Source organism: Brevundimonas sp. (assembly GCF_965227765.1).
Taxonomy (GTDB): Bacteria; Pseudomonadota; Alphaproteobacteria; order Caulobacterales; family Caulobacteraceae; genus Brevundimonas.
The window spans coordinates 725,944-780,022 of record NZ_OZ245778.1 but is presented as its reverse complement, the minus strand read 5'-3'; the positions used below and the strand labels follow the sequence as shown (position 1 = coordinate 780,022).

The following is a 54,079-nucleotide window of genomic DNA, read 5'->3' as shown; positions in this document are numbered from 1 at the left end:
GGGCCCGGACCGACGACGGCCTCGCGCGCCCGATAAGGCGCAGCGACAGGCCGCGCGAACGATCGAAAATCCCTCGACTTGGGCGCAGCCGGGACTTAAGCACCGACCCTACCCCTGTCAACGCGAGGGGCCTTTCGGCCTGGGACGGAGCAGCCCCATGTCTATCGAAAAAACGCCACAGCGTCTTTCGCGCCACCCCCTTTTGATCCTTGTTTTCGCGAGTGTTCTGGCTGTCGCGGCCTGTGGGCGCGGGGGCGGCGACGACCGTCCGCCCGAACCCGGCGATCGGGCCGTGGCCAAGGTTCAGGACCAGACCATCTGGGCCTCGGACGTCAAGCGGGAGGCGGTGGCGCAAGGTCTCGTTGGCGAGGGCGAGCCCCTGGACGTCACCTCGGACCTGTTCCGGCGCGTTCTGGACGAGGTCGTGGACCAGAAACTGCTGGCCCGCGAGGCAGAGCGCCGCGGCCTGGACAACTCGGCCCTGGCCCAACGGCGGCTGAAGGCGACCCAGGAACGGATCCTGGGCGATATGCTGGTCGAGAACGTCGTCAACGGCGCGATTTCCGACCAGGCGGTGCAGACCCTGTATCAGGAACAGCTTCGCCTCGCCCGTACCTCCGAAGAAATCCGCATTCGCCTGATCCTGTCGCGGACCAAGGCCGAGGCCGATGCCGTGATCGGCATTCTGGCCCAGGGTGTGAACTTCAACGCGGTGGCCCAGGAACGCTCCATCGACGAGGCCACGCGGTTCTCGGGCGGCGACCTGGGCTATTCCACCACCGACGTCATGCCCCAGGCCTATGCCAACGCCCTGCGTGACGCGCCTGCCGGTTCGACCGTCGGTCCGTTCCAGACCGAAGGCGGCTGGGCCGTGCTGCGGGTCGAGGATCGCCGCAAGGAAAGCCCGCCGACCCTGGACCAGGCCCGCCCCCAGATCGTCCGCTACCTGACATATGAAGGCGTGCGCCAACTGCTGGAGCAGCTGCGCGGCAAGGCCAAGGTCGAGGTGCTGCTGTCCGGCCAGACCGGCGGCCAGGAGCCGGATTCCGCCCCGCCCGCCAGCGCGCCTCCCGTCAGCGCGCCCTCGACCGGAACGCCGACACCCCCCGCCGGGCCGACAGCCGTCCCGACCGCCTCCCCTATTGCGAACAAGTCATGAGCCAGACGCCGCCAAAGCCCCGCGCCTCCACGGGCCAGAAGATCGAACACGCCATCGAAAAGGCGCTGGACCCGCTCGCGACGGCGATTAAGCGAGCGACCCAGCCGGCAGCCCCGGCCGCTCCCGGCAAGCCGGGCCTGGCCATCTCTCCCCTGGCCGTGCCCTTCCCGACCATCCCGCCCATCGGCGGGGTCGAGATCGCGACCGGCCGCGCCGGCTTTTACAAACATCAGCGCGACGACCTGGTGGTGTTCCGCTTCGCCAAGGGCACGACCTGCGCCGGCGTCTTCACCAAGCACAAGGTCGGCTCGGCCCCCGTCGACTGGTGCAAGCGCCATCTCGACGCCGACGACGGCGGCAAGGACGTGCGCGCCCTGGTGGTCAATGCCGGTTGCGCCAACGCCTTCACCGGCAAGGCGGGCGCCGACGCCGCACGCCGCACCGCCTCCGAGGTCGCAAAGCGCTTCGGCTGCCGTCAACGCGACGTGATGCTGGCCTCGACCGGGGTGATCGGCGTCGTTCTGGACGACCACAAGATCGCCGCCGTACTGCCCGCCGTCGAGACGCGGCTGGATCCCGACAACTGGGCCGGCGCCGCGCGCGGCATCATGACGACCGACACCTTCCCCAAAGGGTCCTATGTCGAGACCCAGATCGAGGGTCACACCGTCCGCATCGCCGGCATCGCCAAGGGTTCGGGCATGATCGCGCCCGACATGGCCACCATGCTGGGCTTCATCGTCACCGACGCCGACATCCACCCCAGCGTCCTGCGCGCCCTGCTGGGCCTGCACGTCCGCACCACCTTCAACTCGGTGACGGTGGACGGCGACACCTCGACCAACGACACCTGTCTGATCTTCGCCACGGGCACGAGCGGAGCCCCGCGCATCGGCCGGGTCGGCGACCGCAGGCTGAAGGATTTCTCCGCCGCGCTCGACAAGGTCATGCTCGACCTGGCCCACCAGTTGGTCCGCGACGGCGAGGGCGCGACCAAGTTCGTCAAGGTGACGGTGGACGGCGCGGCCAGCCCCGCCTCGGCCCGCAAGCTGGCCAAGTCCATCGCCGACAGCCCCCTGGTCAAGACCGCCATCGCCGGTCAGGACGCCAACTGGGGCCGCGTCGTCATGGCCGTGGGCAAGACCGAGGAGGCCGTCGACCGCGACCGCCTCGCCATCAAGTTCGGCGCGCACCAGGCCGCCATGGACGGCGCCCCGGCCCCCGACTACGACGAGGCCAAGATGACGGCCTATATGAAGAACGCCGAGATCGACATCACCGTCGACGTGGGCTCGGGCCGGGCGTCCGCAACGGTTTGGACTTGCGACCTGACCAAGGGCTACATCGAGATCAACGGGGATTACCGGAGCTGAGGCCGACAATCCTCCCCCACCGGGGGAGGGGGACCGCGAAGCGGTGGAGGGGGCCTAAAGCGAACGCGGCGTCCGGGGTGAGCCCCCTCCGTCACGTCGCGAAGGCGCGCCGCGCCACCTTCCCCGATGGGGGAGGATTGCTGCCTACGACAGCCTGTCGCGGAACTCGGAATAGTCAAACTCGCGCACCATCGTCAGAGCATCCGTCTGCGAGTTCCACAGGGCGATGGCAGGAAGCGGCACGCCGTTGAAGGTGTTGGTCTTCACCATAGAATAGTGGGCTTGGTCCAGGAAGGCGATGCGCGTTCCCACGACCGGGCGTTCGGCGAAGACATAATCGCCGATGATGTCGCCGGCCAGGCAGGATGGGCCGCCCAGACGCATGGTCACGCCGTCTTGCTGCTCGCCCAGCAGGGCCGGGCGATAGGGAGCCTCGATCACATCCGGCATGTGACAGGTCGCCGAGATGTCGGTGATGCCGATGGCCATGCCGTTGTCGAAGGTTTCCAGCACCTCGCCGATCAGGATGCCGGCGTCCAGCGCCACCGCCTCGCCCGGTTCCAGATAGGCCTGGACGCCGTGGCGCTGCTGGATGTCCTGCAGGAAGGCGACCAGATCGTCGATCTGATAGTCGGCGCGGGTCACATGGTGGCCGCCGCCCAGGTTGAGCCATTTCACCCCGCCCAGCAGGGGCGCCAGCTTGGGCTCCACCGCCGCCCAGATGCGCGACAGGGGGGCGAAATCCTGTTCGCACAGGGCGTGGATATGCAGGCCGTCGATCCCGCGCATATGCTCGGGCGTCAGCTGCGACAACGGAAAGCCCAAGCGTGAACAGGGCTGGGCCGGATCGTATTTGGCGACCGCGCCCTCGGAATGTTCGGGGTTCAGACGCAGGCCGATCTCGAACACCTGACCCTGCGCGCGGGCATCGGCGATGATGTCGGCGAAACGCGCGATCTGGTCCGGCGAGTTGAAGATCACATGGTCCGACAGCCGCAGGATCTCGGGCAGGTCCTGCGCCTTGTAGGCGGGCGAATAGGTGGTCAGCTCGCCGCGATAGAACTCGCGCGCCAGCCGCGCCTCCCACAGGCCGGACGCGCAGACGCCGTCGAGATACTCGCCGACCACATCGGCCAGCGACCACATCGAAAACGCCTTGAGCGCAAGCAACACCCGCGCCCCGCCGCGCGTCCCGACATCCTTCAGGACGGCCAGGTTGCGCCTCACCGCCATCTCGTCGACCACGAAAGCGGGCGACGAGACGCGGTTCAGGTCGAAATGCGCAAAGGCGCCGGGATCGCCGGCCTGGGTCTGCATCGCCATCAGAAGGCCAGCGGCGCGTCCAGGTCCTGAACCTTCCACGGCAGGCCGTGCTTGTTCAGCAAGTCCATGAAGGGATCGGGGTCGAGCTGCTCCATGTTGAACACGCCCGCGCCCTTCCAGGCGCCGGTCAGCATCAGGGCCGCGCCGATCATGGCGGGGACGCCAGTGGTGTAGCTGACGGCCTGGTTGCCCGTTTCGGCATAGGCCTCTTCGTGGTCGCAGATGTTGTTGACGTAGACCGTCTTGGCCACGCCGTCCTTTTCGCCCGTGGCGATGGTGCCGATGTTGGTCTTGCCCTTGGTCAGCGGACCCAGCGAAGACGGCTCGGGCAGCAGGGCCTTCAGGAACTCGATCGGGATGATCTCGCGGCCTTGGAATTGCATCGGCTCGATCGAGGTCATGCCGATGTTTTCCAGCACCTCCAGGTGCTTCAGGTAGCTGTCGCCGAAGGTCATCCAGAAGCGGATACGCTTGATTTCCGGATAGAATTTGGCAAGTGACTCCAGCTCCTCATGATACATGAGGTACATGTTCTTCTGGCCCACGCCCTCGAACTCGAAGGCCTGCTTGTGGCTCAGGGCCGGGCCTTCGATCCACTGACCGTTTTCCCAGTGACGCGACGGCGCCGTCACTTCACGCAGGTTGATCTCGGGATTGAAGTTGGTGGCGAAGGGCAGACCCGTGTCGCCGCCGTTGCAGTCCAGGATGTCGAGCGTGTCGATCCGGTCCAGCAGGTGCTTCTTGGTATAGGTGGCGAAGACCGAGGTCACGCCGGGGTCGAAACCCGAGCCCAGCAGAGCCATCAGGCCGGCCTTCTCGAAGCGCTCCTGATAGGCCCACTGCCACTTGTATTCGAACTTGGCCTCGTCGCGCGGCTCGTAGTTGGCGGTGTCGAGATAGTTCACACCGGCCGCCAGACAGGCGTCCATGATGTTCAGATCCTGGTACGGGAGGGCCAGGTTGACGACCAGCGCGGGCTTGACCTGATTGATCAGGGACGTGGTCGCCGCCACGTCGTCGGCGTCGATCGCCGCCGTGTCGATGCTCACGCCAAAGCGCGCCTTCACTGAGGCGGCGATGGCGTCGCACTTGGACTTGGTCCGCGACGCCAGGGTGATATGCGAAAAGATGTCGGCGTTCATCGCCATCTTGTGGACCGCGACGGAACCCACGCCGCCCGCACCGATAACCAGCACCCTGCTCATTCTACGCACTCCTGAAACTGTCGAGAAAACCGGGCTGCAAGCCCCGCTCCATATGGGGCGGCGCTCATAGCACGATGATGACAACGCCGCTAACGGCGTGATGGCCAGACCTCTAAGCCGCCTCGGCCGCCGCCTGCTCCGCCTTCCTGACCGCCGACGCCCGCAGCTTTTCGCTCTCGGACTTCAGCTGGCCGCAGGCGGCGAGGATGTCGCGACCGCGCGGTGTCCGGATGGGGCTGGCGAAACCGGCCTTGTTGAGGATGGCGGCGAAGACCTCGATGGTCTTCCAGTCCGAGCACTCGTAGTCGGTGCCGGGCCAGGGGTTGAACGGGATCAGGTTCACCTTGGCCGGGATGCCGTCGATCAGCTTGACCAGTTCGCGGGCCTCGGCGGGGCTGTCGTTGACGCCCTTCAGCATGACGTATTCGAACGTCACCCGGCGCGCGTTGGACAGGCCCGGATAGGCGCGGATGCCGGCCATCAGGGCTTCGAGATTGTACTTCTTGTTCAGCGGCACCAGCACGTCGCGCAAGGCGTCGTTGGTGGCGTGCAGGCTGATGGCCAGCATGGCCTGGGTCCGCGTGCCCAGGGCGTCTAGCTGAGGCACCACGCCACTGGTCGAGACCGTCATGCGGCGACGCGACAGGGCGATGCCCTCGGGGTCACTGATGATGTCGATGGCGTCGGCCACCCCGTCCAGATTGTAGAGCGGCTCGCCCATGCCCATGAAGACGATGTTGGACAGGCGGCGGTCCTCGGACGGCGAAGGCCATTCCTCAAGGTCGTCGCGACAGACCTGGACCTGGGCCACGATCTCGGCGGCGGTCAGGTTGCGGACCAGCTTTTGCGTGCCCGTATGGCAGAAGGTGCAGTTCAGGGTGCAGCCGACCTGGGACGAGACGCACAGGGCGCCGGCGCGGCCGACGTCGGGAATATAGACCGCCTCGACCTCGATGCCCGGGGCGGTGCGGATCAGGTATTTGCGGGTGCCGTCCTTGGAGACCTGGCGCTCGACGATCTCGGGGCGGGCCAGGGTGAAGGTGTCGGACAGGGCCGCGCGCGTGGCCTTGTCGATGTTCGACATCTGGTCGAAGTCGGTCAGGCCGTGGTGATGGATCCAGCGCCAGATCTGGGTCGCCCGCATCCTGGCCTTGCCGGCATCGCAGATCCCGCCTGCGACCAGGGCGTCGCGCAGGCCGGTCCGCGTCAGACCGGCGAGGTTGACGGGCGCCGATTTGGGCGATGCGGTCGAGCGCGTGAGATCGAGCGTGATGCTCAAGGGCGGAAGTTCCTGATGCGGCGAAGCGCGCCTTATACCACAGATCGCGCTGGATTTAAGGCCGCCCGCGCCGAGGGCGGCTGAACCTTGGCCGTCGCGGGCCGTTGTGTGGGCTGGCCGACACATAAGGGACAGCCTTCACATGCCTATTTCCAGCCCCGTCGCCGCCTCGGCCCTGATCGCGGCCTGCCTGGCCGTCGCCGCCTGTGGCCAGAACCCGGCGCCCTCTACCAGCGACCCCGATGTCACCGCCGCCGATGGCGTCACCCCGCCCGAGACCACCCCCGCCATCGTGCCTGTCGACCCTGCGCCTGTCCCCGCGGCGCCTGCGGACGGCGAACAGGGCGGGACGTCCGACTGGCGTCAGGTCGCCAATGCCGCTGACGGCGCCGCGCTGGGGCGTCTGGATCAGGCCTGGCGGCTGGGCCGCGCCGAGGCCGAGGACAAGGGGTTCGCGACCCAGGTCGAGGCGCTCGGCCCCCTGGTCGATCCCAATGCGGGCCAGACGGGGCGGCTTCAGCCCGCGCCCGGAACCTATCGCTGCCGCACGGTGAAACTGGGCTCGCGCGGAGAGAATGGCCCGGCCTATCTGGCCTATCCCTACTTCCAGTGTTCGGTGGAACTGACGCCCGGCGGCGACCTGATCCTGACCAAGGGCACGGGCTCGCAACGGTCGCGCGGGCTGCTCTATCCCGACACCGACCGGCGTCTGGTCTTCATCGGCGCCCAGGCCTGGGGCGACGAGAAGGACTATCCTCGCTACGGACAGAACCCGGAGCGCGACCAGATCGGCGCCTTCGAACGCATCGGCGCCAACCACTGGCGGCTGGTCATCCCCTGGCCCAAGCAGGAGGCCAAGCTGGAGATCCTGGAACTGATCCGCTGATCTAGAGGATGAACCGGCTCAGGTCGGCGTTGCAGGCCAGGTCACGCTGGATTTAAGGCATCGCTCTTTCGTCATTCCGGGCGAAGGCGAGCGCAGCGAGACGCAGACCCGGAACAAGGCGGCGCCGCAGCGAAGCGACGGCGATGGTTCAGCCGGCGCCGTGTGCGACAGTTTCGCGCTCTCGCGCGCCGCTCCGTTCCGGGTCTCCGCTTTCGCTGCGCCCGGAATGACGAAGGATCAAATCACAGGATGAACCGGCTCAGATCGGCGTTGCGGGCCAGGTCACCGACCTTCTCGCGCACCTGATCGGCGTCAAACGTCAGAGTCTGGCCGGACAGGTCCGAGGCCTTGAAGCTGGTTTCCTCCAGCACCTTCTCGATGACGGTGACCAGGCGGCGCGCGCCGATGTTTTCGACCGCGCCGTTGGCCGCCACCGCCGCATCGGCCATGGCCCCGACCGCATCGTCGGTGAAGACCAGGGTCACCTGTTCGGTGGCCAGCAGGGCCTGGTTCTGACGGATAAGGTTGGCCTCGGGCTCGGTCAGGATGCGCACGAAGTCGTCGCGGGTCAGGGCCTTCAGCTCGACCCGGATCGGCAATCGCCCCTGAAGCTCGGGCAGCAGGTCGCTTGGCTTGGCGACGTGGAAGGCGCCCGAGGCGATGAACAGCACATGGTCGGTCTTCACCGGCCCATACTTGGTCGAGACGGTCGTGCCCTCGATCAGGGGCAGCAGGTCGCGCTGCACGCCTTCGCGGCTCACATCGGCGCCGCCCTTGTCCTGGCGGCCCGCCACCTTGTCGATCTCGTCGAGGAAGACGATCCCCTCCTGTTCGGCCAGTTCGACGGCCTCGCGGGTCAGACTGTCCTGATCCAGCAGCTTGTCGCTTTCCTCGGCGGTCAGGGGCGCGACGGCGTCCTTGACGGTGGTCTTGACCGACCTGGTGCGGCCGCCGATCTTGCCCAGCATGTCCGACAGGTTGATCAGGCCGACGTTGCCGCCGCCCTGCCCCATGTCGAGACCGCCCAGGGGCGAGGCGTTGTCGGCCAGGTCGATCTGGATTTCCTTGTCGTCCATCTCGCCGGCGCGCAGTTTCTTGCGGAAACTGTCACGCGTCGCGGGGCCGGAGCCTGGGCCGACTAGGGCGTCGAGAATCCGCTCCTCGGCGGCGGCCTCGGCCTTGGCCCGCACGCCCGTGCGTTTCTGCTCGCGCACCATCAAAAGGGCCGCCTCGACCAGGTCGCGCATGATCTGGTCCACGTCGCGGCCGACATAGCCGACCTCGGTGAACTTGGTCGCCTCGACCTTGAGGAAGGGCGATCCGGCCAGGCGGGCCAGCCGCCGGGCGATCTCGGTCTTGCCGACGCCGGTCGGGCCGATCATCAGGATGTTCTTGGGCGTCACCTCGTCGCGCAGGTCGGCGGGCACGCGCTTGCGCCGCCAGCGGTTCCTCAGGGCCACGGCGACGGCGCGCTTGGCGTCGTGCTGGCCCACGATGAAGCGGTCGAGTTCGGAAACGATTTCGCGGGGAGACAGATCGGTCATGCACCGCAGATAGTCGCTGTCAGCCCCGAGCGGGAGGGGGCGCCAGCGTCGCAGTCAGATCGCAGCCTCTACAGCAGGGCGGCGAAGATCACGGCGACGACGCAGACGTCGAACAGGCGGGCGGCGGGGATCAGCAGGAATGACATCGCGACAGGACCACGAAGGGAACAGATGTCCCCCGTCCTGCAAGGGTCGCGCCAGTTTTCGTGCGTCAGGCGAAGACGCGGATCAGACCTCGGTGCGCTTGGTCGTTCCGCTGGGCGGGCGGCGTTCCTCTTCGCCCGAATATTGCGCCCCCAGATAGGTGGCGCGGGCGGCGTCCATCACCGGCGGGCCGCCCCGGATGCCGTTCCTCTGCCCCCCCTGGCCCAGCACCTGGGCGGCGAAGGCGGCGGCGCCGGTCGCGGCCGACCGGGCTTTTCGTGTCCGGGCGGCAGAGGTTGCAGGGTCGTGATCGCCTGCCTCGGGATGGTCGACGACCTCGCCTGCAGGCACCAGGTCGCGTGAGGTGCTGGCGGTCTTGTTCTGGGCGGCCTGCTCTTCGCGGCGTTCGGCCGTGCGTCGTTCGGCGGCGCGGCGATCACGCGAGCGAACGGCGCTGACGGGGCGAACGCCCTCCGTCACGGCGTTTTCGATCCGGCCAGCTTGTCCAACTGGGCCCGCATCTCTTCCATCTGGCGGCGAACATCGGCCAGGGGATCGGCGGTGGGCTGAGTCGGCGCAGCCTCGGGCTCGGCCGGCGCATCGGCAGGACGGCCATAGGCGGGGGCGAACATCTTCATGGCGTTCTGGAAGATGGCCATGTTCTGTTTGACCGCCTCCTCCATCAGGTTGCCGGTGGCGCCGCCGCTGAAGGCCTTGGCCACCTGCGCCCGGTACTGTTCCTGCTGGCGCGAGAAGCTTTCCAGCGACATTTCCAGATATCCGGGCAGGACGCCCTGCATCTGGCCGCCGTAGAAGCCGATCAGCTGACGCAGGAATTGGACGGGCAACAGGGCCTCGCCGCGACTTTCCTCTTCGAAGATGATCTGGGTCAGGATCTGACGGGTCAGTTCCTCGTTCGACTTGGCGTCGAACACCACGAAATCGATGCCCTCGCGCACCATGCGCGCCAGGTCTTCAAGCGTCACATAGGCGCTGGTCGAGGTATTGTAGAGCCGCCTGTTGGCGTATTTCTTGATGACCACGACGTCGCCCGCCTTGGTCTTTCCGCCCTGATTGCCCGCTTGAGTCTTGTCGTCGGCCACGCCTGTCCTCGCTCACTGTGCAAATGCAGTATTCCGCACTGCGAAGAGAACCGCCAGAGGTTGATTCCGCTCCGCCGGCTTGATCTGGCCGTTCAGCCCGTCGCCGCGACGGGCGCCAGGACCACTCCGACCAGGATCGCCACCCAGTGGACCCCGGCCCCGGCGACGACGAAACCGTGCCAGATCGCCCGGCGATACGGGACCTTGGGGCGAATGAAGACGAAGACGCCTGCGGTGTAGATCAGCCCGCCCAGCACCAGCAGACCCAGGGCCACGGGATGGACGGTCTCCATCATCGGCTTCAGCGCCAGCACGGCCAGCCAGCCGAAGACGACATAGACCCCGCTCCAGAAGGCATCGGAAATCCGGGGCGCGACCATCTTGGCCATGACGCCCGCAAAGGCGATGGCCCAGACCGTCAGGGTGAAGCCGATGGCCCAGGCCCCCTCGAACCTCTGGGTCGTGAAGGGGGTGTAGCTGCCGGCGATCATCAGGAAGATCGCCGCCTCGTCCATCCGCCGCAAAACGGGGCGGGCGGCGCAGGGGTTGGTGTAATTATAGATGGTCGAGATCGCCAGCATCGCCACCAGGCACAGGGCGTAGATGGCTGTGGCGATGGCCGTGCTCGGCCCGCCATAGACCGCCGACAGGGTCGCCAGCACCCCGCCGCCCACCGCCGCCAGCACCAGGCCGACCAGATGCACATAGAGATCGGCCAGCCGCTCTGCGCGGGTCTGGTAGTGATCGATCATGTCCAGGGCGTCCGGCGTGCAGACGTGGACAAACAGATTACGCAGACGCATCACCATGGCTCCATCAAGCCGACGACCGTTGAGTTCGTTCCCGACAATATGGAGGCGCGTGGTCACCATCTGCTGAATCTTGCGAAGAGGCGTGACGACGGCGCGCGAATGCGGCAAAAGCGCAACGCCTATATTTCAGCGCCGAGTGAATATCATGACCACCGCTGCCTCTGATGTCGTCATCGTCTCCGCCGCCCGCACCCCGGTCGGCTCCTTCCTCGGCGGCCTGTCCGGCGTGCCGGCCTCGAAACTGGGCGAGATCGCCATCAAGGCGGCTCTGGAGCGCGCCGGCGTCGCCGCTGCAGATGTCGATGAAGTGATCCTGGGTCAGGTGTTGCAGGCCGGAGCCGGCCAGGGCCCCGCGCGCCAGGCCTCGATCGGCGCGGGCCTGCCCAACGAGACCCCGGCCTGGAGCCTGAACCAGCTGTGCGGCTCGGGCCTGCGCGCGGTGGCGCTTGGCTATCAGCAGATCGTTCAGGGCGACGCAAAGATCGTGGTTGCAGGCGGTCAGGAGAACATGAGCCTGGCGCCCCACGCCCAATACCTGCGCGGCGGCCAGAAGATGGGCGCGATCGAGCTGGCCGACACCATGCTGAAGGATGGCCTGATCGACGCCTTCCACGGCTATCACATGGGCCAGACCGCCGAGAACATCGCCGACAGGTGGGAGATCACCCGCGCGGCCCAGGACGCCTTCGCCGTCGCCAGCCAGAACAAGGCCGAGGCCGCCCAGAAGGCCGGCAAGTTCGATGCTGAGATCGTCCCGGTCGTCATCCCCGGCAAGAAGGGCGACACCGTCGTCGACAAGGACGAATATATCCGCCACGGCGCGACCATCGAGGCGATGGAGAAGCTGCGTCCCGCCTTCACGAAAGAGGGCTCGGTCACCGCCGCCAACGCCTCGGGCATCAATGACGGCGCCGCCGCCCTGGTGCTGATGTCGGCCGATGAGGCCAAGGCGCGCGGGCTTGAGCCCTTGGCCCGCATCGCCTCATGGGCCACGGCGGGCGTCGATCCGGCGATCATGGGCACCGGCCCGATCCCGGCCTCGAAGAAGGCGCTGGAAAAGGCCGGATGGACCGTCGCCGATCTGGACCTGATCGAATCCAACGAAGCCTTCGCCGCTCAGGCCCTGTGCGTGGTCAAGGAACTGGGCCTCGACACCGCCAAGGTGAACGTCAACGGCGGCGCCATCGCCATCGGCCACCCCATCGGCGCCTCGGGCGCTCGCATCCTGACCACCCTGCTGCATGAGCTGAAGCGTTCGGGCGGCAAGAAGGGTCTGGCCACCCTGTGCATCGGCGGCGGCATGGGCGTGGCGATGTGCGTGGAGCGCCTCTGACACGACGTCGGCAGCGGCGCCCTCAAGGAGCGAAGCTCCCGGGCGTCTAGCCTATCAGCAGTCGAGCCAGACCGGCCCAAACCACGCTCGACAGTCCCAGGGCGGCGACATAGGCGATCAAGGGCGACCGGAGAGAAACGCGTGTCGCATTGGACCCGCGCGCCATGGCTTGCGTCTTTACGCTCTGCTTGCCTGCAAAGGTCTCGGTCGCCGTGGCCATGCCTGTCTCCAACATCCAGACAAGACTGGATGCCCGCGCTTAACGTGACGGGAAAAGGCGTGGTTAACATTTTTTGTTCCCTGCCAAGGGTCGCAGACCACCCTCCTGAAGATGTCGCCCCTGGGGCGTATTCGGACGAAAAGTTCGCCAAATTCGGGGACTTGTCGACGCCGCTGCTGTGACCGAACAGCCACAGAGTCGAGATCACCAACCAAAGTTTTGCGATTCATCTTGCGTTGCAACAAGCGGCGACGCTTAACCTTTGCTTAACCGTGAGAGTTCGTCTGGGGGGCGACCTTGTTTGATAGCTGGCCGTCATCGTCGGACCCGTCGAAGCTCGTCTCCGACACCGTCCGCGTCGATCCGCTCCAAGGCCTGACCGCCTTGCGTTCGCGTCACAGCCTCGTGCGCCGCCGCCTGTCTGCCCGGCTCAAGCGCACCTTCGATTTCACCGCAGCCCTGTTCGCCATCCTCATGCTGGCCCCCGCCTTCCTGGCGGTCGCCGCCGCCGTCGCCCTGGAGACGCGCGGGCCGATCTTCTTTCGCCAGCGTCGCACCGGCCTGGGCGGACGCATCTTCGTCATCCTGAAATTCCGCACCATGTCGGTGGTCGAGGACGGCGAGGTCATCGCCCACGCCAGCCGCAACGACAGCCGCATCACGCGCGTCGGCGCCGTGCTGCGCGAGACCAGCCTGGATGAACTGCCGCAGCTGATCAACATCCTGCGCGGCGATATGTCGTTCGTCGGCCCCCGCCCCCACGCCCTGGCCCATGACCATTATTATGGCGCCCTGATCCCCAGCTATGCGGATCGGTTCGCCGTGCGCCCCGGCCTGACCGGCCTGGCCCAGAGCCGTGGCCTGCGGGGCGAGATCCATCAGCTCGACTGCATGGCCCGCCGCGTCGCTGCCGACGCCGAGTACGCCGACAGCTGGTCGTTCCGCGGCGACTTCATGATCATGCTGGACACGGTGCCCCAACTGGTCCGACGCGTGAACGCCTACTGATCAGGCCGCCCGCTCAGGCTTGATGGCTCCAGTCTTGCGCCGCCAGTGCGGCGATGACGCGATCCAAGACCTTCTTACAGCGCGCGAAACCCGGCGTCGGGGTCAGCGTCGCCTCATCCAGATACAGGGCGCGGCTCAGCTCGATCTGGATGGCGTGGAACCCTTCATCTGGCCGCCCCCAGGTCTGGGTCGAATATCCGCCCGCATAGGGCTGGTTCAGCCCGACGCGCCAGCCCGCCGCCTCGAACAGGGCGCGTAGCCGCCGGGTCAGACGCGCATCGCAGGCAGAGCCGTGTCGGTCGCCCAGCACCACGTCCACACCCTGAACCGGCGCCCGCCCTGGCCCGCGAGAGCGCCCCGACGCGGCGCGCGACGGCATCGAATGCCAGTCGATCAGGATGGCTCGCCCACTCGCCTGATGCGCCGCGCCCATCAGCTCGGACAGGATGTGGTGATAGGGGGCGTGCACCGCCTCCAGCCGCCGAACCGCCTCGGCCATGGACAGGCGCCGGTCGTACAGGTCCGCCCCGTCGCCCGCCCGCCGAGGAATGACGCCAAAACCGGCCAGGGTCTTGGGCGAGGGCGCGCTCGCCGGGCAGTCTTCGATCAGGGCCGGATCCAGCTCGTCGGCCGCGCGGTTCAGGTCGACGTAGGCGCGGCTGATCCGCCCCGACAGGACGGGGATCCCATGGCCGGGCGCCGAGGCGATCAACTGGTCGACCAGCACATCCTCCGCGCTGCGGATCCGGGCCTCTGACAGGGCGACCGCGGGCTGAAAGTCATCGGGCCTCAGCCGGCCGCTGTGGGGGGAGGCGAAGACCAGCGCCCCAGGCCTTACGCTCGCATCGGCCGTTACCGGCGCGCGGACTTCGAACGGCTCGACCGGAAGGGAAACGGCGGATGACATGATGACCACGCCATAGACTGTTTTGCCGCCCCCTCCACCTGTCTCCACAGCAGCCATCCACAGCCAAGCCCTGCACGCGAGAGGGGATTTTCATGGCCGGTTTACCGTTCTGGCCTAGGGTCGCCTCTGATTTTCGGGGATCCAGACTTCATGGCGAGAATACTTCTGGCGGAAGACGACGCCTCCCTGCGCGGTTTCCTGACGCGGGCGCTGGAACGCGCCGGGCATCAGGTGATCGACTGCGAGAACGGCGACGACGCCATCGACGCCCTGGAGCATGGTCCCTACGACCTGCTGCTGACCGACATCGTCATGCCCGGCGCGGATGGCATCGAGGTGGCGCGCGTCGCCGCAGCCCGCCAGCCGGGCCTGCGCATCATGTTCATCACCGGCTTCGCCGCCGTCGCCCTCAGCGCGGCCCAGGCCTCGCCCCAGGCCAAGGTGCTGTCAAAGCCCGTGCATCTGCGCGACCTGGTCAACGAGGTCGACAGGATGGTCGCCGCCTGAGTTTCGGGCCGGCTTTCCGGACTTCGACGAGGCGAAACACGATTGCCTCATCTTAGTCGGAAAAGGGTCTTGCGATTGTCCCGGCCTGCGGGGTATAGACCCCTCCTTCCCGTTCCGGACGCCTCTTCGGGGTCTTTCGGAACCGTCTTGGCGGATGCGTAGCTCAGCGGGAGAGCACCTCGTTGACATCGAGGGGGTCACAGGTTCAATCCCTGTCGCGTCCACCATTCTCCCTTCAAGCGACCACTGAGTTTACCCCGCCACCGGGAAACCTCGTGGCGAGCGCGGCTTGCGCAATGTCGCCGGAATGCTGCCTGCCAGCGTCCGCTTTCAACGACCAGCGGCGAGGTGGCGCGGCGACAACGGCCGACGTGTGCGGTCGTTGCCGGCCAACAGTCGCGCGACGACATGATGGTCCCCATGCCGCCCGTACTGATCCTCGATCCCCATCGGACCTCGATGCTCTGAGCTTTCCAGCACTGAGCGCGTTTCCAGGCCGCACCAGAAGTCGGCCGCGCTGCCGATGTCGATGGCGATGCCGCCAGACATTCGAATCCACTGACAATAGATTTTGCCCAGAGCTCCAGCGGCAACCAGCACGACTTCTCCCGGCTGGACCGTCGCCAGATCTTCGCGCAGGCTTTCGAACCTGTCGGGATAATGAGCTTGTTGGGCCGCCCGCGCGGTGGGCGATGCATATTTGGTCTCGGCAGGGATCATCCAGGTCCGCTGAACGTCGACGCCGAAGCGCCGCTTCATCTGGAACGGCAGGTCCTGGCGACAGGTAATGGCGGACAAGTTCTCGAACTGGGGCAGCAGAAGTCGCCACAAGCCCCAGAAGTCGAGCGCCTGATGGACATGGCATGAGGTCAAGGCCTGATCGCCCGGGGCGGCCGCGATCCAATCGTTCACGGCGATCAGACCGCGGACATTGGCCCCGCCGCCCCCCAGCAGGTGACGTTGGCCGTTGCTCGTGGCGCGGCAGACCCGTTCGAGGCTGGGAACGCCCAGCATATCGGCCTGGGCTACGGCCGCTCGAAACTCGGCCGAGATGGCGGCGGTCTGTTCCGGACGCGCTTCGTCCCAGCCCCACCAGGTGCGCAGGGTCGACGCCTGATCGCGAGCCTGAAGGACGGCGATTTCCGACGGATAGGTCAACAGCTGGCCCTCACCATCTCCGAGACGAACCAGGGAGAAGGGACGGCGCGCATCATAGGCGTTCAGAATCTCGCCAACGACGGCCAGGGCGTCGCTGAGCACGAAGGCGGGATCGGGGAAATAGGTGCTTCGAGACGCCCGAAGGACGGCGGCCTGGCTCAGGGCGCGGTCCAAGGTCGGGTAGTCGAGCGAGATGTCCGACCGCAGCCGTTCTGCATCCACCTGCCGGACGACTGCCGCCTCCAGCGGTTCTGCGGGGACGGCCAGGGCTTTTCGCCCGAACAGCATGACCAGACTGTCGGCTCGCGATCGTTGCAAGGAGGCGAGCAGACGCTGGTTGGCTGCGCCTGGGCGTTGACCGCCCTTGGCCTCGACGCGATCCAGAATTTCGTAAGTGAGAGCGGGGCCGCCGACTTCCCACGCCGCCGTCATCATCGGCGCGAACAGGTTGACGGGCAGCCGGCCGAAATCAGGATCGCTCCAGACCGCCTGGAACATGGCGCGCGCCTGATGGTACCGCCGCCCGCGCAACAGGGCGGTCAGTTTCAAAAGACGTTGACTTCGAAGCGAAACCTGAAGGTCGTCATCGAGCAGGTCCAGCGCTTCCTGGGGCCGCCCCACCAGGGCCAGGCTGTTGCACAGTCGCTCCAACAGGACGCTGCTGGCCATGACCTGGGCCATATCCGCTCTGAGAAACGCAACGAGGCCCTCCCAATCGTGACGGGCGACCATGACAGCGGACATGGCGCGCAACCCTATGAGGGAAGACGGCTGGTCGCGGGGCTGAAGACTGTCGGCTGCGGCCGCGGCTTCACTCCATCGCTGCAAGGCCAGCAACAGGTCGACCTTGTTTTCGACGGCCTCAGGGAATGCGCGACGGGACCAATGAAGATCATAGGCCGCCAAGGCGTCATCGAATCGTTCAAGCCGGCGCGCGGTCGTCGCCAGACCTTGATAGGCTTGGTCCACGTCCGGGAACTGGTCCACGATGGCAGCGTAAAGTTCGCAGGACGCCTGTGCATGGCCCGACTGCATCAACGCCTTGGCCCGCTCGAGAAGCGGACCAGGTCTTCCTGGCAGCATACCGGAGGAGCGCGCCCACAGGTCTGCCGCCTCTTCCCATCGACCTGCCCCGCCTGCAGCGCGCGCCTGACCCTCGACACCGATGACGCAGCGAGGCCAGATCTTGAGCACACGACCGTAAGCCTTGGCGGCCAGTTCGTATCGTTTCAGCATCAACAGCGCCTGGGCCTCTCCCAGTCGAGGGCGAACCTGATCCGGTTGCGCCAGACGGGCGGCGCGCCAGACCTTCAGCGCAGACTTCCATTTTCGGGCGCGTGCGGCCTTGATCGCTTGAGGTTCAAGCAGGCTGCGCGGCTCTGGCTCCTGCGCGCCCCGTCTTCGACCCATTTCGGTGGCCGCAATGCCCAGGACGGCCAGCGGCAGGCTGGCTCGCATGGACCATCCGTTCCGATCGACAGGGGCATGACCAACGGCCGTCTTCAGGCGGGTGAAGTGGGTCTCGACCCGCTTAGGCCATTTGGCGTCACGCGCGGCGCTCCAGTAGCGACCGCTGCGCCGTCCCCGCTGGTACTGATCCAGCAGGAAGGCGCGCAGCTTGCGCGGATTACGGTGCGCCGTGCGGATTTCCGGAGCCCAGACGATGGCCCTCCGCCCGATCCGACGGTGGAATTCCGTGTCCTCGCCGATCCGCAGATCCTCGCGGAACAGGCCGTGCGCGACGAACAGCTTGCGGGCGTAGCTGACGCCGTAACGCAGCGCCGCGTCTTCAGGAACATGCGGCAGGCGTTCGGGGAAGGTGTTGAGATGTGACGCCCAGGCGATCAGGTTGCGCGGGGCGTCGTTGACGACAGCGCTGGCGACGGCGTCGCTGCCGGCGCGGTGATGCGCCATCCGGCCAGCCACCCAGCCGGGCCGGGCGACACAGTCGGAGGCGAGGAAGGCGACATAGGGCGCGCGGGTCGCCGCCAGTCCGCGATTGCGCGCAGCGCCAGGCCACAGGATCTCGGGGTGATCCACGATCACGACGCCGCCACATCCCGCAGGCAGGCGCGATCGGACGTCGCCGCCGCCCGAGTTGACCACGACGATCTCCGGCCGGGGCTTTTGCGAACGCAGAGAGGCGATGGCGCGGGTCAGATCCTTCGGCGCGCCGACCGACATGACGACGACCGCCATCTCGGGCCGCGCGACGGCTGCCTGAATGGGCCTGCCGATCTGCGGCGGCCCCAGCAGCACCGACTTCCCGTTCAGAACGGCGGGGGTCAACGGCCCCAGGGCTGAAGAGGTCCAATCGGGACCAATCCCTTTCAGATCGTAAATATCAATACGACCCTCGGCATGGACCAGGACATCCCTGTCGTCGCAGCGATGATCCGTCAGACAGGCGGCTATCGCGGCGCGCAGAAGGGCGGATTGGCGGGTCCAGGCCTGGAGGGCGCGGCTTTGGCCCAGGGATGGCCGATACTGAACTTGCCAGTCCGCCAGAATTTCCGCTGCGCCATCCGATCTGAGGCCGGTCAGGCCCAGGGCGGCCAGCATCTGCGCAGGTGCAGGCGTCCGTAGGATGAGGGCCCCGTCGCAATCAAAGCCGTGAGCGGCAAGCGCCGCCAGAAGGAACGGCGCACCACCGACGGCGAAGGCGCCGTCTATACGGTCATCGATCGCCAGAATCCAAAGCTCGGGCGCAATCCAGATCAGACGACGGGATTGAAAATCGGCGATGACGATCGTGGCGGCGCGATCATCGTTGGAATCCAGAAATACGACAGCGATCCGCAAAGATTGCGGAGCGTTGCGGGCGATCGATTGCATGGAATAGTCGAAGCGGTTGGCGATGCGAGCCTATCCCACTCGTCATCCCGTTTCGCCAAGCAAAACCTGCCAAGCTTACCGCTGGCAGCGGCAAGCTTGGCCCCACCTTACGCGCCGGTATCGGGCAAAAAAAAGCCGCACCCGAAGGTGCGGCGAAAGTCTATAGGGAGGAAACGCCCAGGAAGGGCAAGACGCCCGGAGGCGTCGAAGGTCAATCTAGGTTGCAGCGCACAACGGGTCAAGCCTTTCGGCGCGATTTTTGATCACGCCGCGTTACGCCCCTTTGCAGTCCGTCATGCACCACAAGGCTTTCGTGCGACAAAACGCCCTTGCGATCACGCACTTCGTGATGCTGCATCTGCGAGATAATCGTCATTGACCCGCGGAATATCGAGGATGCGCTGCTGTCACGATTCCAGAATCCGGCGCGCGCCGCGAATGGCCCGCGCCGCCGGCGATCCGGCCTGACGCCACACCAGCAGCGAGAAGGCGGAAAACACCCCCGCCGCCAGCCAGAACGAACCGAATAGCCAGGCTGCGGCGGCCAGGGCGAAGTAGTAGCCCCTCACCCCCTGGCTGAACGAGGCCAGCGCTGGGTTCAACACCTGGGCGGCGGCGGCGCCGAAGGCGATGCGGTCGGCCTCCTCGTGCACCTCTGGGGCCGAGCCGATCAGGGCGAGGGTGTAGTTCATCTGCCGGATCGACCAGATGAAATCCAGCAGTCCCCGCGCCAGGCAGGCCAGCACCAGGGCCAGCTTGGCCTCAAGCAACCGAATGGGAACCGCCTCGGCGCCGACGGCGGCGAACCCCTGAAGCGCGTCCGACCCGCCGAACAATATCCCGCCCACAGCCGCGATCAACAGCAGGTTGGATGAGGCGAAGAAGGAGCCTGAGTTGATCGAGTGACCCAGCAACTGGCTATCCAGCAGCTTGACCTCGCGGTGGGTCATGGCCCGCATCCAGGCGTGACGCACCACCAGCATGTCGTCGTTCAGCGCACCGCTGCGTCGGGCCAGAAGCCTCAGCAAGGGGTCGTATCCCAGCCAGCACAGAAAGAAGAGGGCCAGAGCGGCCCAGTCCCAAGGCGTCATCATCATCTCCCCACATTCGCCGGCGACCGACCTGACCCCGACATCAGGGCGGTCATATGACCGGCGAGCGCTCTAAGACTTTCGTGTGGTCCACACCGCATACAAGGCAAGACGCTTGCTCAACCGGGTCACGAAGCCTATCACGCCCGCCTCTCCTTTTCGCAGCCGCACACAAGACAGAACATGAACCTGGACGCCATTCCTGTCGGCCCGAACCCGCCTTGGGATCTGAACGTCATCATCGAGATCCCGCAGGGTGGCCTGCCGGTCAAATATGAGATGGACAAGGATTCGGGCGCCCTGTTCGTCGACCGCTTCCTGCACACCGCCATGTACTACCCGGGCAACTACGGTTTTGTGCCCCACACCCTGGCTGACGACGGCGACCCCTGCGACGTCATGGTGCTGAACCCGTCGCCGGTCGTCCCCGGCTGCGTCATCCGCTGCCGCCCGATCGGCGTTCTGCGCATGGTCGACGAGGCCGGCGGCGACGACAAGATCCTGGCCGTGCCGGTCGACAAGCTGAACCCCTACTACACCGACATCGCCAGCTATCGTCAGCTGCCGATGATCCTGATCGAGCAGATCGAGCACTTCTTCACCCGCTACAAGGATCTGGAGAAGAACAAGTCGGTCACCGTCAAGGGTTGGGGCGACGCCGGCGAGGCCGCCGAGCTGATCGCCGAGGGCATGCGCGCCCATGACGCCGCCTTGGCCGCCAAGAAGGGCGGCGCGGCCAACGCCGCCTGACACCTATTTCCCTCCCCCACGGGGGAGGGAGAACCCTTTGACTTCCGGGGCGCGGAGGCTAACTGATCCCCATGCCGCCCGCCGATACACCCGCCGAGACCTTCAAGCGCGCCCTGGCCCACGCCGCGCGCGCCCTGGCCGAGCAGTCGGAGCTTGAGGTCGCCTTCGGCTCGGACGGACCAAAGCTGTCCAACGGTTTTTTGACCCTGCCCCATCCGCCGCGCGATCCCTCCGCCTCGGACAGCGCCACCATTCGCGGCCAGGCCGACCGGCTGGCCCTGCGGCTGGCCAATCACGACGAGAGCATCCACGCCAAACTGCGGCCCGCCGACACCCGCGCGGCCGAGGTCTTCGACGCCGTCGAACAGGCCCGCGTCGAGGCGGTCGGCTCGACCTCACTGGCCGGAGTGCGCGCCAATATGAACGCGGCCCTCTTGGCCCGGCTGGAACGCTCGGGAGCCCTGCGGGCCGAGACGGATCGGGTGCCGACAGCCGAGGCCGTGGCCCTGCTGGTTCGCGAGCGGCTGACCGGGCAGCGCAGTCCCGACGGCGCCGGAACCATGCTGGACCGGGTCCGCACCGAGCTGGAAGCCAAGGCGGGAGCCCAGATCGACGCCCTGTCCGCCGTCGCCGAGGACCAGGCCGCCTTCGCCCGCTCGTTCCGGGACGTGCTGCGTGCGCTTGATCTCGATCCCGGCGACGGACGTGGCGACGACGCCTCCGACGACCAGGGCGAGGACGAACCCGATCCCTCCGAGCCTGAGGCCTCCGACGACGACGACGGCGAGGACGATGACAGCGGCGGCGAGGGCGGCCAGTCGATGGAAGGCTCCGCCGACGACCCCGACGCCGATCAGGAACGCGACAGCCGCCCCGATGGCGCGCCCGCCGAGATGGACGGCGAGGCCTCCGACGACGGCGAGGAGATGGACGAAGGCGCCCTGCCCAATCGCCAGGAGAACGCCGACGACGGGCGCAGCGTGGACGCCTATCGCGTCTTCACCACCGCCTTCGACGAGACCATAGACGCCGCCGACCTGTGCGACCCCAACGAGCTGGAGCGGCTGCGCAGCCTGCTGGACCAGCAGCTGACCGCCCTGTCCTCCATCGTCGCCCGCCTGGCCAACAAACTGCAACGCCGGCTGATGGCCCAGCAGAACCGCACCTGGACCTTCGATCTGGAGGAGGGGATGCTGGACACCGCGCGCCTGACCCGGATCATCACCGACCCCACGGCGCCGCTCAGCTTCAAGGCCGAGAGCGAGAGCCCGTTCCGCGATACGGTCGTGACCCTGTTGCTCGACAACTCGGGCTCGATGCGGGGCCGCCCGATCATGGTCGCCGCCGTCTGTGCGGACATCCTGGCGCGGACCCTGGAGCGGTGCGGCGTCAAGGTCGAGATCCTGGGCTTCACCACCCGCGCCTGGAAGGGCGGACAGGCGCGCGAGGCCTGGATCACCGCCGGCAAGCCTCCCCTGCCCGGCCGCCTGAACGACCTGCGCCACATCATCTACAAGTCCGCCGACGCCCCCTGGCGCCGGGCCAAGAAGAATCTGGGCCTGATGATGCGCGAGGGCCTGCTGAAGGAAAACATCGACGGCGAGGCCCTGACCTGGGCCCACGACCGGCTGCGCAGCCGCACCGAGGCGCGCCAGATTCTGATGGTCATCTCGGACGGTTCGCCGGTCGATGATTCGACCCAGTCGGCTAACGCCGCCCTCTATCTGGACAAGCATCTGCGCGCCGTCATCGAGCGGATCGAGACCCAGAGCCCCGTCGAACTGATCGCCATCGGCATCGGCCACGACGTCACACGCTGGTATCGTCGCGCGGTTACGATCGTCGATGTCGAGCAACTGGGCGGCGTGATGATCGAGAAACTGGCCGAACTGTTCGACGCCAAGCCCAAGACCATGGAGCGCGGCGGCCAGGGTCGGCGGGCCGCATGAGCATTTCCCTGAGGCGCTTCGGCGCCATCGCCAGCGTCCTGATCCTGGCCGCCTGCGCCACGGCGACCAGCGCGCCCCTACTGGACGGTCACGTCGATGACCAGGGCTGGCGCGCCGAGGCCTTCACCACGCGCGCCGTGGGTCTCGGCCTGCCGGGCGGCCCCGTGCTGGCCGATGGCGTCACCTATGCCGGCGGGATCGAAATCCAGCTGCCCATAGGCTCGCCCCTGCACAGCGTTTCGGACCTGAAACTGACCGGGGGCGACGGCTTCGTCTCGGTCTCCGACATCGGTGATCTGGTGCAGGGCCGGCTGGTGCTGGACTCGCGCGGACGGCTGACCGGGGTCCGCGACCTGGCGGTGCGCCGCCTGACCCTGCCCGACGGCTCGGACATCACCGAGAAATACGACGGCGACGCCGAGGGGCTGCTGTTCCTCGACAACGGCGATCTGGTGGTGTCGTTCGAGCGCAATCACCGGCTCTGGAACTATGGCCCGCTCGACGCCCTGCGCAACATCCCCACGGCCCTGCGTCGGCCCGATGTCGCCTTTGCCGAGAACGACGGCATGGAGGGGATCGCCACGGCGCCCGGCGGCTGGCGCGTGACGGGCGAATCCGGCGGGGTCTGGGACTGCAATCCGGCGGCCTGCGTCACGGTGACGGCGCCGCCCGAACCCCTGCTGGGCGACGGGGATTTCCGCATCACCGGCATGGATCGCGATCCGTCCGGCAAGGGTGCGTCACAGGGGGGCTGGTTCGTGGTGCAGCGATCCTATCGCCCGCCGATCGACGCCCGCGCTCAGGTCCGTCGCATGGCGCCCGACGGGACCCTGGGGCCGGTGCTCATCACGCTGAAACTGCCGGGGCTGACGGATAATTTCGAAGGCGTCGCCGCCGAGCGCCGCAACGGAACGACGCGCCTCTACATCCTGTCCGACGACAACAACAATCCGCTGCAAAAGACCCTGCTGCTGGCCTTCGACGTTCGATAGCCACCCCGGCGGGGAAGGATTCAGACCCGTTCGCTGACCTTGATCGCCACGCGGCAACCCGCCTTGATCACCGTGCTGAGCAACCGATAGGCCGGGGCCTCGCGGCTGCCGTGCTCGACGGCGTGGTCATGGTGGGCCAGCTCTTCGTCGCGGAATCTGGTCAGTTCGGCGGCCAGTTCGGGGTCGCGGTCGGCCAGCTCGGCGATCTGATCGGCGTAGTGTTCCTCGATCACGCTCTCGACCGCCTCGGTGCAGGCGTGGGCGGCCTTTTCGCCCATCAAGGCGGTGCCGGCGCCCAGCGCCTGGGCCGCCAGCCGCCAGACCGGCGTCATGACCGTCGGTCGAACCCTGTGCTGGTTTAGCAGGGCGTCGAACCGCGCCAGGTGCACCGCCTCCTGCGACTGCATCTCGGCCATGTCAGCGGCGACCGCCTGCTTCTTGCCGCCCGCCGCATCGAACACGGCCTGCTGGGCGCGATAGATCTGCACGGCGGCGTATTCGCCTGCGTGATCGACGCGCAGGATCTCGGCCATCCGCGCCCGCGTCGCGCCCCGTCCGGGTCGGGGCAGGGGGAAATGGGGTTTGCGGTCGGCGGCGCCCGTCATGCTCAGGACGCCTTGATCATCATGTCGGCGCCGTTCTTAGGGGCTCTGGCGTCCTTGGGCCGTTTCGCCGCCATCAGGCTGAAGATCGCCAGCCCCGCCGAAATCAGGAAGTTCCAGGCCGCCATCGACAGGCCCAGGAAGGTCCAAGTCACGGCGTCGCACATGGCCACGCGGATCGCGGGTCCGGTACCCAGGGCCAGGGCCGTAAGACCTTCAAGGTCCAGCGTCCCGCCGCCCGCACAGGTCGCCGGCAGGCTCCACCATTTCAGCTCGCCCCCGGCATGAAACCCGGCGGTGACCGCGCCCGTCAGGAAGACGACGAACAGCAGGAAGGAGGCGATGCGGGGCGTGCCCCGGCTGGCGCGGCTGACCACGGCCCAGACGGTCGCCGTCGCCGCGATGGCCACAGCACCCCAGAAGACCTCGCGCTGCTTGAGGCAGAGATTGCAGGGCGACAGGCCCGCGAACCGCTCGAACGCATGCGCCGCGCCCAGCATCGCCACGGAAATGGCGAGGGCGAAGGCTGTCCACCAGCGGGTCAGGAGGCGATAGGCTGCGATCATCGGACCGTCTTCCTACTCCGTCGCCGCCGCCAGGACAAACGCTTGCCGAGCCTTGTCAGTGGCCGATCATCTTGACCGCAACAAAGGCCCCGGCCAGCAGCAGCAGGCCGACGATGGTGAACAGCGCCAGCCGCTTCTCGACCATCTCCAGCATGGCCGGTCCCCAGGTCTTGAGCACGAAGGCCACCAGGAAGAACCGCGCGCCGCGCGTGATGACACACAACAGGATGAACAGCGGCAGGTGGAAGCTGAAGATCCCCGCCGCGATGGTGATCAGCTTGAACGGGATGGGGGTCAGTCCCTTGATCAGGATGACCCAGGCGCCGTGTTCCTGGAACAGAGCCTTGGACGCCTCGAAGGTGTCCGCCTTGCCCAGCAGGGCCAGCATCCACATCCCGACAGGTTCGAGGAAGAAGCCGATGGCGTAGCCCAGAAGCCCGCCCAGCACGGAGGCCAGGGTGCATACGGCGGCGTAGCGATAGGCGCGGTCGGGCCGCGACAGCACCATGGGCGCCAGCATCACGTCCGGTGGAATGGGGAAGAAGGAGCTTTCGGCGAAGGAGACGACCGCCAGGGCCTTCTCGGCATAGGGCTTGCGCGCCTGTTCGAAGACCCAGTCGTAAAGGCGGCGAAGCATGGGCTGTCCTGAAAGTCCTGAACCGCCTTAGCAACGGGCAGGCCCGGCGTCACCTCGGATGATGAACCAGCGGCGGCGTGACGCGCCCCAAACGGCGCCTCAACGGCATCAGGCGTCGGCGCGCCTTGGCGTCGCCGCCTTCGGACACTAGGTTCAGGGCAACACGCCGGCCCCACGCTGCGGCCGCACCCCTCTTTGCGGGAGACCCGCCCATGACCACCACCGCCACCCCAGACGCCTCCATCGCCGCCGCCGAGAACCCCTTGGGCGTCGATGGGTTCGAGTTTGTCGAATTCACCGGCCCCGATCCGAAAGGCATGATCCGCCAGATCGAGACCATGGGTTTCGTCCAGACCCACACCAATCCCACGAACGGCGTCGTTCGCATGAAGCAGGGCGACATCACCTTCCTGGTCCACACCCGGCCCGAAGGTCACGCCGGCGAGTTCGCTCGGGATCACGGCCCCTCGGCCAACGGCATGGCCTTCCGCGTCAGCGACGCCAAGGCCGCCTATGACGCCGCCGTCGCCCGCGGCGCCCATCCAGCCGATCTGGCGAATGGCGGGGCGCTGGGCGACGGCGCCCATGTCCTGCGCGGCATCGGCGGGTCGCTGCTCTACATCATCGATTCCTATGGCCAGGGCGGCTCCCTCTATGACGGCTGGGACGAAATCCCCGGCTGGCGCGAGGCCGAGGCCGAGAACAACGTCGGCCTGCACCTGCTGGATCACCTGACCCACAATGTGAAACGCGGCCAGATGCGGACCTGGTCCGGCTTCTACGGCGACGTCTTCGCCTTCGAGGAGCAGAAGTATTTCGACATCAAGGGCAAGGCGACCGGGCTGTTCAGCCAGGCCATGATCGCCCCCGACAAGGCGATCCGCATCCCCCTGAACGAGAGCCAGGACGACAACTCCCAGATCGAGGAGTTCCTGAAACGCTACAACGGCGAGGGCATCCAGCACATCGCCCTGGCCACCGACGACATCTTCAAGACCGTCGAGGCCATGCGCGAGCGCGGCGTCCAGTTCCAGGACACCATCGAGACCTATTTCGAGTTGATCGACAAACGCCTGCCCAACCACGGCCATGACGTCGAACGCATGCGCCAGAACCGCATCCTGATCGACGGATCGGACGAAGAGGGCCTGCTGCTGCAGATCTTCACCCAGGACGTCTTCGGCCCGATCTTCTTCGAGATCATCCAGCGCAAGGGCAACGAGGGCTTCGGCAACGGCAATTTCCAGGCCCTGTTCGACTCGATCGAGCTTGACCAGATCCGCCGAGGCGTCATCAAGGTCGACGCCTGAGCCCCTGGGGATACCGATGAAGATGAAACCCCCCGCCTGGCTGCCCTTTCTGGGCCCCGTCATCGCCGCCGCCGCCGGCGCCCTGGCCGGAGAATTCTGGCTGGGGGGTGGGTTCTGGATGGTCTTCGCCGCCGGGCTGATCTGCGGCTTCACCCCGATCATCGGCTACCGGCTGTGGAAATGGTCGCATCACCGGCGCAAGGACTGAGGCCCGCCGATGCAGGCCGTCGATCTGAACGAGAAATTCGCCGCCTTCGATGATCACTGGCGGCCGCGCGTCGCCGCCCGCCTCAACGGTCAGGACCTGAGGCTGGTCAAGGTTCAAGGCGTCTTTCCCTGGCACAGTCACGCCCAGGCCGAAGAGATGTTCATGGTCTGGAAGGGCCGGTTCTTCGTCGAGTTCCGTGACCGGATCGTCCATCTCGACCCCGGCCAGTTCATCGTCGTGCCGCGCGGGATCGAACATCGTACCGGCGCAGAGACAGAGGCCGAAGTCATGATTTTCGAGCCTTCGGAGGTCGTGAACACCGGCGATGCGGCGCGGTCCGACTTCACGGCGCCGCAGGAAGTGATGATCTAATGGCGCAACTCGCCCCTGATGAACTGACCGAAATGGCCGAGGAAGAGCTGAACGCCGCCTGCGCTCTGACCTGGCCGGAGCTGAAGCGGATCACCCCCTGGGGCGACAGTTTCGAGGGCTTCGCGCCCTCGGGCCGCACGGTCGAGGTCGAGCGTCGCTACCTGTGGGCCCATGAGCCAAAGGGCGCCATCGTCGTCGAGGTCGAGGTCCGCGACGCCGCCGCCCGCACCGGAGCCGAGGCGCGCGCCCTGCTGGCCCCTCCCGGCTGATCCGCTTCGCACAACAGCGTTAACCTTTTGCCTTGCGCCCCGCCCGGCGTCCGTCATGATCCCGGCAGGGTCAGCCGGAGGCGAAAGACATGCAGGAGACGGACTTCCCCGCCGCGGACGGATTTGCGCCCATCGACCCGCCGATCCTGCTCGGTTTCGACCCCGTCTTCCTGATCGGACTGATGCTTCTGCTGCTGGCCATAGCGGCGGGCATGTATCTTCTCGGGCGCCGGCACGGCGGCAGGGCCGGGGGGTCGGACGATGCACCGGCCGAAATCCATGGCGCCGTGCTGAAACGGTCCCGCAGGGCGATGGCGGCCGACAGCAACGACCTGCGCGGCCGGGTCCAGGACCTTCGTGACCTGATCGAGCGTCTGCTCGGGCCTGTGCTGGTGCTCAACAAGGGTTTGTCCGGCGCGCTCAAGGACTTGGATGCGGCCCTCAAGGGGGAGATCAAGGACGAACATGGCCACCCCGAGGGCCATGGCGGCGGGCATGGCGCAGGCCACAAGCCTGCTCACGACGATCACCCTCCGGCGGGGGGAACGGCGGCGTCAGGCGGCGGCGGTGCGGCGGCGTCCAGCACGATCGCCGTCATCGGCCTGCCTATCCATATCCACGCCGCGCCGGAACCGACGCCCGCCCACGCCGCCCATGGTCACGGCGAACATCATGCCCGGACAATGACCCATGACGAACAGACCAGCGCCCTGGCCCTGTCGGTGCGAAAGTTCAACGACTACTGGTCCAAATCCGACCTGCGTATCCGCGAACTGAGGGCCGCTCGAGCCGCCCTCTCGCGCCGCCCCCCGCAGGACCTCTCCAGCGGAGCGGAGACACGGGTCTGGGACAGATCCTGAACGCACTTCGACGTTCGCCGACTGTTTCCGATTCAAAAAAATGCGACTAGACCTGAGGCATGAAACTCGCCTCGCTCAAGCACGGCCGTGACGGCCGCCTCGTCGTCGTTTCCAGCGACCTGAACTGGTTCACCGACGCCTTCCTGATCGCGCCCACCTTGCAGGCGGCGCTGGACGACTGGGACCGTTGCGAGCCCCTGTTGCGCGCCCTGGCCGAGAGCCTGGATCATGAGGCCGTGCCGCGCGGGCGCTTCCGCGAGCATGAGGCCGCAGCCCCCCTGCCCCGCGCCTATCAGTGGGCGGACGGCTCGGCCTATGTGAACCACGTCGAACTGGTGCGTAAGGCGCGCGGCGCCGAGATGCCTGAGACCTTCTGGACCGACCCCCTGATGTACCAGGGCGGTTCGGACGCCATGCTGGCGCCTCGCGACCCCATTCCCCTGGCCGACGAGGCCTGGGGCTGCGACCTCGAAGCCGAGATCGTCGTCGTCACCGGCGACGTGCCCCAGGGCGTGACGCCTGAAGAGGCGCTGAAACACATCCGCCTGGTCGGCCTGGTCAACGACGTCTCCCTCAGGAACCTGATCCCCGGCGAACTGGCCAAGGGCTTCGGCTTCGTCCAGTCCAAGCCCGCCAGCGCCCTGTCGCCCGTCCTGGTCACGCCCGATGCGCTGGGCGACCGCTGGAAGGACGGCAAGCTGCACGGCGAACTGACGGTCGAACTGAACGGCGCGGTCTTCGGCCAGGCCGACGCCGGCGTCGACATGACCTTCGACTTCGGAACCCTGATCGCCCACCTGGCCAAGACCCGCAGCCTGGTCGCCGGCTCGATCATCGGCTCGGGCACGGTGTCGAACCGCGACGTGGACGGCGGCCCCGGCAAGCCCGTCTCCGAAGGCGGCCTGGGCTATTCCTGCATCGCCGAGGTCCGCACCGTCGAGACCATCCTGCGCGGCAAGGCCGAGACCCCCTTCCTCAAGCACGGCGACACCGTCCGCATCGAGATGAAGGGCGACGACCGCCACACCATCTTCGGCGCCATTGAGCAGACGGTCGAGGCGGTTTAAGCGAACTGTCTCCTCCCCGTCGCCGCTTAGCGATGGGGAGGTGGCTCGCAGCGAAGCGGAGAGACGGAGGGGTTCTTGAAGTCCCTGGGTTCTGTATCGCGAGCGCGCGTGCTCCGCCGCAAGCTAACGCCTCCGGAGGCCCGGCTATGGACCCGTCTGCGCCGCTGCAGCCTCGGCGGCCTCAAATTCCGCCGCCAACATCCGATCGGCCACTATGTCGTAGATTTTTACTGCGCCGAGGCGAAGCTCGCGGTGGAGGTCGACGGCGCCAGCCATAACCACCCCGACCGTATCGAACACGATCGGCGCAGAACATCCTGGCTAGGCGACCAAGGCATCCGCGTCATCCGCATCCGCGCCGAGGCTGTCCGCGTAGAATTGGATGGCGTGTTGGACTTCATTCGTGAAACGGCCGCGGCCCGCGCGGGTGTCTAAGAACCCCTCCACCCCTTCGGGGTCCCCCTCCCCATCGCCAAGCGGCGACAGGGAGGAGACAGGCGGCGCCTAATTCAACGTCCTTCGCCCGCCCGGCACGTCCAGCGAGAACGCCGGGATCGCCGCCTCGAACGTCCGCCCTTCGGCGTCGGTCATCGAATAGGTCCCGACCATCGAACCCGACGGCGTGCTCAAGGGACAGCCGGAGGCGTAGGAATAGCTGTCGCCAGCGGCGATGACCGGCTGTTCGCCGACCACGCCCGGCCCCATCACTTCCTCGACCTGACCGCGCGCGTCGGTGATCTTCCAGTGGCGCGAGACCAGCCGCACCGGCCCCGATCCCAGGTTCACGATCTCGATCTGATAGGCCCAGACCCAGCGGTTGGCGTCCGGGTCCGACTGTCCGGCCAGATAGCTTGGCCTGACCTTGACCAGGATGCCGTCGGTCTCGGCGGTATAGGCGGGGGTGTCGTGCATCCATCCACAGTCGCGCCATGGGCGGTGCGCTTCAACCCCCCTCCCGCCAGAGGCGATGTCGTCAGAATCCGTGTAAGGCCTCGGACATGACCCTGAAGCCCCCCTCCCGTCCCGGCATCCTGCCCAGCCAGTCCATCGAGGCCCTGATCGCCGGCGGCGCCATCACCTCCCAGACCGCCTTCGACAAGGATCAGGTCCAGCCGGCCAGTCTGGACCTGCGGCTGTCGGACCGGGCCTGGCGGGTGCGCGCCTCCTTCCTGCCGGGCCAGAGGCTGGTCGCCGACCGCATCGCCGACGTGGCCATGCACGCCATCGACCTGTCGGGCGGCGTCGTACTGGAGCGGGGCTGCGTCTATATCGCCGAACTGCAGGAGCGGCTCAGCCTGCCGCCCGGCCTGATCGCCCGCGCCAATCCGAAAAGCTCGACCGGCCGGGTCGATGTCTTCGTGCGCCTGCTGACCGATCGCGGCGCCCGGTTCGACGACGTGGCCGAGGGCTATGACGGCCCGCTGTATCTGGAAATCTCGCCCCAGACCTTCCCCATCCTGGTCCGGCCCGGCACCCGGCTGAACCAGCTGCGGCTCAAGGCCGGCGACCCGCCCAAGCTGGAGACCCGCAGCGTCGGCGTCGACCTGCAATCCGGCGACATCGTCGGCTATCGCGGCCGTCGCCACGCGGGCGTCGTCGATCTGGATCACATCGGCGGCCATGACCCCAAGGACTATTGGGAACCCGTCACCCTGAGGCGCGGCGAACTGCTGCTGGATCCGGGCGAGTTCTACATCCTGGCCTCGTCCGATGCGGTCGAGATCCCGGTCGATCAGGCCGCCGAGATGACCCCGATCGACCCGTCCGTCGGCGAGTTCCGCGTACACTATGCCGGCTTCTTCGACCCCGGTTTCGGCACCGACGAGGCGCACGGCGCGGGCTCCAAGGGCGTGCTCGAGGTCCGCACCCACGACACACCGTTCCTGCTGGAACACGGCCAGACCGTCGCCCGGCTGGTCTATGAACCCCTGACCGAACGCCCCAGCTGGCTCTATGGCGAAGGCGGCAGCCACTACCAGAGCCAGGGGCTCAAGCTGTCGAAGCATTTCGGGGCTTGGGGGTAAGAGGAGCCGTCTCCTCCCTGTCGCCGCTTGGCGATGGGGAGGTGGATCGGAGGCCGCTTGGCCGACGAGACGGAGGGGTTCTTGAAGCGGATCCCATCACTGGGGGGCCAAGACCCCCTCCACCACTTCGTGGTCCCCCTCCCCATCGCCAAGCGGCGACAGGGAGGAGACAGTTTCAGCTCAGCCGGTCGGCCTTCCTCAGGTCGGGGAACATCTTGCCCCAGATGCCCGTCGCGGCCAGGGCGCCGATGCCGCCGAACACCGCAGCCCCGATGGGCGACAGCAGCCGGACCATGACGCCGGAATAGGCCTCGCCCAGCTCGTTGGAGGCGCCGATGAACAACATGGACACCGACGACACCCGCCCGCGCATGTGATCGGGCGTGGCCAGCTGGATCAGGGTCTGGCGGATGTTGACGCTGATCATGTCCGCGCCGCCGCCGATGAACAGGGCAAACGCACTCAGCCAGACGATCTTGGACAGGCCGAAGGTCAGGGTGCACAGGCCGAACACCGCCACCGCCGCGAACATCCAGCGCCCGCCGTGCTTCACGATGGGGAAGCGGCTCAGATAGAGCGCGACCAGCAGGGCGCCCACGCCGAACGAGGCCCGCAGCAGGCCGAACCCTTCCGGCCCCACATGCAGGATGTCGCGCGCGAAGATCGGCGTCAGCAGGGCCACGCCCGCCAGCAGCACCACCACCAGGTCCAGCGAGATGGCGCCCAGCACGATCTTGGTGCGCCAGACATAGCCCAGGCCTTCCTTGACCAGGGCCACGGGCGAGACGCCGTCGTCCTTGAACACCGGCTTGCCGTTGGTGCGGATCAGCAGGAAACAGGCCGCGGCCAGGATGAACAGGGCCAGGGCCGAGGCATAGGCCAGGGGCACGGCCCGCCCAACGATGAGGCCGCCCAGAGCCGGTCCGGCGATGGCCCCGGTCTGGAAGGCGATGGACTGGGCCGCGATGGCCGACGGCAGGGCCTTGCGTCCCACCACCATCGGCAAGAAGGCCTGGCTGGCCGGGGCCAGGAAGGCGCGCGCCGCGCCGAACACGGCGGCGACGGACAGCAGGGCCCACAGGGGCGGGATCCAGCCGTTCTGGTCGTGGGCCCAGGCCATGGCCAGGAAGGCCAGGGCGCACGAGCCCTCGACGAAGATGGACAGGGTCACCGTATGCTTGCGGTCGCGGCGGTCGGCCATGGCCCCGGCGGGCAGGGTGAAGGCCAGCAGCGGCAGGAACTGACACAGCCCAACCAGCCCCAGATACAGGCTGGCCTCGGCGACCGGGTGGTCGCGCCGGGCGATCTCATAGACCTGCCACAACAGGGCCGAGGACTGGATCTGGATGGCCAGCACGGCCAGCACCCGCCCGAGCCACAGCAGTTTGAAATCTCTCAGCCCCCAGGGGCTGGTCCCGTGTGCGTCCATCGCCGCCTTGGCGACTGACGGCGTGATCGGCTGGGGCGTCTCGGGAGAATCGGTCATGGGCCTCAAGTCGCGCCGACGGCTTTTCGCAGGCGCGTAACCTCCCTAAAGCATAGCGCCATGAGCCGCGCATCAACTCCCGTGATCGATCCTGTCGAACTGACGCAGAATCTGATCCGCCGACCCTCCGTCACCCCGGTCGACGCGGGCGCCATGGACCTGCTGGAAACCGTCCTGACCGAGCTGGGCTTCACCTGCCGCCGCATGCCGTTCGAGGGCCCCGCCGACGGCGGCCCGTCCCATGCGCGGATCGAAAACCTCTATGCCCGGCGCGGTACGGCCTCGCCCAACCTGTGTTTCGCTGGCCATACCGACGTGGTCCCGACCGGCGCCGCCGAGGGCTGGTCGGCCGAGCCCTTCAACGCCGAGGTCCGCGACGGCGTTCTCTATGGTCGGGGCGCGGTGGACATGAAGGGGGGCATCGCCGCCTGGGTCGCGGCGGCATCGGCGGTGCTGGCCGCCCATGCTGAAGAGGGGGGCGAACCGAACGGCTCCCTCTCCTTCCTTATCACCGGCGACGAGGAAGGCCCGGCGCTGCACGGCACCAAGCGGGTGGTCGAGACCCTGGCGGCCGAGGGCGAGGTCATCGACGCCTGCGTGGTCGGCGAACCCTCGTCCCAGATGCATCTGGGCGACATGATCAAGATCGGCCGCCGCGGCTCGCTGAACACCTGGATCACCGTCCATGGCAAACAGGGCCACGTCGCCTATCCCGACCGCGCCGCCAATCCGGCTCCCGTTCTGGTGCGCCTGCTGGCAGCCCTGGACGCCCATGTGCTGGACGAGGGCTATGAGGCCTTCCAGCCGTCGAACCTCGAGATCACCACGATCGACATCGCCAATCCGGCGACCAATGTCATCGCCGCCGAGGCCAAGGCCAGGCTCAACATCCGCTTCAACCCGACCCAGACCGGCGACGGCCTGATCGACTGGCTGAACCGTGAGGCGGGCCGCGTCCAGGCCGAGACCGGACTGCAGATCACGCTGGATCACATGTGTTCGGGCGAGGCCTTCCTGACCCCGCACGGCCCCTTCGTCACGGCGGTTCAGGACGCCGTCGAGGCCGAGTTGGGTCGCCGCCCTGAGGCCTCGACCACCGGCGGCACCTCTGACGCCCGCTTTATCCGCAACCTGTGCCGGTGCTGGAACTGGGTCTCGTCGGCCAGACCATGCACCAGTTCGACGAGCGGGTTCCGGTCGCCGAGCTGGAGGCCCTGTCGCGGGTCTATGCGCGCGTGATCCGGGGCTTCCTGACGGCTTAGGGCTCAAACCAACCCCGTCACCCCTTTCTTCCGTCATCCTCGGGCTTGTCCCGAGGATCCAGACTCCCGGTCCCTCCGATAGAGGCCATCCTCGCTTAGCCAGCGAGTTTCACCGGAAGCAGCGGTGTCTCTGGATCCTCGCCACAAGGGCGAGGATGACGGGCTTTGGGATGATGCCCCCTAAACTTAGGCCGCCGCCGCGCGCTTGGCCTCGATCACGTCCCACATGAGGGCGGTGGCGTCGATGCCGGTGAAGGCCTTCAACTGCTGGGCGCCCGTAGGCGAGGTGACGTTGATCTCGGTCAGATAGTCGCCGATCACGTCGATGCCGACAAAGATCAGCCCCTTGGCCTTCAGCGTCGGGCCGATGGCCTTGCAGATTTCCAGATCGCGCGGCGTCAGCTCGACCGGCATGGCCGTACCCCCGACGTGCAGGTTGGACCGCACCGCCCCCGCCGCCGGCACCCGGTTGATGGCGCCCACCGGCTCGCCGTCGATCAGGATGATGCGCTTGTCGCCCTTGGACACCGCCGGGATGAATTTCTGGATCACCAGGGGATCGCGCGACGCGCCCTGATGGATCTCGATCAGGGCGTCCAGGTTGGGGTCGTCGGCGCGCAACTTGATGACGCCCGACCCGCCATTGCCGTGCAGGGGCTTCAGAACCACGTCGCCGTGCTCCTTGTGGAAGGCGCTCAGGGCGATGGGGTCCGAGGTGATCAGGGTCGGCGGCTGCAGGCCGGGGAAGGCCGTGACCATCAGCTTTTCGGGCGCCGAACGCACCTCGGCCGGATCATTGACCACCAGGGTCTGGGGATGGACCGTCTCCAGCATGTAGGTGGCGGTGACATAGGCCATGTCGAAGGGCGGATCCTGACGCATCAGGATGACGTCGATGTCCTTGGCCAGGTCCAGCTTCACCCAGTCGCCGAACGTCACATGGTCGCCCGCGACATGCTTCAGCGTCACCGGACGGGCGCGGCAGAACAGACGGCCCTCCTCCAGCGCCAGGGTGCGGAAGTCATAGACCCACTGCTGGTGACCCCGTTCCTGCGCCGTCATCATCATCAGCCAGGTCGTATCGACCTCGATATCGACCCCTTCGACGGGGTCCATCTGGATCGCGACCTTGAGCATGCTGTGAACCTTGCGCCTTGTGGAGCTTGGGTAATGGGTCGGCGCGGGGGCGGGCGCAAGGGCGTCGGCTGCGCCAACGCGGGGGTTAGGCCCCAGGAATCAGGGATTAGGGGCAGAAAGGACGGGCTTTCCCTAGGCCCTAATCCCTACTCCCCAACCCCTCTAGTTCAGCCTCATCCTCAGCCGATCCATCGCCGCAGGCTGAACCACCATGTCCTGGCCGCCGACGATACGGGCCTTCATCAGGGCTTCCAGGGCGCCATTGAGGGCCCCCTGCTTCTCGCGGGCGGCGGCGACGTCCAGCCAGGGGCGGTGATCCTCGGGGTCCAGCAGGGCGCGGCGCACGGCCGAGCGCTCGGCGCTCTGGAAATCCTCGGCCCGGATGGCGCGGCTAAACAGGACGTTCTGCAACCGGATCAGGGCCTGGCGATCGCTGACCGGCGCCATCAACAGATCCAGCCGGTCGGCGACGTGCGGCGTCAGTCCGGCCCTCAGCGCCCGGCGGCTCAGTTCGGACGGCATCACCAGCCGTCCCTGGCTGAACGGATCCAGCGCCACCGGCCCGGCCGGCGTCTCGACCCGCAGCAGGAAGTGGTTGGGGAAATCGACGCCCCGCGCCTCCACCCCTGCCCGCTTGGCCGCGTCCAGATAGAAGACGGCCAAGGCCGCCGACAGGCCGCGCCTGCGCTCGGCCACCTCGATGATGTCGGTATTGGCCGGGTCGTCATAGCGCAGCAGGTCGCCGTTCAGCCTCAGATCGGCGGCCATGGTCTCGGTCAGGGCGTCGTCGGGGCTCTCGCCGCCGATCCGCTCGGCCAGCCGTTCGGCGGCGTTCCTGGCCAGGGTGCGCACCGGCTCGGGGTCGCGGAACGGATAGTCGTGGATGGCGCAGGCGATGGCGGCTTCGAGCAGCGGAAAGTCGGCGTCGTCCGCCTGACCCGCCTCCTCCAGCACTGTTTCCGCCTCGTCGCGCGTCACCGAAGTCCGCCCCTTTTTGGCCCTATTCCGCGAATGTGCCGGGGAAATCCGCCATTAGCCAGCGCCACCATATCGATTCTCAATTCATGCCCGGCCAAGCTGGGTCGTCCGCGCAACACCTGCCGACCGGCGGCGAGCAGTCTTTCGTACTGGATATCTGTGACGGCCATGCGCGCGGCGTCCAGGCTCTGGCGGCGTTTGACCTCGACCACGGCCAGCACCCGACCGCGCCGGGCCAGGATGTCGATCTCTCCCGCCGGGCTCTTCAGCCGGAAGCCCAGGATCTGATAGCCGCGCAGCATCAGCCACAGGGCCGCGACCCATTCCGAGCGGTGGCCGTCGCGATGCGCCCGCCCGCCCAGGGCCTGACGCCAAGCCGATTTTATCCGCGGAGCCGGTTTGGGCGCCCTGATCCTGGCGGAACGGACGCCGGGCGGCTTCACCCCCGGCCCTGCAGTTCCAGCGCGCGGCGATAGAGGGGCTTTCTGGGCAGGTCGAGCGCCTGGGCCACCTCGGACGCCGCCTCGCCCGTCGGCAGGCGGGCCAGGGCCTCCAGCAGGGCGGCGTCGGCGTCGGCGGCCGAGGCGACCTGGACCTCTCCGGGGCCGATGACGATGACGATCTCGCCCTTGGGCCCGTCGCAGCGCGGATCGACGGCCAGTTCGGCCAGGGTGCCGCGGATCGCCTCCTCATAGAGCTTGGTCAGTTCGCGGGTGACGGCGGCGGGGCGCGGCCCCAGCACCTGCGCCATATCGGCAAGACTGGCCGCCAGACGCGGTCCGCTTTCGAAGAAGACCAGGGTCTGACGCGCCGCCCGCACCTCTTCCAGCATGGTCTTTCGGGCGCCCGACTTGGGCGGCAGGAAACCGGCGAACAGGAACCGGTCCGAGGGCTGGCCGGCGATGCACAGGGCCGCCAGCAGGCTGGAGGCGCCGGGCACGGGATGGACGGGCAGGTCGGCGGCGATGAAGGCGCGGGCGACGACGAAGCCGGGGTCCGAGATCACGGGCGTCCCGGCGTCCGACACCAGGGCCACCACCTGACCCTCGCGCACCCGTTCGATGGCGATCTCGGCGGCGCGGGCCGAGGCGTGGTCGTCGCAGCGTTCCAGCTTGGCCTTCAGGCCATAGGCGGCCAGCAGCTTGGCGGTGACGCGCGTGTCCTCGGCCAGCACCAGGTCGGCGGCGGCCAGCACATCCAGCGCCCTCAGCGTCATGTCGCGCAGGTTCCCGATCGGGGTGGCGACCAGATACAGCCCCGGCGAAACCCGCCTGGGCGGCGGGGCGGTGGGGGGAAAGGGCGAAGGTTCGTGAGCAGACTCGGACATCGCGCGGACCGTGCCAGTGCAGCCCCCAACTAACAATCCTCCCCCATCGGGGGAGGCAGACCGCGAAGCGGTGGAGGGGGCTGAATCCAGGCCCGAATTCGCCTTGAGCCCCCTCCGTCACAGCGCGAAGGCCCGCCGCGCCACCTCCCCCGACGGGGGAGGATTGATCACGTCAGCAAGACCTTCAGCACCGCATCCAGCACCGGCCGTCCCGTCACGGTCGCGACCACCCGACCGCCCGCGACGGTCACGAATCCATCTTCGGCCAACCCCGCCACGCGCGATTCGATTCCCAGAGCCTCGACCGCCGCCATCGGCGCGCCCTCGACGGTGCGAAGACCCAGCAGCAGACGTTCCTCGGCGGCGCCCGCATCATCCAGTCGATCTTCCTCGGCCCAGGGCGAACCGCCCGCGACGCCCGCCACATAGTCGCCGATCCTGCGGTGCGCGACGGTCGCCGTCCTCACTCCGTCCAGCGTCAACCGTCCGTGCGCCCCCGGCCCGACACCCAGATAGTCGCCGCCGCGCCAGACGTGGATATTGTGGGCCGAGCGGGCCGCGATCCCGCGCGCATGGTTCGACACCTCATAGGCCTCGAAACCCGCCTCGCTCAGCACGGTCTGGGTCGTCTCATACAGGGCCGCCGCCAGGTCCTCGTCGGGCGGAACCAGGGTCCCGCGCGCCAGGGCCCGCCCGAAGGCCGTCGTCGCCTCCAGCGTCAGTTGATAGGGCGAGACGTGCTCGAAACCCAGGTCGACGGCGGTCCGCAGTTCCTGGGTCCAGTCGGCGACCGACTGGCCCGGCCGGGCGTAGATCAGGTCGATCGACAGCCGGTCGAAGGCGGCGCCGGCCAGGGCGATGGCCCGCCTCGCCTCATCGGCCGAATGATTGCGCCCCAGGAACCTCAGGGCCTCGTCGTCCAGCGACTGCACCCCCAGGGACAGGCGGTTGACCCCAGCGTCGCGCAGGGCGGCGAACCGGCCCGCCTCGGCGTCGGTGGGATTGGCCTCCAGCGTCACCTCGACGGGACCGGCGGCGGGGAACAGCGACCCGATCTGCCCGATCACGGCCGCCACCGCCTCGGGCGCCATCAGGGATGGCGTGCCCCCGCCCAGGAAGATGGAGGCCAGACGGCGCGGCCCGATCAGGGCCGCCTGGGCTTCCAGGTCCGCCAGCATGGCCGCGACCAGCCCGGCCTGTTCCTCGACCCGCCCCCGGTCCCGCACCACGTTGAAGTCGCAGTAGGGGCAGATGCGAGCGCAGTAGGGCCAGTGCAGATAGACCGCGACGTCGGAGCCTGGATCGAGGGGGTCGGCCAGTAGGATGGCGGCGGCCTCAGTCAATCAGGGCGGCCCTCAGCTTGGCGAAGGCGCGGGCGCGGTGGCTCATCGCGTCCTTGGCCGCAGGCTCCATCTCGCCGAAGGTCAGGGCGTGGCCGTCTGGCTGGAAGATGGGGTCATAGCCAAAGCCCCGTTCGCCGCGGGGCGGGAAGCTCAGGTCGCCGTGGATTTCGCCCTCCACCACGACGCAGGGCCCCCCTCCCTCGTCCTGGCCAGGCCAGGCCACCGCCAGGGCCGAGGTGAACCAGGCGCGGCGGTCCTTGGCCCCGACCTCATCCAGCCGTTCCTCGACCTTTCGCATGGCCAGGGCGAAATCCTTGCCCGGCCCGGCCCAGCGCGCCGAGAATATGCCCGGAGCCCCGTCCAGCGCCGCGACCGACAAGCCCGAATCGTCGGCCAGCGACACCTCGCCCGACAGCCGTGCGGCATGGCGCGCCTTCAACATGGCGTTGCCGGCAAATGTTGTCTCGGTTTCGTCCGGTTCGGGCAAACTCAACTGCCCCGCCGTGACGAGTTCGTAACTTTCGCCCAGCAGGGCCGCGATCTCCGGCACCTTGCCAGGGTTATGAGTGGCGACGACCAGCCGCATTCCCTTGATAAGCTTCATGATTTCCTCACCACACGCGACCGTAACAATCCATTGCCAAAGTTTAATATCGTTAAACGATAAGTAACGTGACCCCACCGGCGGCAAGGCCTATCTATGTTCTCACGAACGGGGGACGTACCGTTCGACAGATTGATCCAACAGAGCAATCTTCACCCCACGTCCACACAATGCGGGCAAAAAACGACCCGCACTCAGGAGAACCAAGATGAACACGATGAACACCTCGCTCTTCATGGACAAAGTCGGCACCTTCGCCGTCAACGCCGCCATGCTGGCCGCCCTGCCGACCGCCATGATCGCCATCCTCGTCCAAGCCTTCTAAGACCGCCTACCTCTGCTTTTCCTGCGCCCTGCGGCGCAGGATGGATCGACCGGAATCCGCTTTCCGACCGCTCCACCGGGTATCCGCTGTTCAAGAGGCTTTGACGAGACCCATGAAGACCGCGAAAAGTAAGACCGCGTCGGGATCCGCCGGATCCCGCGCGGCGATCGCGCCCGCTTCGACCCGGATCTCTGCTCCCCCCGCCCTGGACACCCAGACCCCTCTCATGCGCTTTCCCAACCTGACCCGGTCGATCTTGAGCAGGCCACGCCTGCCCGACCTGCCGCTGTCGCGGTTGAAAGGCTCCGTGCGCACCCTCGGTCCCGGCTCGGTGTCCAGCCTGCTGAAGATCGCCCTGGACGTAGCCTACTGGCTGCTTGTGGTGGTCACCCTGCTTCTGCTGATTGGCTTCGTGGCGGCCATCTTCGTACCCCTGACTGATCTCAACGTCACCGTTTCGGATTCCGGCGGCGGGCGTCAGCAGCCTCTGACCCGCCCCCTGCTGCTGTTTGGCGTCGGCGCCCTGGCCGCCTGGTTCGGCGGCTTCCTGCTGATCCTCAGCAACCTGCGCAAGATCTTCCGCAGCCTGACCCTGGGCGACCCGTTCCAGCCCGACAATGTGCGCCGCCTGCGCGCCATCGGCGTCATCCTGGCCGTCGTCACCGGCGGCGTCTGGGTGGCTCAGGGCCTGATCGCCGCCCGGCTGGCGCCCGGCATCATGAACAGCCAGGGCCTGGGCGAGCTTCTGACCCCCGTCTTCTCGGTTCTGGTGGTCTTTGTCCTGGCCGAGGTGTTCCGCGAGGGCGCCCGGCTGCGCCGCGAGTCTGAACTGACCATCTGATGACAGCCCTGCACAGACGACCTGCCCTGCACAGACCTGCCCTGCCGTCGCCCTCTCCCTATTTCACGGACTCTGAAGTAGAGAGCCCCCGCGCCGCGACCGTCGGCGCCCCCTAGGACCCCTCATGGCCATCCGCATCCAGCTCGACCGCATCCTGCTCGAACGGCGCATGTCGCTGACCGAGCTGGCCGACCGCGTCGGCGTCACCCTGGCCAATCTGTCGATCCTCAAGACCGGCAAGGCGCGCGCCATCCGCTTCTCGACGCTGGACGCCCTGTGCCGCGAGCTGGACTGCCAGCCGGGCGACCTGCTGGCCCACGAACCCGGTCCGCAACAGTCGGGCGGCGACGCCGACGCGGCCTGACGGAGAGGGGCCATGAAGAAGGGGCCTCGCGACCTGACGCCGGACGACCGCCGCATCTGGGCGCGCGTGTCCGGCAGCGTCACCCCGCCCAAGACGCGCAAGGCCGCCCGCGTCACGCCCGTGGGAACCCTGGGCGGCGCGCCCATCGCGGATCCGGTTGCGACCGTCGATGCCCCGCTGAAATCCTCGCCCCCGAAATCTTCAGCGAAGCCGCCGCGTCCGACCCCTCGCGCCAACCCGACGCCGATCGCCGCGCCCCCTTCGCCGAGCAAACCGGCGCCCCGCACCCCCGGCCGCCGTCCGCCCGAGGAACTTGAGCCCCGACGCCACAGACGCCTGTCGCGCGAGCGTGATCCGATCGAGGCGCGCATCGACCTCCACGGCTTTGGCCGGTTCGAGGCCGAGGATCAGCTGCGCGCCTTCCTGGGCGGCTGTCAGGCGCGCGGGATGCGGTCGGTGCTGGTGATCACCGGCCAGGGACGGCTGGGCGGCGGCGTCATCCGCGCCTCGGTCCACGAATGGCTTCAGGCCCCGGCCCTGCGCAGCGTGGTCTCGGGCTTCGCGGTCTCGCACCGCCGCCATGGCGGCGACGGCGCCATCTATGTGACGCTCAAGCCCCGCTAGGCCTTCGCCATCAGGCGTTCAGCGTCAGGCCGTGCTGCTCGGCCAGGTCCGACAGGCTGACCGCCGGGCGCGGGCCCCAGTGGGCGATGACCTCGGACGCGGCCAGCGAGCCCAGCTTGCCAGACTGCTCCAGCGTCAAACCGCGCGCCACGCCCAGCAGGAAGCCCGCTGCATACTGATCGCCGGCGCCCGTGGTATCGACCACCTTGTCGACCGGATAGGCGGCGACCGAGACCCGCTCGTCGCCGCGCAGGATGACCGAGCCGTGCTCGCCGCGCGTGATGGCCGCCAGCTCGACCATGGCCGCCAGCTTGGCCGCGCCCGCGTCGAAATCCTCGACCTCGAACAGGGCCGCCAGCTCGCCTTCGTTGGCCAGGACGATGTCGGCCGAGGCGGCGATGAATTCCAGCAGTTCGGTCCGCCAGCGGGCGACGACGAAGGTGTCCGACAGGGTGATGGCGACCTTGCGACCGGCCTTGTGTGCGGCGGCGGCGGCGGCCTCGAAGGCGGCGCGGGCCGGGGCCGGATCGAACAGATAGCCTTCCAGATAGACGATGGCGCTGTCGCCGATCACGTCCGCGTCGATGTCCTCGACGCCCAGCTGGTTGGCGGCGCCCAGGAAGGTGCACATGGTGCGCTGGCCGTCAGGGGTGACGTTGATCATGCAGACGCCGGTGGCGGCGCCGTCCACCAGGGGGGCGGTGTCGAAATGCACGCCCGAGGCGCGGATGTCGTGGCTGAAGACCTTGCCCAGGGTGTCGGGCGCGACCTTGCCAATATAGGCGGCGCGACCGCCGAACGATCCCACGCCCGCCACCGTATTGCCCGCCGATCCGCCCGAGGCCTCGACCCCCGGCGCCATGGCGGCGTACAGGGCGGCCGACTGGTCCTGATCGACCAGCTGCATCGAACCGGGCGTCAGGGACTGGCCGCTCAGGAAGGCGTCGTCGCACGGGCTGAGCACATCGACGATGGCGTTGCCGACGGCGCAGACGTCGAAGCGGGCGGATGCAGAGTTCTGGGTCATATCGCCCCTTAGCCGAGCGGGCGGCGTGCGTCACCGGAAATCCATAAGGATATGCTTATGTGTTTCGACAGATCGTCTGCTGTAGGGGACTGCGCTCGAACAGCTAGCGACCGCGTCGCAAGCCTTAGCGCCCAAGATGAGCCTGCCATGACCCGTATCGCCCTCCTGACCCCCGACCCCGCCGATCCCTCCTATGCCGGTCAGTGGCCCGGCGTACTGGAGCGTTTGCAGGCCTGTCTGGCGCTGGAGGGGATCGAGGCCGACGCCACCCCCTGGACCGAGCACGCCGACGACGCCGGGCGTCTGGCCGCCTATCCTCTGGTCCTGCCCCTGATCGTCTGGGGCTATCACCGCGACCATGCCCGCTGGATCGCGGCCACTTCCCTGTGGGCCGAGGCGGGGGTGAAGATCGCCAATCCGGCGACGGTGCTGGGCTGGAACTCCGACAAGGCCTATCTGCGCCGACTGGCCGAAAAGGGCGTGCCCATCGCCCCCACCGTCTGGGCGAACGCCCCGAGCCAGGCCGACGTGGACGCCGCCTTCGCCCAGTTCAGTACCGACCAGCTGGTGGTCAAGCCGACCGTCTCGGCCGGCGCCTACCGCACCCTGCGCCTGTCGCCCGGCCAGGCCGTGATCGACGCCCCGCCCGGCCCGGCGATGATCCAGCCCTATCTGGCGACCATCGAGACCGAGGGCGAAACCAGCCTGTTGTTCTTTGGCGGCCGGTTCAGCCATGCGGTGAACAAGCGCCCCGTCAACGGCGACTTCCGCATCCAGGTCCAGTTCGGCGGAACCTACGAAACCGTCGCTCCGCCCGCCGCCTGCATGGCCCTGGCCGAACAGGTCCTCGCCGCCATCGACGAGCCCCTGCTCTACGCCCGCATCGACATGGCGCCGGACACGGACGGACACTGGCTCTTGATGGAGGCCGAGCTGATCGAACCCGACTTCTATCTGAACAACGACCCGACGAAGGGCGCAGGGTTCGCCAAGGCGGTCAGGGCGATGCTGACGGCCTAGCCAGCCCTAGACCCCCGCCATCAACCCCGCTCGCGAGGGGCAGAGGTCACTGATCACGCAGCCCGGACAGTTGGGCTTCCTGGCCGTGCAGGTATAGCGGCCGTGCAGGATCAGCCAGTGGTGGGCCTTGGGCAGGAAGGCTTCGGGCACGACCTTGAACAGCTGGGCCTCGACCTTGTCGGGGGTCGCTGCGTTGGCCAGGCCCAGTCGGTGCGAGACGCGAAAGACGTGGGTGTCCACCGCGATGGCGGCCTCGATGCCCAGTTCGTTCAGCACCACGCTGGCGGTCTTTCGCCCCACGCCAGGCAGGGCCTGTAGCCCCTCGCGGGTCAGGGGGACCTCGCCGCCATACTGTTCCTGAACGATGCGGCTGAGCGCGATGACGTTCCTGGCCTTGCCGCGATACAGGCCGATGGAGGCGATGAAGGGGACCAATCCCTCTTCCCCCAGGGCCAGCATCTTCGCCGGAGTGTCGGCGACCTTGAACAGCCTGTCGGTCGCCTTGTTGACCGAGACGTCCGTCGCCTGGGCCGACAGGGCGACGGCGACCACCAGCGTATAGGGGTTGTGAAACGTCAGCTCGGTCTTGGGCTCGGGCATGATCCGGGCCAGCCGCTCGAAGATGTCTTCGACCCGATCCTCGTCGGGGGGCCAACCCCAGGTCGGGATCGCCGCGCCGGTCATGATCGACGGGCGTTTGGGGGCAAGGGGCTTTCGGGCCGACGGTTTCAGCATCTTGGGTTTCACGGATCGAGCCATCCCCGCGCTTGTCGCCCGTCCGGCGTCACAGCGAAAGAGGCCGCGCAATCGGGATGAAAGATCGGCGTTGCGCCAGACGCTGCGAGGCGTAACCTCGGCCCATGAAAATAGGTCAGATCGCCTGGACAACGGCCCGGGTCCTGTTCGGGATCTTCTTCATCTATTCGCCGATCATGGTGATCGTGAAGTTCGGCGGCCATCATCCGCCCGAGGCCCTGCCCGCCGCCGCCCAGTTCACCCAGGCGCTGGACGCCACCGGCTTCATGACGCCCGCCCTGATCGTCGCCCTGTTCATTGGCGGGGTCGCCATGCTGTTCGACCGCACGGCGCCGGTCGGGCTGATCCTGCTGGGCGCGCCAGTCTTCACCATCGCGGGCTTCCACTGGTTCCTGACCCACAACTATGTCTGGGGCAGCATCTGGCCGGTCTGGTTCGCGCTGCTGGCCTGGCGTTACCGCGCCGTCTTCGCCCGGCTGATCGAGCGCCGCCCGCCGGTTCCCGCCCCTATTCCGTAGGACGCGGTTCCGAATCCCAGCGGTCCAGCCCCAGGGCCGCAATCGCCTCGACCGCCGCTCTCTCGCCCTCCATCCAGGCCCCGTGGACCGTGCCGTAGAAGGCGTCTGCGGTGGCCTCGCCCGCGATGAAGATGCGGTTCTCGACCGGCTGTTTCAGCCGTGCCCGGTCGCCCGCATGGCCGGGCAGACAGTGGGAATAGGCTCCGCGCGACCAGGGCTCCGCCCCCCACATCGAGGTCGCGACGGGCGTCAGGCGTTTCCTGAAATCCGAGCCCAGCAGACCGACCATCTCGCCCACCGCGAAGTCGAAGAAGGCGGCCTCGCCCTCGGCTTCCAGCCCCCAGGCCAGGTCCGCGCCGAAATAGCCTTCGATCATCGGCCGCCCGAACGGCCTCAGGTGATAGGCGCCGGTCTGGGCCGTGTCGGTGCGGCCCCACAGCTGGCTGTCGGCGGCGAAGTCCGCAGCTCCCGTCACCGTCATGTGCAGCTTTGTCGCCAGTCCCAGGGGTACGCCCGCCGCCGCCTCGGCCAGTGCGGGCAGAGGCGGATCGAACCGGATGGCCTCGGCGGCCAGCAGGCTGGTCGGCACGGTCAGGATCACCACCCGCGCCTCGACCACGCCCCCCTGGCTGTGGACGACCAGCCGCGCCCCGGTCCGGTCGATCCGCATGACCGGACAGTCCAGCACCACCGGCGCGTCCCGGCCAAGGTGCGACACCAGTCGGCCATAGCCCTCGCCCACCCGCCAGTTGACCCCGGTGTCGCGATAGGCGTCGTAGTCGGCGCTGGAGACCTGATCGAAACGCGCGCCGTTCAGGGCGCCGCAGACGGCGTCCATCCGGGCGTTCCAGCGGCCCTCGTCGCTGTCGGCGGCGGCGAACAGGTCGGAGGCCGGGCGGTCCTGCCCCTCGGCGACCGAGGCCGTGACCCGTTCGTCGAAGGCCTCGAACGCGGCGCCGAACGCGGCCATGTCCTTGTCGCTGAGGCCCAGGTTAAGCGCGGCCGAGCGCCACGGCGGGGGCGTCTCGTCGATGGTGAAGCCGGCGGCGCGGCCCATGGCCTGCATGATGTTCTCGTCGGCCGAATGCAGCCAGCCCGCCCCCATGTCGAGGCCGACCTCCAGACTGCCGCCGCGATGGCGGGTCAGCCGGTGCGGAACCGTGTGCGCCCGCCCGCCGATGCGGTCGCGGGCCTCCAGCACGACGACGGACAGGTGGGTCGCCGCCAGCCGGCGCGCGGCGGCCAGGCCCGCAGCCCCGGCTCCGATCACGACGACATCGACGTCTGCTGGCAGGAAACTGATGCGGGTCATGGAGCGTAAAACACGCGGAAACATGACGTGTTCATTGCGTCGCACAAGTCGTTATTGATTTTTGGACGATCTAGTCCATTTTACAGCCCGTTCTTCCCCGAACCCTGATCCGAGCCCGACCGACCATGGCCCTCTCCCCCACCGTCAAAAAACGCCTGCCGCTGATCGCCGCAGGGGTCGTCCTGATCGTCCTCATCATCGGCGGCTTCATCTGGTGGCAGGGCAAGCAGCGCTGGGAGGCGACCGACAACGCCTTCGTCCAGGCCGACACCACCCTGGTCAGCCCCCAGATCGAGGGCTACGTCAAAGAGGTGCTGGTCAGCGACAACCAGCGCGTCGAACCCGGTCAGGTCCTGGTCCGGCTGGACGACGCCGACGCCCGCGCCGCCCTGATGGCGGCCGAGGCCAACCTGGCCGCCCTGCTGGCCGCCGTCGACAATGTCGACGCCCGCGCCGCCCAGGAGCAGGCCATGGTCGCCTCCCGCGCCGCCGGGGTGCAGCAGGCCCAGGCCCAGGCCGGTCTGGCCCGCGCCCAGGTCGACCGCTACGGCAAGCTGGCTGAACAGGGCTGGGTTTCGCAGCAACGCATCCAGACCGAACAGGCCGGCGCCGCATCGGCCTCCGCCACTGTGGCTCAGGCCCAGGCCGCCCTGGTCGCCGAACAGCGCACCGCCGCCGTCCTCGGCTCGACCCGCAACCAGTCGGTCGCCGCCGTCGATCAGGCCCGCGCCCAGGTCGAGGCCGCCCGCATCAACCTGGACCGCACGGTGATCCGCGCCGCCACATCCGGCGTCGTCGGCGCCCGCGGCGTGCGCCCCGGCCAGTATGTCCGCCCCGGCGGGCAGCTGCTGTCGATCGTGCCCCTGGGCGACACCTATATCGTGGCCAACTTCAAGGAGACCCAGCTGGATCGCCTGCGTCTGGGCCAGACGGTAGAGATCAGCGCCGACGCCTTTCCCGGCCAGCACCTGACCGGCCGCATCGACAGCTTCGCCCCCGCCACCGGCTCGCAGTTCGCCCTGATCCCGGTCGAGAACGCGACGGGCAACTTCACCAAGATCACCCAGCGCGTGCCTGTCCGCATCGTCGTCGATCATGCTGCAGGCGGCGCCGCCCTGCGACCCGGCCTGTCGGTCGAGGTCAAGGTGGACCTCAAGAGCGAGGGCACGACCAGCTTCGCCGAGTCGGCTTTGGGCCAGACGCGCCTGGCCGACGCCAACACCGCGGCCACCCAGACCGTGGCGACCCAGTGACAGCCGCCGCGCCCCCTGCGGGGGGCGACGTCGCCACGGTCGGCGCGCCGCCTTCTGATCCGCCCCAAGATCAGGCCAAGATCAACTGGACCTTCCTGCTGCTGGGTTTCGCCGGGATGGTCATCGGCCAGTTCATGGCCATTCTCGACATCCAGATCGTCGCCGCCAGCCTGCCCCAGATCCAGGCCGGCATCGGCGCCTCGGCCGATGAGATCAGCTGGATCCAGACGGCCTATCTGATCCCCGAGGTCGTGATGATCCCCCTGTCGGGATACCTGTCGCGCCTGTGGGGCACCCAGAAGGTCTTCCTCGTTTCCTGCTCGGGCTTCCTTTTGATGAGCGTGGCGACGGGACTGTCGAACTCCATCGACATGATGATCTTCTTCCGCGCCCTTCAGGGCTTCGTCGGCGGAGCCATGATCCCGACCGTCTTCGCCGTGGCCTTCACCGCCTTCCCGCCGGACAAGCGGATCACCGCCTCCATCGTCATGGGCCTGATCGTCACCCTGGCGCCCACCGTCGGCCCGACCCTGGGCGGTCACCTGACCGAGTGGCTCAGCTGGCGCTGGCTGTTCTTCATCAACGTCGTGCCCGGCATGCTGGTGCTGTTCCTGGTCGGCCGCTACGCCAATTTCGACAAGGGCGATCCCTCGCTGAAGGTCGGGTTCGACTGGTGGGGACTGGCCCTGATGGCCGTCTTCTTGATGAGCCTGCAATTCGTGCTGGAAGAAGGGTCCAAGGACGACTGGTTCGCCGACGACATGATCCTGTTGCTCAGCGTGATCGCCGCCATCACCGGCCCGGCCTTCGTCTGGCGGTCGCTGGCCTATCGCAATCCGATCGTCGAACTGCGCGCCTTCACCAATCGCAACTTCATGGTCGGGGTGGTGATGACCTTCACCGTCGGCGCCGCCCTGTTCGGCGGCACCTTCCTGCTGCCATTGTTCCTGGCGCGGGTGCGCGACTATTCGCCGGCCGAGGTCGGCACCACCATGATCGTCTCGGGTCTGGCCATGTTCGCCACCGCCCCCTTCGCAGGAAGGCTGGTGCGCAAGGTCGACGTCCGCCTCTTGATGTTCGGCGGCTTCATGATGGCGGCCTGGGGCATGTGGGACGCCCATGCGGTCACCACCGAATGGGGCTTCTGGCAGTTCGCAGGCGTGCAGGCGATGCGCGGCTCGGGCGTCATGATCGCCATGATCGCCTCGCAGCAGGTGACCATGTCCACCCTGCCGCCGCATATGGTCAAGAACGCCTCGGGCCTGGTGAACCTGTTCAGGAACGTGGGCGGCGCCTTTGGCCTGGCCTTCCTCAACACCTCGCTGACCACCAACACCGCCATCCACATGGGCGAGCTGACCTCAAGGATCAGCCAGACCAGCACCCAGATGACCGACATGCTGTCGGGGATGCAGTCGATGATGGCTTCGTCCATCAACCCAGAAGGCGCGGCGATGAAGGCCGTCTATGGCATCCTGCAGCGACAGGCGACGACCCTGGCCTTTGGCGACGCCTTCGCCATGCTGGCCATCGGCTGCGCCTTCGCCGCCTTCATCACCCTGCTGGCCAAGCCGGTGAAGCCGCAGGCCGGCGCGCCGCCGATGGACGCCCACTGATGGGCGTTCGCTGATGCCCAGGATCGCCGGCCAGATCGATCCGCGAAAGAGCGAGGCCATCCTGGCCTCGGCTGCGGTCCTGTTCGCCGAACGGGGCGGCGCCGTCACCATGGAAGAGATCGCGCGCCATGCGGGGGTGTCGAAACAGACCCTCTACAACCGCTTTCCCTCCAAGAGCGAGATCGCCCGCGCCCTGGCCAGCCGCCGCTCAGACGCCATCACCGCGCCGCTGCGCAGCGGGGGCGATCCCGAAACCGTGCTGACGGGCTTCGCAAAGGCGGTGCTGGACAAGATCTGCAGCCCGGCCAAGGGCGAGTCCATGCGCGGCGTCGCCCTGCTGGCCCCCGCCGCGCCGGATCTGGCCCAGGCCATCTACGACGGCGGCCCCGGCGAGAGCCTGCGTCGCCTGTCGGCCTGGCTGGCCGAACAGGATCGGCTTGGTCTCCTGTCGGTCCCCGATCCCGATATCGCGGCCGAGATGTTCACCGGCATGACCCTGGGCCACGGCCACCTGCGGACCTTCCTGGGCATCGCCCACCCGCAAAGGGACCACCAGGCCCGCGCCCGCGAGGCCGCGCGTCGTTTCATCAGGGCCTTCGCGGTCTGAGGCCGAGCCCCTATATGCGGTCGGTCCTGTTGCGGAGCCTTCCATGCTGATCCACCTGTCCTCCTGGCCCGAGATCGACGCCCGTATCGCGGGCGGCGCCAGGACCATCGTCGTGCCCATCGGCTCGAACGAGCAGCACGGCCCGACCGGCCTTCTGGGCACCGACTGGCTCTGCCCCGAGATCATCGCCCATGCCGCCGAGAAAACCGACGACAGCCTGATCGTGGCCCCCACCTTCAACATCGGCATGGCCCAGCATCACCTGGCCTTCGCCGGGACCATCTCGCTGCGCCCCTCCACCTTCATGGCCGCGATCACCGACTGGGTGCAGTCCCTGAGCCGCCACGGGTTCGAGCGGATCTATTTTCTGAATGGCCACGGCGGCAATGTCGCCACCATCGAGGCGACCTTCAGCCAGATCTACGCCGAGCTATCCTATGCCGGGACGCCCGCCCCCTTCGTGCTGAAGCTAAAGAACTGGTGGGAGCTGCCGGGCGTCATGAGCCTGTGCAACTCGCTGTTTCCGACCGGCCACGGCGCCCACGCTACCCCTTCCGAGATCGCCGTGACCCAGGCCGCCTATCCCGACCGCATCAAGACGGCGGAATATTCGCCCAAGATCGCCCCCAATGGTCCGATCCGCGACGCCCTGGACTACCGCGCCCGCTTCCCCGACGGCCGGATCGGCTCCGATCCCGCCCAGGCCAGCCCGCAGAAGGGCCAGCAGATCATCGACGCCGCAGCCCCCGGCCTGATCCGCGACGTGGCCGCCTTCACCAACGAAGTCTTGCCGTAGCGCCAACCGAGGCCCAAGCTCGCCCCATGACCGCCCAGACCCAGCTCGATCGTTTCCTGTCCGACACCCGCAAGGTCGGTCGAAACGCGCGGTCCGCCGCCTCCACCGCCACGGCGAGCGGCGAGATGATGCAGGCGGCCAGCGACGTCATCGCCGCCCGCCTTGAGATCCTGGCCGCCGGTCTGGCCAATCCGGCCAAGGCCGATCTGGCCGAGATGTCGCTGATGAGTTCGGAAAAGGTCGAGGCCCTGTCGGCCTCCGCCGCCACCCTGGCGGGCAATCTGGGCGACCTCGGCGCGCGCTTGTCGCAATCGGCCTCGGACGAGTTGGCCCTGGCGTCGAAGGCGGCGTCCTCGATGGCCCACGCCGCCAGCCCGGCCGCCTTCGCTGCGGTCCAGTACGACTACGCCATGGGTTGGTGGGGCCGCGCCGCCGGCCAGATGCTGATCCTGAACACCGAATGGCTCAAGGCCCAGGCCGACGCGCTCAAGCCCATCCACGACACCGCCGTCGCCAACGCCAAGCGCCTGAAGCGCTAGAGCAGGTCAGGCGGTGCGGATGATTCCGCCGCTGACCTGAACCGGCCAGGGCGTCAGCTTGCCGCCCGCGCAGGGGCCGCCGACGCATTTGCCGCTGATCGGCTCGAACACCGCCCCATGCCAGCCGCACAGGACCAGGCTCCCGTCCGGGGTCAGGTAGCGATCCATCTCGATGGCGATGGGAAATCCCGCATGGGGGCAGCGATCGACCCAGCCCGCCACCTCGCCGCCCTTTCGGACCACGAAGCCGTGGAAGAAGGCCTCGCCAATCTGCAGCACGAAGCCGCGCGACCCCGGATCGGCGATGTCGGCCTCGGCGCAGAGGGCGACATTGGCGGGGGTGGTCCAGACGCGCTTTCGCTCGGCGGCCAGGGCTTGCGGCTCTGCGGTTTCGGACACTATTCCCGCTCGACCTTCAGCGGACGCGACAGCAGGCCCTCGATCACCGCATCCACCGTGGTCTCGCCGGCCAGGACCGCCGCCACGGCCTCGCTGATCGGCGTCTCCACCCCCAGCCGCGCGGCCAGTTCGCGCACCGCGGGCGCGCTCTCATAGCCTTCAGCGACGGAACGTTTTCCCGCCAGGGCCTGCTCCACCGTCTGCCCCTGCCCCAGGGCCAGGCCCAGGCTCATGTTGCGCGATTGGGGGCTGGAACAGGTCAGCACCAGATCGCCCAGGCCGCACAGGCCCGCCACGGTCTCGGCCTGCCCCCCCATGGCCACGGCCAGCCGGGTCATTTCGGCGAAGCCGCGCGTGATCAGGGCCGCATGGGCGCTGCGGCCCAGGCCCCGGCCCTCGACGATGCCGCAGGCGATGGCCAGCACGTTCTTCAGCGCCCCGCCCGCCTCGGCCCCGATCAGGTCCGACGCCAGATAGGGCCGGAAGGCCGGACCCGACAGGGCCTCCATCAAGGCCTCGCCCAGTTCCGCGTCCTCGCAGGCCAGGGTCACCGCCGTCGGCAGGCCGCGCGACACGTCGGCGGCGAAGCTGGGGCCGGACAGCACGGCGACCGTGGCGTTCGGGATGGTCTCGGCCAGCACCTCGGTCATCATCTTCAGCGAGCCGCGCTCGATGCCCTTGGCGCACAGGATGATGGGAACGCCGGGCCGATAGTGGGGCGCAAAGGCCGTCATGACGCCACGCAGATGCTGGGCCGGCGGCACGGCCAAGATCAGGTCGCACCCGGCCAGGTCAGCCAAGTCGCCCGTCACCTTCACGCCCTCGTCCAGCTCGACGCCGGGCAGGAAGGCCTCGTTGACCCGGCGGGCGCGGATGCTCTCGATCACCTCGGGCTCGCGCGCCTGCAACAGGACGTCCAGCCCCGCCCTTGCCGCCACCTGAGCCAGGGCCGTGCCCCATGCGCCCGCGCCGATCACGCCTGCCGAACCGAAAGCCATCAAAACTCCATCTTTCGTCGCCTATCGCCCTGCTCGCGGAGCAGGCCTGCTTGAGGCTTTACGCCTTGGCGCCCTTGCGGCTCGCCGGATGCACAGGTTCGCTGAGCGCGCGCGCTTCGTCCAGCGGCCATCGCGGTCGCGCCGCCATGTCGATGTCCGACACCAGTCCGCGCTGCAACCGCTCGGCCCCGGCCAGGGCGATCATCGCGGCGTTGTCGGTGCAATAGGCCATGGGCGGCGCCAGGAAGCCGAAGCCGTGTTTGGCCGCCGTCGCCTCCAGCGTCCGCCGCACCGTCTTGTTGGCCGCCACCCCGCCCGCCACCACAAACAGACGGTGGTCATGGGTCTCGGCATAGGATTTCATCGCCCGCTCCGAGCGCTCGGACAGCTGGCGGGCGATGGCGTTCTGCACCGCATCGGCCAGGTCGGCCCGGTCCTGATCCGTCTCGCAGGTCTGGGCCAGACGCGAGGCCGCCGTCTTCAGCCCCGAAAAGGAAAAGTCGCAGTCCTTGCGTCCCAAGAGGGCGCGCGGCAGGTCGAAGCGCGAGCCATCTCCGCCCCATTCCTTGCTCTTGGCCGCCAGCCGCTCCAGCGCCGGTCCGCCGGGGTAACCCAGCCCCATGGCTTTGGCGATCTTGTCGAAGGCCTCGCCGGCCGCATCGTCGATGGTCGTCCCCAGCCGGCTCATGTCGCCGATGCCCCGCACCTCCAGCAGCTGACAGTGCCCGCCAGAGACCAGCAGCAGCAGGAAGGGGTATTCGACCCGCTCGCCCAGCCGCGCCGAGACCGCATGACCCTCCAGATGGTTGACCCCCACGAAGGGCAGACCCCGCGCCAGGGCCGCCGCCTTGCCAAAGCTCAGCCCCACCATGACCCCGCCGACCAGTCCCGGCCCCGCCGTCGCCGCCACGCCGCTCAGGCCCTTATAGCCCAGGCCCGCCTCGGCCATCGCCCGCTCGGTGACGCCGGCGATCATCTCCACATGACTGCGCGCGGCGATCTCGGGCACCACCCCGCCATAGGCCGCATGGTCGTCGATCTGGCTGTGCACCACCGACGACAGGACCGTCGCCGCGCCGTCCGGCGTCAGGCGCACGACCGAAGCCGCCGTCTCGTCGCAACTGGTCTCGATTCCCAGCACGATCAGGTCCGCCAAACCCGTCGCGTCGGGGGCCGTCTCGGTTGCCGCTGTCGGCTCGCTGCTATAGTCCGCACCCGTATTCATGGGGTCGAGGTAGCGACCCCGCAGGACCCGCGCAACGCCCATGTCTTTCCCCGCCGCCAAGGCCATCCGCATCGGCACCCGCCGCTCCATGCTGGCCCTGGCCCAGTCCGGCATGATGCAGCGCGCCATCGCCGACGCCATGGGCCTGTCGCTGGACAAGGTTCCCCTGGTCGAGATCGTCACCACCGGCGACCGGATCCAGGACCGGCGCCTGCTGGAAGTCGGCGGC

The 54,079-nt window shown here is 67.8% G+C and carries 57 protein-coding genes, 1 tRNA gene and 1 pseudogene (1 of these 59 cut by a window edge); 31 read left to right on the top strand and 28 right to left on the bottom strand.

The window, feature by feature from the left end:
- The first annotated feature begins 157 nt into the window (after positions 1–157).
- On the top strand, positions 158–1,159 hold the full coding sequence (locus ACO05L_RS03880) for a foldase protein PrsA (RefSeq protein WP_421730857.1): 1,002 nt from the start codon (positions 158–160) through the stop codon (positions 1,157–1,159).
- Positions 1,156–2,532 (top strand): bifunctional glutamate N-acetyltransferase/amino-acid acetyltransferase ArgJ, encoded by a 1,377-nt coding sequence (gene argJ / locus ACO05L_RS03875; RefSeq protein ID WP_421730856.1) that lies wholly within the window; start codon positions 1,156–1,158, stop codon positions 2,530–2,532. The genes ACO05L_RS03880 and argJ overlap by 4 nt, the downstream gene beginning before the upstream one ends.
- Before the next feature lie 144 nt (positions 2,533–2,676).
- On the opposite strand, the gene ACO05L_RS03870 is transcribed toward argJ, so the two are convergent.
- The 3 genes from ACO05L_RS03870 to rlmN form a co-directional block, all read right to left on the bottom strand.
- Positions 2,677–3,855 (bottom strand): carboxynorspermidine decarboxylase, encoded by a 1,179-nt coding sequence (locus ACO05L_RS03870; RefSeq protein WP_421730855.1) that lies wholly within the window; start codon positions 3,853–3,855, stop codon positions 2,677–2,679.
- Positions 3,855–5,060 (bottom strand): saccharopine dehydrogenase C-terminal domain-containing protein, encoded by a 1,206-nt coding sequence (locus ACO05L_RS03865; RefSeq protein WP_421730854.1) that lies wholly within the window; start codon positions 5,058–5,060, stop codon positions 3,855–3,857. The genes ACO05L_RS03870 and ACO05L_RS03865 overlap by 1 nt, the downstream gene beginning before the upstream one ends.
- A 112-nt stretch (positions 5,061–5,172) precedes the next feature.
- Positions 5,173–6,339, bottom strand: a complete 1,167-nt coding sequence (rlmN, locus tag ACO05L_RS03860; protein WP_421730853.1) for a 23S rRNA (adenine(2503)-C(2))-methyltransferase RlmN — start codon at positions 6,337–6,339, stop codon at positions 5,173–5,175.
- Positions 6,340–6,481: 142 nt separating this feature from the next.
- Here rlmN and ACO05L_RS03855 point away from each other — a divergent pair, with 142 nt between their 5' ends.
- Positions 6,482–7,225 carry a DUF4893 domain-containing protein gene (locus tag ACO05L_RS03855; protein ID WP_421730852.1) on the top strand — a complete coding sequence of 248 codons (744 nt, stop codon included), beginning with the start codon at positions 6,482–6,484 and terminating at the stop codon, positions 7,223–7,225.
- Between the two features lie 242 nt (positions 7,226–7,467).
- Here ACO05L_RS03855 and hslU read toward each other — a convergent pair whose 3' ends face one another.
- The 4 genes from hslU to trhA form a co-directional block, all read right to left on the bottom strand.
- Positions 7,468–8,769, bottom strand: a complete 1,302-nt coding sequence (gene hslU, locus ACO05L_RS03850) for an ATP-dependent protease ATPase subunit HslU (RefSeq protein WP_421730851.1) — start codon at positions 8,767–8,769, stop codon at positions 7,468–7,470.
- 228 nt (positions 8,770–8,997) lie between these two features.
- Positions 8,998–9,393: a hypothetical protein gene (locus tag ACO05L_RS03845; protein WP_421730850.1), complete on the bottom strand. Its 396-nt coding sequence runs from the start codon at positions 9,391–9,393 to the stop codon at positions 8,998–9,000.
- Positions 9,390–10,016, bottom strand: a complete 627-nt coding sequence (gene phaR / locus ACO05L_RS03840; RefSeq protein WP_421730849.1) for a polyhydroxyalkanoate synthesis repressor PhaR — start codon at positions 10,014–10,016, stop codon at positions 9,390–9,392. Before phaR ends, ACO05L_RS03845 begins: the two co-directional genes overlap by 4 nt.
- 92 nt (positions 10,017–10,108) lie before the next feature.
- Complete coding sequence (gene trhA / locus ACO05L_RS03835) at positions 10,109–10,819, bottom strand: PAQR family membrane homeostasis protein TrhA (RefSeq protein ID WP_421730848.1); 711 nt, start codon at positions 10,817–10,819, stop codon at positions 10,109–10,111.
- Between the two features lie 154 nt (positions 10,820–10,973).
- Between trhA and ACO05L_RS03830 the strand changes: the two genes are divergently transcribed.
- The gene (locus ACO05L_RS03830) at positions 10,974–12,161 is read left to right on the top strand and encodes an acetyl-CoA C-acetyltransferase (protein ID WP_421730847.1); all 1,188 of its coding nucleotides are present in this window, start codon (positions 10,974–10,976) and stop codon (positions 12,159–12,161) included.
- Between the two features lie 46 nt (positions 12,162–12,207).
- Here ACO05L_RS03830 and ACO05L_RS03825 read toward each other — a convergent pair whose 3' ends face one another.
- The gene (locus ACO05L_RS03825; protein ID WP_421730846.1) at positions 12,208–12,381 is read right to left on the bottom strand and encodes a hypothetical protein; all 174 of its coding nucleotides are present in this window, start codon (positions 12,379–12,381) and stop codon (positions 12,208–12,210) included.
- 297 nt (positions 12,382–12,678) lie between these two features.
- Here ACO05L_RS03825 and ACO05L_RS03820 point away from each other — a divergent pair, with 297 nt between their 5' ends.
- Positions 12,679–13,389: a sugar transferase gene (locus tag ACO05L_RS03820; RefSeq protein WP_421730845.1), complete on the top strand. Its 711-nt coding sequence runs from the start codon at positions 12,679–12,681 to the stop codon at positions 13,387–13,389.
- A 13-nt stretch (positions 13,390–13,402) separates the two neighbouring features.
- Here ACO05L_RS03820 and ACO05L_RS03815 read toward each other — a convergent pair whose 3' ends face one another.
- Positions 13,403–14,296, bottom strand: a complete 894-nt coding sequence (locus ACO05L_RS03815) for an N-formylglutamate amidohydrolase (protein ID WP_421730844.1) — start codon at positions 14,294–14,296, stop codon at positions 13,403–13,405.
- A gap of 150 nt (positions 14,297–14,446) precedes the next feature.
- On the opposite strand from ACO05L_RS03815, the gene cpdR reads away from it, so the two are divergent.
- A complete protein-coding gene (gene cpdR, locus ACO05L_RS03810) occupies positions 14,447–14,803 on the top strand; it encodes a cell cycle two-component system response regulator CpdR (protein ID WP_421730843.1) in 357 nt (118 codons plus the stop codon).
- A gap of 152 nt (positions 14,804–14,955) precedes the next feature.
- Positions 14,956–15,030 (top strand) — tRNA-Val (locus ACO05L_RS03805).
- 103 nt (positions 15,031–15,133) lie between these two features.
- On the opposite strand, the gene ACO05L_RS03800 is transcribed toward ACO05L_RS03805, so the two are convergent.
- Complete coding sequence (locus tag ACO05L_RS03800; protein WP_421730842.1) at positions 15,134–18,523, bottom strand: glycosyltransferase; 3,390 nt, start codon at positions 18,521–18,523, stop codon at positions 15,134–15,136.
- Positions 18,524–18,574: 51 nt separating this feature from the next.
- Here ACO05L_RS03800 and ACO05L_RS03795 point away from each other — a divergent pair, with 51 nt between their 5' ends.
- On the top strand, positions 18,575–19,165 hold the full coding sequence (locus tag ACO05L_RS03795; protein ID WP_421730841.1) for a hypothetical protein: 591 nt from the start codon (positions 18,575–18,577) through the stop codon (positions 19,163–19,165).
- A 38-nt stretch (positions 19,166–19,203) separates the two neighbouring features.
- Here ACO05L_RS03795 and ACO05L_RS03790 read toward each other — a convergent pair whose 3' ends face one another.
- Positions 19,204–19,893, bottom strand: coding sequence for a DUF599 domain-containing protein (locus ACO05L_RS03790; RefSeq protein ID WP_421730840.1), 690 nt, complete (start codon positions 19,891–19,893; stop codon positions 19,204–19,206).
- Positions 19,894–20,070: 177 nt separating this feature from the next.
- Here ACO05L_RS03790 and ppa point away from each other — a divergent pair, with 177 nt between their 5' ends.
- The 3 genes from ppa to ACO05L_RS03775 all read left to right on the top strand — a co-directional run bounded on the left by ppa (position 20,071) and on the right by ACO05L_RS03775 (position 23,578).
- Positions 20,071–20,637, top strand: a complete 567-nt coding sequence (gene ppa, locus ACO05L_RS03785; RefSeq protein ID WP_421730839.1) for an inorganic diphosphatase — start codon at positions 20,071–20,073, stop codon at positions 20,635–20,637.
- A gap of 71 nt (positions 20,638–20,708) precedes the next feature.
- Positions 20,709–22,586 (top strand): cobaltochelatase subunit CobT, encoded by a 1,878-nt coding sequence (gene cobT, locus ACO05L_RS03780; protein WP_421730838.1) that lies wholly within the window; start codon positions 20,709–20,711, stop codon positions 22,584–22,586.
- Positions 22,583–23,578, top strand: a complete 996-nt coding sequence (locus ACO05L_RS03775; RefSeq protein ID WP_421730837.1) for an esterase-like activity of phytase family protein — start codon at positions 22,583–22,585, stop codon at positions 23,576–23,578. The genes cobT and ACO05L_RS03775 overlap by 4 nt, the downstream gene beginning before the upstream one ends.
- Before the next feature lie 20 nt (positions 23,579–23,598).
- Here the strand turns inward: ACO05L_RS03775 and ACO05L_RS03770 are convergent, their stop codons facing one another.
- The 3 genes from ACO05L_RS03770 to ACO05L_RS03760 are packed head-to-tail and all read right to left on the bottom strand — an operon-like array spanning position 23,599 to position 25,383.
- Complete coding sequence (locus ACO05L_RS03770) at positions 23,599–24,183, bottom strand: demethoxyubiquinone hydroxylase family protein (RefSeq protein ID WP_421730836.1); 585 nt, start codon at positions 24,181–24,183, stop codon at positions 23,599–23,601.
- A gap of 2 nt (positions 24,184–24,185) precedes the next feature.
- Entirely contained in the window at positions 24,186–24,746 is a 561-nt protein-coding gene (locus tag ACO05L_RS03765) for a disulfide bond formation protein B (protein ID WP_421730835.1), read from the bottom strand.
- Between the two features lie 55 nt (positions 24,747–24,801).
- The gene (locus ACO05L_RS03760; protein WP_421730834.1) at positions 24,802–25,383 is read right to left on the bottom strand and encodes a YqaA family protein; all 582 of its coding nucleotides are present in this window, start codon (positions 25,381–25,383) and stop codon (positions 24,802–24,804) included.
- Between the two features lie 212 nt (positions 25,384–25,595).
- Here ACO05L_RS03760 and hppD point away from each other — a divergent pair, with 212 nt between their 5' ends.
- The 7 genes from hppD to ACO05L_RS03725 all read left to right on the top strand — a co-directional run bounded on the left by hppD (position 25,596) and on the right by ACO05L_RS03725 (position 29,904).
- Positions 25,596–26,693 carry a 4-hydroxyphenylpyruvate dioxygenase gene (gene hppD, locus ACO05L_RS03755; protein WP_421730833.1) on the top strand — a complete coding sequence of 366 codons (1,098 nt, stop codon included), beginning with the start codon at positions 25,596–25,598 and terminating at the stop codon, positions 26,691–26,693.
- Between the two features lie 16 nt (positions 26,694–26,709).
- Positions 26,710–26,901 carry a hypothetical protein gene (locus ACO05L_RS03750; protein WP_421730832.1) on the top strand — a complete coding sequence of 64 codons (192 nt, stop codon included), beginning with the start codon at positions 26,710–26,712 and terminating at the stop codon, positions 26,899–26,901.
- A 9-nt stretch (positions 26,902–26,910) separates the two neighbouring features.
- Entirely contained in the window at positions 26,911–27,273 is a 363-nt protein-coding gene (locus ACO05L_RS03745) for a cupin domain-containing protein (RefSeq protein ID WP_421730831.1), read from the top strand.
- Complete coding sequence (locus ACO05L_RS03740) at positions 27,273–27,542, top strand: hypothetical protein (RefSeq protein ID WP_421730830.1); 270 nt, start codon at positions 27,273–27,275, stop codon at positions 27,540–27,542. The genes ACO05L_RS03745 and ACO05L_RS03740 overlap by 1 nt, the downstream gene beginning before the upstream one ends.
- An 89-nt stretch (positions 27,543–27,631) precedes the next feature.
- On the top strand, positions 27,632–28,402 hold the full coding sequence (locus ACO05L_RS03735) for a hypothetical protein (RefSeq protein ID WP_421730829.1): 771 nt from the start codon (positions 27,632–27,634) through the stop codon (positions 28,400–28,402).
- A gap of 59 nt (positions 28,403–28,461) precedes the next feature.
- Positions 28,462–29,469, top strand: coding sequence for a fumarylacetoacetate hydrolase family protein (locus tag ACO05L_RS03730; protein WP_421730828.1), 1,008 nt, complete (start codon positions 28,462–28,464; stop codon positions 29,467–29,469).
- 75 nt (positions 29,470–29,544) lie between these two features.
- Positions 29,545–29,904, top strand: a complete 360-nt coding sequence (locus ACO05L_RS03725; protein WP_421730827.1) for an endonuclease domain-containing protein — start codon at positions 29,545–29,547, stop codon at positions 29,902–29,904.
- Between the two features lie 69 nt (positions 29,905–29,973).
- On the opposite strand, the gene apaG is transcribed toward ACO05L_RS03725, so the two are convergent.
- Positions 29,974–30,381: a Co2+/Mg2+ efflux protein ApaG gene (gene apaG, locus ACO05L_RS03720; RefSeq protein ID WP_421730826.1), complete on the bottom strand. Its 408-nt coding sequence runs from the start codon at positions 30,379–30,381 to the stop codon at positions 29,974–29,976.
- Positions 30,382–30,467: 86 nt separating this feature from the next.
- Here apaG and ACO05L_RS03715 point away from each other — a divergent pair, with 86 nt between their 5' ends.
- Positions 30,468–31,493 (top strand): 2'-deoxycytidine 5'-triphosphate deaminase, encoded by a 1,026-nt coding sequence (locus tag ACO05L_RS03715; protein ID WP_421730825.1) that lies wholly within the window; start codon positions 30,468–30,470, stop codon positions 31,491–31,493.
- Positions 31,494–31,668: 175 nt separating this feature from the next.
- Here ACO05L_RS03715 and ACO05L_RS03710 read toward each other — a convergent pair whose 3' ends face one another.
- Positions 31,669–32,979, bottom strand: coding sequence for an MFS transporter (locus ACO05L_RS03710; protein WP_421730824.1), 1,311 nt, complete (start codon positions 32,977–32,979; stop codon positions 31,669–31,671).
- A 60-nt stretch (positions 32,980–33,039) separates the two neighbouring features.
- Here ACO05L_RS03710 and dapE point away from each other — a divergent pair.
- Positions 33,040–34,241: pseudogene (dapE, locus tag ACO05L_RS03705) on the top strand (succinyl-diaminopimelate desuccinylase).
- 186 nt (positions 34,242–34,427) lie between these two features.
- Here dapE and gshB read toward each other — a convergent pair.
- The 6 genes from gshB to rdgB all read right to left on the bottom strand — a co-directional run bounded on the left by gshB (position 34,428) and on the right by rdgB (position 39,630).
- Entirely contained in the window at positions 34,428–35,378 is a 951-nt protein-coding gene (gshB, locus tag ACO05L_RS03700) for a glutathione synthase (RefSeq protein WP_421730823.1), read from the bottom strand.
- Between the two features lie 162 nt (positions 35,379–35,540).
- A complete protein-coding gene (locus ACO05L_RS03695) occupies positions 35,541–36,356 on the bottom strand; it encodes a SirB1 family protein (protein WP_421730822.1) in 816 nt (271 codons plus the stop codon).
- The gene (locus ACO05L_RS03690) at positions 36,353–36,742 is read right to left on the bottom strand and encodes a YraN family protein (protein WP_421731626.1); all 390 of its coding nucleotides are present in this window, start codon (positions 36,740–36,742) and stop codon (positions 36,353–36,355) included. Before ACO05L_RS03690 ends, ACO05L_RS03695 begins: the two co-directional genes overlap by 4 nt.
- A gap of 53 nt (positions 36,743–36,795) precedes the next feature.
- Entirely contained in the window at positions 36,796–37,683 is an 888-nt protein-coding gene (rsmI, locus tag ACO05L_RS03685; protein ID WP_421730821.1) for a 16S rRNA (cytidine(1402)-2'-O)-methyltransferase, read from the bottom strand.
- Positions 37,684–37,850: 167 nt separating this feature from the next.
- Positions 37,851–39,026, bottom strand: coding sequence for a radical SAM family heme chaperone HemW (gene hemW, locus ACO05L_RS03680; protein ID WP_421730820.1), 1,176 nt, complete (start codon positions 39,024–39,026; stop codon positions 37,851–37,853).
- Positions 39,019–39,630, bottom strand: coding sequence for an RdgB/HAM1 family non-canonical purine NTP pyrophosphatase (gene rdgB / locus ACO05L_RS03675; protein WP_421730819.1), 612 nt, complete (start codon positions 39,628–39,630; stop codon positions 39,019–39,021). Before rdgB ends, hemW begins: the two co-directional genes overlap by 8 nt.
- Positions 39,631–40,262: 632 nt before the next feature.
- Between rdgB and ACO05L_RS03670 the strand changes: the two genes are divergently transcribed.
- From ACO05L_RS03670 to ACO05L_RS03660, 3 genes are all read left to right on the top strand, one after another.
- The gene (locus ACO05L_RS03670) at positions 40,263–40,796 is read left to right on the top strand and encodes a DUF2975 domain-containing protein (protein WP_421731625.1); all 534 of its coding nucleotides are present in this window, start codon (positions 40,263–40,265) and stop codon (positions 40,794–40,796) included.
- A 124-nt stretch (positions 40,797–40,920) separates the two neighbouring features.
- Positions 40,921–41,160, top strand: coding sequence for a helix-turn-helix domain-containing protein (locus ACO05L_RS03665; protein WP_421730818.1), 240 nt, complete (start codon positions 40,921–40,923; stop codon positions 41,158–41,160).
- A gap of 12 nt (positions 41,161–41,172) precedes the next feature.
- Positions 41,173–41,784, top strand: coding sequence for a Smr/MutS family protein (locus ACO05L_RS03660; RefSeq protein ID WP_421730817.1), 612 nt, complete (start codon positions 41,173–41,175; stop codon positions 41,782–41,784).
- A gap of 10 nt (positions 41,785–41,794) precedes the next feature.
- On the opposite strand, the gene ACO05L_RS03655 is transcribed toward ACO05L_RS03660, so the two are convergent.
- Complete coding sequence (locus ACO05L_RS03655) at positions 41,795–42,811, bottom strand: adenosine kinase (protein ID WP_421730816.1); 1,017 nt, start codon at positions 42,809–42,811, stop codon at positions 41,795–41,797.
- A 147-nt stretch (positions 42,812–42,958) separates the two neighbouring features.
- Between ACO05L_RS03655 and ACO05L_RS03650 the strand changes: the two genes are divergently transcribed.
- Complete coding sequence (locus tag ACO05L_RS03650; protein ID WP_421730815.1) at positions 42,959–43,831, top strand: ATP-grasp domain-containing protein; 873 nt, start codon at positions 42,959–42,961, stop codon at positions 43,829–43,831.
- A gap of 6 nt (positions 43,832–43,837) precedes the next feature.
- Here the strand turns inward: ACO05L_RS03650 and nth are convergent, their stop codons facing one another.
- Positions 43,838–44,566, bottom strand: a complete 729-nt coding sequence (gene nth / locus ACO05L_RS03645) for an endonuclease III (RefSeq protein ID WP_421731624.1) — start codon at positions 44,564–44,566, stop codon at positions 43,838–43,840.
- A gap of 125 nt (positions 44,567–44,691) precedes the next feature.
- On the opposite strand from nth, the gene ACO05L_RS03640 reads away from it, so the two are divergent.
- Positions 44,692–45,105, top strand: a complete 414-nt coding sequence (locus ACO05L_RS03640) for a hypothetical protein (protein ID WP_421730814.1) — start codon at positions 44,692–44,694, stop codon at positions 45,103–45,105.
- Here the strand turns inward: ACO05L_RS03640 and ACO05L_RS03635 are convergent.
- Entirely contained in the window at positions 45,095–46,417 is a 1,323-nt protein-coding gene (locus ACO05L_RS03635; protein WP_421730813.1) for a flavin monoamine oxidase family protein, read from the bottom strand. The genes ACO05L_RS03640 and ACO05L_RS03635 overlap by 11 nt on opposite strands.
- A 125-nt stretch (positions 46,418–46,542) precedes the next feature.
- Here ACO05L_RS03635 and ACO05L_RS03630 point away from each other — a divergent pair, with 125 nt between their 5' ends.
- The 5 genes from ACO05L_RS03630 to ACO05L_RS03610 are packed head-to-tail and all read left to right on the top strand — an operon-like array spanning position 46,543 to position 51,228.
- On the top strand, positions 46,543–47,670 hold the full coding sequence (locus ACO05L_RS03630; RefSeq protein WP_421730812.1) for an HlyD family secretion protein: 1,128 nt from the start codon (positions 46,543–46,545) through the stop codon (positions 47,668–47,670).
- Positions 47,667–49,286, top strand: a complete 1,620-nt coding sequence (locus tag ACO05L_RS03625; protein ID WP_421730811.1) for a DHA2 family efflux MFS transporter permease subunit — start codon at positions 47,667–47,669, stop codon at positions 49,284–49,286. Before ACO05L_RS03630 ends, ACO05L_RS03625 begins: the two co-directional genes overlap by 4 nt.
- Before the next feature lie 13 nt (positions 49,287–49,299).
- Positions 49,300–49,893, top strand: a complete 594-nt coding sequence (locus tag ACO05L_RS03620; RefSeq protein WP_421730810.1) for a TetR/AcrR family transcriptional regulator — start codon at positions 49,300–49,302, stop codon at positions 49,891–49,893.
- A gap of 43 nt (positions 49,894–49,936) precedes the next feature.
- On the top strand, positions 49,937–50,689 hold the full coding sequence (locus ACO05L_RS03615; RefSeq protein WP_421730809.1) for a creatininase family protein: 753 nt from the start codon (positions 49,937–49,939) through the stop codon (positions 50,687–50,689).
- Positions 50,690–50,715: 26 nt separating this feature from the next.
- The gene (locus tag ACO05L_RS03610) at positions 50,716–51,228 is read left to right on the top strand and encodes a phasin family protein (protein WP_421730808.1); all 513 of its coding nucleotides are present in this window, start codon (positions 50,716–50,718) and stop codon (positions 51,226–51,228) included.
- Positions 51,229–51,234: 6 nt separating this feature from the next.
- On the opposite strand, the gene ACO05L_RS03605 is transcribed toward ACO05L_RS03610, so the two are convergent.
- From ACO05L_RS03605 to tsaD, 3 genes are read right to left on the bottom strand one after another with little or no spacing between them, the layout of a single operon-like run.
- The gene (locus tag ACO05L_RS03605) at positions 51,235–51,627 is read right to left on the bottom strand and encodes a Rieske (2Fe-2S) protein (protein WP_421730807.1); all 393 of its coding nucleotides are present in this window, start codon (positions 51,625–51,627) and stop codon (positions 51,235–51,237) included.
- Complete coding sequence (locus tag ACO05L_RS03600) at positions 51,627–52,625, bottom strand: NAD(P)H-dependent glycerol-3-phosphate dehydrogenase (RefSeq protein WP_421730806.1); 999 nt, start codon at positions 52,623–52,625, stop codon at positions 51,627–51,629. The genes ACO05L_RS03605 and ACO05L_RS03600 overlap by 1 nt, the downstream gene beginning before the upstream one ends.
- A 58-nt stretch (positions 52,626–52,683) precedes the next feature.
- Positions 52,684–53,892: a tRNA (adenosine(37)-N6)-threonylcarbamoyltransferase complex transferase subunit TsaD gene (gene tsaD / locus ACO05L_RS03595; RefSeq protein WP_421730805.1), complete on the bottom strand. Its 1,209-nt coding sequence runs from the start codon at positions 53,890–53,892 to the stop codon at positions 52,684–52,686.
- On the opposite strand from tsaD, the gene hemC reads away from it, so the two are divergent.
- Positions 53,891–54,079 carry the 5' portion of a hydroxymethylbilane synthase gene (gene hemC, locus ACO05L_RS03590; RefSeq protein WP_421730804.1) on the top strand. The gene runs 792 nt beyond the window's last position, so 189 of the gene's 981 nt are visible here — the first part of the coding sequence; the start codon lies at positions 53,891–53,893; its stop codon lies beyond the right edge, outside the window. The two genes, tsaD and hemC, sit on opposite strands and share 2 nt — an antisense overlap.

What these genes read in the sequence shown, in the direction of transcription:
- ACO05L_RS03635 (WP_421730813.1), bottom strand. Translation starts at nt 46,417, where the DNA reads ATGACCCGCATCAGTTTCCTGCCAGCAGACGTCGATGTCGTCGTGATC.
- ACO05L_RS03880 (WP_421730857.1), top strand. Translation starts at nt 158, where the DNA reads ATGTCTATCGAAAAAACGCCACAGCGTCTTTCGCGCCACCCCCTTTTG.
- rdgB (WP_421730819.1), bottom strand. Translation starts at nt 39,630, where the DNA reads ATGAAGCTTATCAAGGGAATGCGGCTGGTCGTCGCCACTCATAACCCT.
- ppa (WP_421730839.1), top strand. Translation starts at nt 20,071, where the DNA reads ATGAACCTGGACGCCATTCCTGTCGGCCCGAACCCGCCTTGGGATCTG.
- ACO05L_RS03865 (WP_421730854.1), bottom strand. Translation starts at nt 5,060, where the DNA reads ATGAGCAGGGTGCTGGTTATCGGTGCGGGCGGCGTGGGTTCCGTCGCG.
- gshB (WP_421730823.1), bottom strand. Translation starts at nt 35,378, where the DNA reads ATGCTCAAGGTCGCGATCCAGATGGACCCCGTCGAAGGGGTCGATATC.
- ACO05L_RS03600 (WP_421730806.1), bottom strand. Translation starts at nt 52,625, where the DNA reads ATGGCTTTCGGTTCGGCAGGCGTGATCGGCGCGGGCGCATGGGGCACG.
- ACO05L_RS03800 (WP_421730842.1), bottom strand. Translation starts at nt 18,523, where the DNA reads ATGCTGGCCGCCCTGGGCCTGACCGGCCTCAGATCGGATGGCGCAGCG.
- ACO05L_RS03830 (WP_421730847.1), top strand. Translation starts at nt 10,974, where the DNA reads ATGACCACCGCTGCCTCTGATGTCGTCATCGTCTCCGCCGCCCGCACC.
- ACO05L_RS03660 (WP_421730817.1), top strand. Translation starts at nt 41,173, where the DNA reads ATGAAGAAGGGGCCTCGCGACCTGACGCCGGACGACCGCCGCATCTGG.
- trhA (WP_421730848.1), bottom strand. Translation starts at nt 10,819, where the DNA reads ATGCGTCTGCGTAATCTGTTTGTCCACGTCTGCACGCCGGACGCCCTG.
- rsmI (WP_421730821.1), bottom strand. Translation starts at nt 37,683, where the DNA reads ATGTCCGAGTCTGCTCACGAACCTTCGCCCTTTCCCCCCACCGCCCCG.
- ACO05L_RS03825 (WP_421730846.1), bottom strand. Translation starts at nt 12,381, where the DNA reads ATGGCCACGGCGACCGAGACCTTTGCAGGCAAGCAGAGCGTAAAGACG.
- ACO05L_RS03615 (WP_421730809.1), top strand. Translation starts at nt 49,937, where the DNA reads ATGCTGATCCACCTGTCCTCCTGGCCCGAGATCGACGCCCGTATCGCG.
- ACO05L_RS03760 (WP_421730834.1), bottom strand. Translation starts at nt 25,383, where the DNA reads ATGCTTCGCCGCCTTTACGACTGGGTCTTCGAACAGGCGCGCAAGCCC.
- ACO05L_RS03770 (WP_421730836.1), bottom strand. Translation starts at nt 24,183, where the DNA reads ATGACGGGCGCCGCCGACCGCAAACCCCATTTCCCCCTGCCCCGACCC.
- ACO05L_RS03870 (WP_421730855.1), bottom strand. Translation starts at nt 3,855, where the DNA reads ATGGCGATGCAGACCCAGGCCGGCGATCCCGGCGCCTTTGCGCATTTC.
- apaG (WP_421730826.1), bottom strand. Translation starts at nt 30,381, where the DNA reads ATGCACGACACCCCCGCCTATACCGCCGAGACCGACGGCATCCTGGTC.
- ACO05L_RS03775 (WP_421730837.1), top strand. Translation starts at nt 22,583, where the DNA reads ATGAGCATTTCCCTGAGGCGCTTCGGCGCCATCGCCAGCGTCCTGATC.
- ACO05L_RS03765 (WP_421730835.1), bottom strand. Translation starts at nt 24,746, where the DNA reads ATGATCGCAGCCTATCGCCTCCTGACCCGCTGGTGGACAGCCTTCGCC.
- ACO05L_RS03715 (WP_421730825.1), top strand. Translation starts at nt 30,468, where the DNA reads ATGACCCTGAAGCCCCCCTCCCGTCCCGGCATCCTGCCCAGCCAGTCC.
- ACO05L_RS03790 (WP_421730840.1), bottom strand. Translation starts at nt 19,893, where the DNA reads ATGATGATGACGCCTTGGGACTGGGCCGCTCTGGCCCTCTTCTTTCTG.
- ACO05L_RS03610 (WP_421730808.1), top strand. Translation starts at nt 50,716, where the DNA reads ATGACCGCCCAGACCCAGCTCGATCGTTTCCTGTCCGACACCCGCAAG.
- ACO05L_RS03735 (WP_421730829.1), top strand. Translation starts at nt 27,632, where the DNA reads ATGCAGGAGACGGACTTCCCCGCCGCGGACGGATTTGCGCCCATCGAC.
- ACO05L_RS03620 (WP_421730810.1), top strand. Translation starts at nt 49,300, where the DNA reads ATGCCCAGGATCGCCGGCCAGATCGATCCGCGAAAGAGCGAGGCCATC.
- argJ (WP_421730856.1), top strand. Translation starts at nt 1,156, where the DNA reads ATGAGCCAGACGCCGCCAAAGCCCCGCGCCTCCACGGGCCAGAAGATC.
- nth (WP_421731624.1), bottom strand. Translation starts at nt 44,566, where the DNA reads ATGCTGAAACCGTCGGCCCGAAAGCCCCTTGCCCCCAAACGCCCGTCG.
- ACO05L_RS03750 (WP_421730832.1), top strand. Translation starts at nt 26,710, where the DNA reads ATGAAGATGAAACCCCCCGCCTGGCTGCCCTTTCTGGGCCCCGTCATC.
- ACO05L_RS03745 (WP_421730831.1), top strand. Translation starts at nt 26,911, where the DNA reads ATGCAGGCCGTCGATCTGAACGAGAAATTCGCCGCCTTCGATGATCAC.
- hslU (WP_421730851.1), bottom strand. Translation starts at nt 8,769, where the DNA reads ATGACCGATCTGTCTCCCCGCGAAATCGTTTCCGAACTCGACCGCTTC.
- ACO05L_RS03650 (WP_421730815.1), top strand. Translation starts at nt 42,959, where the DNA reads ATGACCCGTATCGCCCTCCTGACCCCCGACCCCGCCGATCCCTCCTAT.
- hppD (WP_421730833.1), top strand. Translation starts at nt 25,596, where the DNA reads ATGACCACCACCGCCACCCCAGACGCCTCCATCGCCGCCGCCGAGAAC.
- ACO05L_RS03665 (WP_421730818.1), top strand. Translation starts at nt 40,921, where the DNA reads ATGGCCATCCGCATCCAGCTCGACCGCATCCTGCTCGAACGGCGCATG.
- ACO05L_RS03740 (WP_421730830.1), top strand. Translation starts at nt 27,273, where the DNA reads ATGGCGCAACTCGCCCCTGATGAACTGACCGAAATGGCCGAGGAAGAG.
- tsaD (WP_421730805.1), bottom strand. Translation starts at nt 53,892, where the DNA reads ATGGGCGTTGCGCGGGTCCTGCGGGGTCGCTACCTCGACCCCATGAAT.
- ACO05L_RS03710 (WP_421730824.1), bottom strand. Translation starts at nt 32,979, where the DNA reads ATGACCGATTCTCCCGAGACGCCCCAGCCGATCACGCCGTCAGTCGCC.
- ACO05L_RS03855 (WP_421730852.1), top strand. Translation starts at nt 6,482, where the DNA reads ATGCCTATTTCCAGCCCCGTCGCCGCCTCGGCCCTGATCGCGGCCTGC.
- ACO05L_RS03815 (WP_421730844.1), bottom strand. Translation starts at nt 14,296, where the DNA reads ATGTCATCCGCCGTTTCCCTTCCGGTCGAGCCGTTCGAAGTCCGCGCG.
- ACO05L_RS03730 (WP_421730828.1), top strand. Translation starts at nt 28,462, where the DNA reads ATGAAACTCGCCTCGCTCAAGCACGGCCGTGACGGCCGCCTCGTCGTC.
- cpdR (WP_421730843.1), top strand. Translation starts at nt 14,447, where the DNA reads ATGGCGAGAATACTTCTGGCGGAAGACGACGCCTCCCTGCGCGGTTTC.
- ACO05L_RS03640 (WP_421730814.1), top strand. Translation starts at nt 44,692, where the DNA reads ATGAAAATAGGTCAGATCGCCTGGACAACGGCCCGGGTCCTGTTCGGG.
- ACO05L_RS03655 (WP_421730816.1), bottom strand. Translation starts at nt 42,811, where the DNA reads ATGACCCAGAACTCTGCATCCGCCCGCTTCGACGTCTGCGCCGTCGGC.
- cobT (WP_421730838.1), top strand. Translation starts at nt 20,709, where the DNA reads ATGCCGCCCGCCGATACACCCGCCGAGACCTTCAAGCGCGCCCTGGCC.
- ACO05L_RS03630 (WP_421730812.1), top strand. Translation starts at nt 46,543, where the DNA reads ATGGCCCTCTCCCCCACCGTCAAAAAACGCCTGCCGCTGATCGCCGCA.